Origin of the sequence: Pseudomonas sp. GD04091 (assembly GCF_029836165.1) — a bacterium.
Classification (GTDB): domain Bacteria; phylum Pseudomonadota; class Gammaproteobacteria; order Pseudomonadales; family Pseudomonadaceae; genus Aquipseudomonas.
The window spans coordinates 171,635-228,920 of the sequence record NZ_JAOEBG010000006.1; the positions used below are offsets into that span (position 1 = coordinate 171,635).

Annotated in this window: 52 protein-coding genes and 1 tRNA gene (2 of these 53 cut by a window edge); 26 read left to right on the forward strand and 27 right to left on the reverse strand. The window is 64.2% G+C overall.

Features of this window, described 5'->3' with window-relative positions; translation table 11 throughout:
* The 5 genes from N7422_RS10365 to N7422_RS10385 all read left to right on the forward strand — a co-directional run.
* Positions 1–50 carry the final stretch of a hypothetical protein gene (locus N7422_RS10365; protein ID WP_279806433.1) on the forward strand. The gene continues 196 nt to the left of window position 1, outside the view, so only the last 50 of its 246 coding nucleotides appear in the window; its start codon lies beyond the left edge, outside the window; it ends in the stop codon at positions 48–50.
* Positions 51–137: 87 nt separating this feature from the next.
* Entirely contained in the window at positions 138–407 is a 270-nt protein-coding gene (locus tag N7422_RS10370; RefSeq protein WP_279806434.1) for a DUF3077 domain-containing protein, read from the forward strand.
* A gap of 300 nt (positions 408–707) precedes the next feature.
* Positions 708–1,718, forward strand: a complete 1,011-nt coding sequence (gene dusA, locus N7422_RS10375) for a tRNA dihydrouridine(20/20a) synthase DusA (protein WP_279806435.1) — start codon at positions 708–710, stop codon at positions 1,716–1,718.
* Between the two features lie 216 nt (positions 1,719–1,934).
* Positions 1,935–2,861: a transaldolase gene (tal, locus tag N7422_RS10380; protein WP_279806436.1), complete on the forward strand. Its 927-nt coding sequence runs from the start codon at positions 1,935–1,937 to the stop codon at positions 2,859–2,861.
* A 229-nt stretch (positions 2,862–3,090) separates the two neighbouring features.
* Positions 3,091–4,950: an alkaline phosphatase D family protein gene (locus tag N7422_RS10385; RefSeq protein WP_279806437.1), complete on the forward strand. Its 1,860-nt coding sequence runs from the start codon at positions 3,091–3,093 to the stop codon at positions 4,948–4,950.
* 70 nt (positions 4,951–5,020) lie between these two features.
* Here N7422_RS10385 and rssC read toward each other — a convergent pair whose 3' ends face one another.
* Together rssC and rssB are read right to left on the reverse strand one after the other, a co-directional pair.
* Positions 5,021–5,503 (reverse strand): anti-sigma factor antagonist RssC, encoded by a 483-nt coding sequence (gene rssC / locus N7422_RS10390; RefSeq protein ID WP_279806438.1) that lies wholly within the window; start codon positions 5,501–5,503, stop codon positions 5,021–5,023.
* Positions 5,500–6,684 (reverse strand): two-component system response regulator RssB, encoded by a 1,185-nt coding sequence (gene rssB / locus N7422_RS10395; RefSeq protein ID WP_279806439.1) that lies wholly within the window; start codon positions 6,682–6,684, stop codon positions 5,500–5,502. The genes rssC and rssB overlap by 4 nt, the downstream gene beginning before the upstream one ends.
* Positions 6,685–6,957: 273 nt before the next feature.
* Here rssB and N7422_RS10400 point away from each other — a divergent pair, with 273 nt between their 5' ends.
* Positions 6,958–7,257, forward strand: coding sequence for a PilZ domain-containing protein (locus N7422_RS10400; protein ID WP_279806440.1), 300 nt, complete (start codon positions 6,958–6,960; stop codon positions 7,255–7,257).
* A 52-nt stretch (positions 7,258–7,309) separates the two neighbouring features.
* Here N7422_RS10400 and N7422_RS10405 read toward each other — a convergent pair whose 3' ends face one another.
* A complete protein-coding gene (locus N7422_RS10405) occupies positions 7,310–8,017 on the reverse strand; it encodes a VacJ family lipoprotein (protein ID WP_279806441.1) in 708 nt (235 codons plus the stop codon).
* 189 nt (positions 8,018–8,206) lie between these two features.
* Between N7422_RS10405 and N7422_RS10410 the strand changes: the two genes are divergently transcribed.
* Together N7422_RS10410 and N7422_RS10415 are read left to right on the forward strand one after the other, a co-directional pair.
* Positions 8,207–8,770, forward strand: a complete 564-nt coding sequence (locus N7422_RS10410; protein ID WP_279806442.1) for a phosphonoacetaldehyde phosphonohydrolase-related protein — start codon at positions 8,207–8,209, stop codon at positions 8,768–8,770.
* 123 nt (positions 8,771–8,893) lie between these two features.
* Complete coding sequence (locus N7422_RS10415; RefSeq protein WP_279806443.1) at positions 8,894–9,157, forward strand: DUF4404 family protein; 264 nt, start codon at positions 8,894–8,896, stop codon at positions 9,155–9,157.
* 45 nt (positions 9,158–9,202) lie between these two features.
* Here the strand turns inward: N7422_RS10415 and queF are convergent, their stop codons facing one another.
* Both queF and N7422_RS10425 read right to left on the reverse strand, forming a co-directional pair.
* Positions 9,203–10,033, reverse strand: a complete 831-nt coding sequence (queF, locus tag N7422_RS10420; protein WP_279806444.1) for an NADPH-dependent 7-cyano-7-deazaguanine reductase QueF — start codon at positions 10,031–10,033, stop codon at positions 9,203–9,205.
* 68 nt (positions 10,034–10,101) lie between these two features.
* The gene (locus tag N7422_RS10425) at positions 10,102–10,617 is read right to left on the reverse strand and encodes a cupredoxin family protein (protein WP_279806445.1); all 516 of its coding nucleotides are present in this window, start codon (positions 10,615–10,617) and stop codon (positions 10,102–10,104) included.
* A gap of 199 nt (positions 10,618–10,816) precedes the next feature.
* On the opposite strand from N7422_RS10425, the gene N7422_RS10430 reads away from it, so the two are divergent.
* A complete protein-coding gene (locus N7422_RS10430; protein ID WP_279806446.1) occupies positions 10,817–11,497 on the forward strand; it encodes a heavy metal response regulator transcription factor in 681 nt (226 codons plus the stop codon).
* Positions 11,497–12,840, forward strand: coding sequence for a heavy metal sensor histidine kinase (locus N7422_RS10435; protein WP_279806447.1), 1,344 nt, complete (start codon positions 11,497–11,499; stop codon positions 12,838–12,840). Before N7422_RS10430 ends, N7422_RS10435 begins: the two co-directional genes overlap by 1 nt.
* A gap of 132 nt (positions 12,841–12,972) precedes the next feature.
* Here the strand turns inward: N7422_RS10435 and N7422_RS10440 are convergent, their stop codons facing one another.
* The 3 genes from N7422_RS10440 to N7422_RS10450 all read right to left on the reverse strand — a co-directional run bounded on the left by N7422_RS10440 (position 12,973) and on the right by N7422_RS10450 (position 16,221).
* Positions 12,973–14,217, reverse strand: a complete 1,245-nt coding sequence (locus N7422_RS10440; RefSeq protein ID WP_279806448.1) for a lipoprotein-releasing ABC transporter permease subunit — start codon at positions 14,215–14,217, stop codon at positions 12,973–12,975.
* Between the two features lie 62 nt (positions 14,218–14,279).
* Entirely contained in the window at positions 14,280–14,963 is a 684-nt protein-coding gene (lolD, locus tag N7422_RS10445; protein WP_279806449.1) for a lipoprotein-releasing ABC transporter ATP-binding protein LolD, read from the reverse strand.
* Positions 14,964–14,970: 7 nt separating this feature from the next.
* Complete coding sequence (locus tag N7422_RS10450; protein WP_279806450.1) at positions 14,971–16,221, reverse strand: lipoprotein-releasing ABC transporter permease subunit; 1,251 nt, start codon at positions 16,219–16,221, stop codon at positions 14,971–14,973.
* A 93-nt stretch (positions 16,222–16,314) separates the two neighbouring features.
* Between N7422_RS10450 and N7422_RS10455 the strand changes: the two genes are divergently transcribed.
* Positions 16,315–16,899 (forward strand): PilZ domain-containing protein, encoded by a 585-nt coding sequence (locus N7422_RS10455; protein ID WP_279806451.1) that lies wholly within the window; start codon positions 16,315–16,317, stop codon positions 16,897–16,899.
* Positions 16,900–16,930: 31 nt separating this feature from the next.
* Positions 16,931–17,647, forward strand: coding sequence for a glycerophosphodiester phosphodiesterase family protein (locus N7422_RS10460; protein ID WP_279806452.1), 717 nt, complete (start codon positions 16,931–16,933; stop codon positions 17,645–17,647).
* Positions 17,648–17,695: 48 nt separating this feature from the next.
* On the opposite strand, the gene sthA is transcribed toward N7422_RS10460, so the two are convergent.
* The 3 genes from sthA to N7422_RS10475 all read right to left on the reverse strand — a co-directional run bounded on the left by sthA (position 17,696) and on the right by N7422_RS10475 (position 21,983).
* Complete coding sequence (sthA, locus tag N7422_RS10465; RefSeq protein ID WP_279806453.1) at positions 17,696–19,090, reverse strand: Si-specific NAD(P)(+) transhydrogenase; 1,395 nt, start codon at positions 19,088–19,090, stop codon at positions 17,696–17,698.
* Positions 19,091–19,293: 203 nt separating this feature from the next.
* Positions 19,294–20,292 (reverse strand): FAD:protein FMN transferase, encoded by a 999-nt coding sequence (locus tag N7422_RS10470; RefSeq protein WP_279806541.1) that lies wholly within the window; start codon positions 20,290–20,292, stop codon positions 19,294–19,296.
* 227 nt (positions 20,293–20,519) lie between these two features.
* Entirely contained in the window at positions 20,520–21,983 is a 1,464-nt protein-coding gene (locus N7422_RS10475) for a glyceraldehyde-3-phosphate dehydrogenase (protein ID WP_279806454.1), read from the reverse strand.
* 167 nt (positions 21,984–22,150) lie between these two features.
* On the opposite strand from N7422_RS10475, the gene mfd reads away from it, so the two are divergent.
* From mfd to N7422_RS10490, 3 genes are read left to right on the forward strand one after another with little or no spacing between them, the layout of a single operon-like run.
* On the forward strand, positions 22,151–25,600 hold the full coding sequence (gene mfd / locus N7422_RS10480) for a transcription-repair coupling factor (RefSeq protein WP_279806455.1): 3,450 nt from the start codon (positions 22,151–22,153) through the stop codon (positions 25,598–25,600).
* Between the two features lie 9 nt (positions 25,601–25,609).
* Entirely contained in the window at positions 25,610–26,170 is a 561-nt protein-coding gene (locus N7422_RS10485; RefSeq protein WP_279806456.1) for a CsiV family protein, read from the forward strand.
* Positions 26,171–26,174: 4 nt separating this feature from the next.
* A complete protein-coding gene (locus N7422_RS10490; RefSeq protein ID WP_279806457.1) occupies positions 26,175–29,486 on the forward strand; it encodes a DEAD/DEAH box helicase in 3,312 nt (1,103 codons plus the stop codon).
* An 84-nt stretch (positions 29,487–29,570) separates the two neighbouring features.
* Here N7422_RS10490 and nagZ read toward each other — a convergent pair whose 3' ends face one another.
* Positions 29,571–30,569, reverse strand: a complete 999-nt coding sequence (nagZ, locus tag N7422_RS10495; RefSeq protein WP_279806542.1) for a beta-N-acetylhexosaminidase — start codon at positions 30,567–30,569, stop codon at positions 29,571–29,573.
* Between the two features lie 188 nt (positions 30,570–30,757).
* Positions 30,758–31,462 carry a TetR/AcrR family transcriptional regulator gene (locus N7422_RS10500; RefSeq protein WP_279806458.1) on the reverse strand — a complete coding sequence of 235 codons (705 nt, stop codon included), beginning with the start codon at positions 31,460–31,462 and terminating at the stop codon, positions 30,758–30,760.
* Between the two features lie 209 nt (positions 31,463–31,671).
* Here N7422_RS10500 and lexA point away from each other — a divergent pair, with 209 nt between their 5' ends.
* A complete protein-coding gene (gene lexA / locus N7422_RS10505) occupies positions 31,672–32,280 on the forward strand; it encodes a transcriptional repressor LexA (protein ID WP_279806459.1) in 609 nt (202 codons plus the stop codon).
* Positions 32,281–32,294: 14 nt separating this feature from the next.
* Positions 32,295–32,771: an SOS-induced cell division inhibitor SulA gene (sulA, locus tag N7422_RS10510; protein ID WP_279806460.1), complete on the forward strand. Its 477-nt coding sequence runs from the start codon at positions 32,295–32,297 to the stop codon at positions 32,769–32,771.
* Positions 32,772–32,822: 51 nt separating this feature from the next.
* Here sulA and N7422_RS10515 read toward each other — a convergent pair whose 3' ends face one another.
* From N7422_RS10515 to N7422_RS10545, 7 genes are all read right to left on the reverse strand, one after another.
* Positions 32,823–33,056 (reverse strand): hypothetical protein, encoded by a 234-nt coding sequence (locus tag N7422_RS10515; protein ID WP_023630868.1) that lies wholly within the window; start codon positions 33,054–33,056, stop codon positions 32,823–32,825.
* 51 nt (positions 33,057–33,107) lie between these two features.
* A complete protein-coding gene (locus N7422_RS10520) occupies positions 33,108–33,629 on the reverse strand; it encodes a DUF6586 family protein (RefSeq protein ID WP_279806461.1) in 522 nt (173 codons plus the stop codon).
* Between the two features lie 195 nt (positions 33,630–33,824).
* Positions 33,825–36,434 (reverse strand): type I DNA topoisomerase, encoded by a 2,610-nt coding sequence (topA, locus tag N7422_RS10525; protein ID WP_279806462.1) that lies wholly within the window; start codon positions 36,432–36,434, stop codon positions 33,825–33,827.
* A 100-nt stretch (positions 36,435–36,534) separates the two neighbouring features.
* Entirely contained in the window at positions 36,535–36,786 is a 252-nt protein-coding gene (locus N7422_RS10530; protein ID WP_279806463.1) for a DUF1653 domain-containing protein, read from the reverse strand.
* A 78-nt stretch (positions 36,787–36,864) separates the two neighbouring features.
* The gene (gene fadA / locus N7422_RS10535) at positions 36,865–38,040 is read right to left on the reverse strand and encodes an acetyl-CoA C-acyltransferase FadA (protein ID WP_279806464.1); all 1,176 of its coding nucleotides are present in this window, start codon (positions 38,038–38,040) and stop codon (positions 36,865–36,867) included.
* Positions 38,041–38,071: 31 nt separating this feature from the next.
* Positions 38,072–40,219 (reverse strand): fatty acid oxidation complex subunit alpha FadB, encoded by a 2,148-nt coding sequence (fadB, locus tag N7422_RS10540; RefSeq protein ID WP_279806465.1) that lies wholly within the window; start codon positions 40,217–40,219, stop codon positions 38,072–38,074.
* A 473-nt stretch (positions 40,220–40,692) separates the two neighbouring features.
* Positions 40,693–41,130, reverse strand: coding sequence for a hypothetical protein (locus N7422_RS10545; RefSeq protein ID WP_279806466.1), 438 nt, complete (start codon positions 41,128–41,130; stop codon positions 40,693–40,695).
* Between the two features lie 111 nt (positions 41,131–41,241).
* Between N7422_RS10545 and N7422_RS10550 the strand changes: the two genes are divergently transcribed.
* Positions 41,242–41,682 (forward strand): universal stress protein, encoded by a 441-nt coding sequence (locus N7422_RS10550; RefSeq protein ID WP_279806467.1) that lies wholly within the window; start codon positions 41,242–41,244, stop codon positions 41,680–41,682.
* Positions 41,683–41,738: 56 nt separating this feature from the next.
* On the opposite strand, the gene N7422_RS10555 is transcribed toward N7422_RS10550, so the two are convergent.
* A complete protein-coding gene (locus N7422_RS10555; protein WP_279806468.1) occupies positions 41,739–43,670 on the reverse strand; it encodes an ATP-binding cassette domain-containing protein in 1,932 nt (643 codons plus the stop codon).
* A 207-nt stretch (positions 43,671–43,877) separates the two neighbouring features.
* Between N7422_RS10555 and N7422_RS10560 the strand changes: the two genes are divergently transcribed.
* Entirely contained in the window at positions 43,878–45,806 is a 1,929-nt protein-coding gene (locus tag N7422_RS10560) for a transglycosylase SLT domain-containing protein (protein ID WP_279806469.1), read from the forward strand.
* 110 nt (positions 45,807–45,916) lie between these two features.
* Here the strand turns inward: N7422_RS10560 and N7422_RS10565 are convergent, their stop codons facing one another.
* Complete coding sequence (locus tag N7422_RS10565; protein WP_279806470.1) at positions 45,917–46,720, reverse strand: MOSC domain-containing protein; 804 nt, start codon at positions 46,718–46,720, stop codon at positions 45,917–45,919.
* A gap of 56 nt (positions 46,721–46,776) precedes the next feature.
* Positions 46,777–47,712 (reverse strand): chemotaxis protein CheV, encoded by a 936-nt coding sequence (locus N7422_RS10570; protein WP_279806471.1) that lies wholly within the window; start codon positions 47,710–47,712, stop codon positions 46,777–46,779.
* A 334-nt stretch (positions 47,713–48,046) separates the two neighbouring features.
* On the opposite strand from N7422_RS10570, the gene N7422_RS10575 reads away from it, so the two are divergent.
* The 3 genes from N7422_RS10575 (at position 48,047) to N7422_RS10585 (ending at position 50,472) form a co-directional block, all read left to right on the forward strand.
* Positions 48,047–48,562 (forward strand): histidine kinase, encoded by a 516-nt coding sequence (locus N7422_RS10575; protein ID WP_279806543.1) that lies wholly within the window; start codon positions 48,047–48,049, stop codon positions 48,560–48,562.
* A gap of 364 nt (positions 48,563–48,926) precedes the next feature.
* The gene (locus N7422_RS10580) at positions 48,927–49,823 is read left to right on the forward strand and encodes a histidine kinase (protein ID WP_279806472.1); all 897 of its coding nucleotides are present in this window, start codon (positions 48,927–48,929) and stop codon (positions 49,821–49,823) included.
* The gene (locus N7422_RS10585; protein ID WP_279806473.1) at positions 49,813–50,472 is read left to right on the forward strand and encodes a response regulator transcription factor; all 660 of its coding nucleotides are present in this window, start codon (positions 49,813–49,815) and stop codon (positions 50,470–50,472) included. Before N7422_RS10580 ends, N7422_RS10585 begins: the two co-directional genes overlap by 11 nt.
* Here the strand turns inward: N7422_RS10585 and yegS are convergent.
* On the reverse strand, positions 50,456–51,343 hold the full coding sequence (gene yegS, locus N7422_RS10590) for a lipid kinase YegS (protein WP_279806474.1): 888 nt from the start codon (positions 51,341–51,343) through the stop codon (positions 50,456–50,458). The genes N7422_RS10585 and yegS overlap by 17 nt on opposite strands.
* Before the next feature lie 274 nt (positions 51,344–51,617).
* Here yegS and N7422_RS10595 point away from each other — a divergent pair, with 274 nt between their 5' ends.
* Entirely contained in the window at positions 51,618–53,072 is a 1,455-nt protein-coding gene (locus N7422_RS10595; RefSeq protein WP_279806475.1) for a mannose-1-phosphate guanylyltransferase/mannose-6-phosphate isomerase, read from the forward strand.
* 62 nt (positions 53,073–53,134) lie between these two features.
* Entirely contained in the window at positions 53,135–54,370 is a 1,236-nt protein-coding gene (locus tag N7422_RS10600; protein WP_279806476.1) for a glycosyltransferase family 4 protein, read from the forward strand.
* Here N7422_RS10600 and glp read toward each other — a convergent pair.
* Both glp and moaB read right to left on the reverse strand, forming a co-directional pair.
* Positions 54,359–55,546 carry a gephyrin-like molybdotransferase Glp gene (gene glp / locus N7422_RS10605; RefSeq protein ID WP_279806544.1) on the reverse strand — a complete coding sequence of 396 codons (1,188 nt, stop codon included), beginning with the start codon at positions 55,544–55,546 and terminating at the stop codon, positions 54,359–54,361. The genes N7422_RS10600 and glp overlap by 12 nt on opposite strands.
* A 16-nt stretch (positions 55,547–55,562) precedes the next feature.
* Positions 55,563–56,102: a molybdenum cofactor biosynthesis protein B gene (gene moaB, locus N7422_RS10610; RefSeq protein WP_279806477.1), complete on the reverse strand. Its 540-nt coding sequence runs from the start codon at positions 56,100–56,102 to the stop codon at positions 55,563–55,565.
* A 181-nt stretch (positions 56,103–56,283) separates the two neighbouring features.
* On the opposite strand from moaB, the gene N7422_RS10615 reads away from it, so the two are divergent.
* Together N7422_RS10615 and N7422_RS10620 are read left to right on the forward strand one after the other, a co-directional pair.
* The gene (locus tag N7422_RS10615; RefSeq protein WP_166888784.1) at positions 56,284–56,505 is read left to right on the forward strand and encodes a YgdI/YgdR family lipoprotein; all 222 of its coding nucleotides are present in this window, start codon (positions 56,284–56,286) and stop codon (positions 56,503–56,505) included.
* 82 nt (positions 56,506–56,587) lie between these two features.
* Positions 56,588–56,664 (forward strand) — tRNA-Pro (locus N7422_RS10620).
* Positions 56,665–56,793: 129 nt separating this feature from the next.
* On the opposite strand, the gene mqo is transcribed toward N7422_RS10620, so the two are convergent.
* Positions 56,794–57,286, reverse strand: partial view of a malate dehydrogenase (quinone) gene (mqo, locus tag N7422_RS10625; RefSeq protein WP_279806478.1) — the 3' end only. 1,073 nt of this gene lie beyond the right edge of the window; only the last 493 of its 1,566 coding nucleotides appear in the window; its start codon lies beyond the right edge, outside the window; it ends in the stop codon at positions 56,794–56,796.

A 57,286-nucleotide genomic window follows, 5' to 3' on the forward strand; every position in this document is an offset into this window, starting at 1 on the left:
CGTTGATTCAGGTGCAGATGCCATCGGCGGCGCCACAGACCCAACACTAGGCCGCAGACAGGTATTGCCTGGCCCATTCGCAGGAAAGCCCGCGAACGGGCCAGACCGGGCACCGACGACTTCAGGGAGATCGAGCAATGAGCACAGACGACACCACGCCCCACACCACCGTGGGCAAGACCAAGTTCTACCAGGGCGAAGGGCATACCGACGGGCTGTTCTGCATCGAGCCCGGGATCCCGTGCCAGCATGCGCGGGATCAGGCTTCGGAGCTTATGGGGTGCGTACGCGACCTGACCATCACCGGGATCATGGAAGAGAAGCCACAGATGCTCTGGGCCGCGTATTACCTGAGTGCGCTGGCCAAGGCACTGATGGATGATGCGGAATTGGGGATGCGCCATTGAGCCGGGCGTAGGCCAGGTGGGCCGTTCGCCGGCACAACTCCCAATCTGGGATTTGGCGAAGCGCCGTCCGAGGAGCCAGCTGATCGACTACGGCGATATCGGGCGTCGGCTGGCCAGCAAACATCAGGCAGTACGCGTGGCTTTCCTGATAGACTGCTGCGCTTTTTTCAAAGGGGCGGGATATGCCGCCCCAGCTTTCAAACGATTTGCTACATGCCCAATCCTGTTGCAGATTTTCAGCAACGACGGCCCGTGCATGCGCAAGATCGGTAGCAAGCGGCACCCAGCGAGAGACTCGAAATGCGACAGATTCAGGCAGGCACCTCGGCGAAACCAGGCGATACGGTAGTCAGGAGGTTTTCTGTCGCGCCGATGATGGATTGGACAGACCGCCACTGTCGCTTCTTCCTGCGCCTGCTCTCCAAGCACGCCCTGCTCTACACCGAAATGGTCACCACCGGCGCCCTGCTGCACAACGACGCCCAGCGTTTCCTGCGCCACGACGAATCCGAACACCCGCTGGCCCTGCAACTGGGCGGCAGCGTGCCGGCGGACCTCGCCGCCTGTGCGCGCCTGGCCGAGGACGCCGGCTACGACGAGGTCAACCTCAACGTCGGCTGCCCCAGCGACCGGGTGCAGAACAACATGATCGGCGCCTGCCTGATGGGCCACCCGGCGCTGGTGGCCGATTGCGTCAAGGCCATGCAGGACGCCGTCGGCATTGCGGTGACGGTCAAGCACCGCATCGGCATCAACGGCCGCGACAGCTATGCCGAACTGTGCGACTTCGTCGGCCAGGTGCGCGACGCCGGTTGCCGCAGCTTCACCGTGCATGCGCGCATCGCCATCCTCGAAGGCCTGTCGCCCAAGGAAAACCGCGAGATTCCGCCACTGCGCTATGACGTGGCGGCGCAGCTCAAGGCCGATTTCCCCGAGCTGGAACTGGTGCTCAACGGTGGCATCAAGACCCTCGATGAATGCCGCACGCACCTGCAGACCTTCGATGGCGTGATGCTGGGGCGCGAGGCGTACCACAACCCGTACCTGCTGGCCGAGGTGGACCAGCAGCTGTTCGGCAGCACGGCGCCGGTGGTCAGCCGGGCCGAGGCGATGGAGAGGCTGCGCCCCTATATCGTCGCGCATATGCAAAGTGGCGGCGCGATGCACCACATCACCCGGCATATCCTCGGGCTGGGCCAGGGGTTCCCGGGGGCGCGGCGGTTCCGGCAGTTGCTGTCGGCGGATATTCACAAGACCAGCGAGCCGCTCAAGGTGCTGGACCAGGCCGCCGAGCTGTTGCAGGGGCGCTGAGGGAACCTGGGGCGGGGTTGGCACTCGAAGGGAGAGCCTTTTACCGCAGGCCCCCGGCGCTGGTCGGGGGCTGCTTTGCAGCCCATCGCGGGGCAAGCCCCTCTCTACACGGGATCTTGCCGCCAGCGAGGGGTTTCCCGAGACGCCTGCGACGGGCCTTGAGTGGCCGTCGGGGCTCGGGTAATGTCGAGTCATTGCACAGGACAGAGCACGCCCATGACCTCCAAGCTGGAACAACTCAAGCAATTCACCACCGTGGTCGCCGACACCGGTGACCTGGACGCCATCACCCGCCTCAAGCCGGTCGACGCCACCACCAACCCGTCGCTGCTGCTCAAGGCCGCCGCCATCCCGGGTTACGCCGACCTGCTCAAGCAGGTCAAGGCCGACGCCAAGGGCAATGTCGACCTGGCCTGCGACAAGTTCGCCGTGGCGGTGGGCTCGGGCATTCTCAAGGTCATTCCAGGACGGATCTCCACCGAGGTGGACGCGCGACTGTCGTTCGACGAGCCGGCGCTGCTGAACAAGGCCCGCCAGCTGATCGGGCTGTATGAAGCCGCCGGCGTGCCGAAGGACCGCGTGCTGATCAAGCTCGCCTCCACCTGGGAAGGCATCCGCGCCGCCGAGCAACTGGAAAAGGAAGGTATCCAGACCAACCTCACCCTGCTGTTCTCCTTCGCCCAGGCCCAGGCCTGCGCCGATGCGGGGGTGTTCCTGATCTCGCCGTTCGTGGGGCGCATCTACGACTGGTACAAGAAGAGCACCGGCAAGGACTACGTCGGCGCCGAGGATCCGGGCGTGCAGTCGGTCACCCGCATCTACGACTACTACAAGACCAATGGCTACGACACCGTGGTCATGGGCGCGAGTTTCCGCAATATCGGCCAGATCGAGCAGCTGGCCGGCTGCGACCGCTTGACCATCAGCCCTGAACTGCTGCAGCAGCTGTCCGACGACCAGGGCGAGCTGCCACGCCTGCTCAAGCCGGGCAACGCTGGCGAGGCCAAGCGACAGCTGAACGAGAGCCAGTTCCGCTGGGCAATGAACGAGGACGCCATGGCCACCGAGAAGCTGGCCGAAGGCATCCGTCAGTTCGCCCGGGACCAGGAGAAGCTGGAAGCCTTGATGGCTGACAAAGCCTGATACATCTCTGGCTTGATCGACGGGCGGTTAATGCAGAGCATTTGCCGCCCGTTTTCGTACCGGGCCCGCTGTCAGACAGCGCTGCAAGCATCACGCGCACCCTGTGGGAGCGGGTTTACCCGCGAACACCGGCGCAGCCGGTGCCCGCCCCCGCGATACCTTCTTCGCGGGTAAACCCGCTCCCACAGGGCCTGAGCCAGACCACCCTCTCATGTTTTGCTCAAGATAGATGACACCTACCTCGTCGCTCCCTCTCGTCCTCGCCGGCCCCATCCTGCGCCGCCTGGAACCCCAACGCCTGGCCATCTGGCTGGTCGGCTCGCGACCGCTGCAACCCGAATTTCTCCTCGACCAGGCCGGCATCACTGCCACTGCGCGCTGCGAGGTGATCCCGATCGGCGAGCACGCCTTCATCCACCTGCTGGACATCCACTTCGACCACCCGCTGCCGTGCAATACCGTGCTCGAGTACGACCTGCGCCTGAGCAACGGCCAGGGTATCGCCGGGTGGGCGCCGCACCTGCTCTACCCCGGCGCCAGCCGCCCGAACTTCGTGCTGCGTGAGCGCCTTGACCAACTGCTCCACGGCTCCTGCCGCAAGCCCCATTACCCCTCGGTCGACGGCCTGCTCTGCGCCGACCGCCTGCTCGCCGCCGACCCGCCCCCCGAACAACGCCCGGCGCTGCTGATGATGACCGGCGACCAGGTGTATGCCGACGATGTCGCCGGCCCGATGCTGCGCGCCATCCACGAGCTGATCGAGCGCCTTGGGCTGTTCGACGAGGCGCTCGATGGCGCCCTGGTCGACAGTGGCGCCGAGCTCTACCGCCACCCGGCCTGCTACTACCACCGCGCCGATTTGCTGCCGGCCCAGGAAGGCAACGAAACCCTGCGCGAACGCTTCTTCGGCGGCAAGCGCAAGCCGATCTTCTCGTCCAGCAACGCCGACAACCACCTGGTGACCCTTGCCGAGGTCATGGCCATGTACCTGCTGGTCTGGTCACCGACGCCCTGGACGCTGGTGGCGATGGCCATGCCGACGGGGCTGACCGACGAGCGCCAGGGTCGCTACCGGCAGGAGCTGCCACTGATCGAGGCATTCCGCGACGGCCTTGGCCAGGTGGCACGGGTGATGGCGCACCTGCCCTGCCTGATGATCTTCGACGACCACGACATCACCGATGACTGGAACCTGTCGGCGCAGTGGGAACAGACTGCCTACGGCCATCCGTTCTCACGGCGCATCATCGGCAACGCCCTGCTCGGCTACCTGCTGTGCCAGGGCTGGGGCAACGATCCTGATGGCTGTGCGGCGCTGGTCGAGCGCTGTCGGCAAGTGGGCCACGCGCGGGACGAACTGGTCGGCGACCTGCTGCGCTTCCAGGGCTGGCAGTACGCGCTGCCCAGCGATCCACCGCTGCTGGTACTGGACACCCGCACCCGCCGCTGGCGCAGCGAAAGCAGCCTGGCCAAGCCTTCCGGCCTGCTCGACTGGGAGGCCCTGAGCGAGCTGCAGCAGGCGCTGCTCGATCATCCCTCGGCGATCGTCGTGTCGCCGGCGCCGATCTTCGGGGTCAAGCTGATCGAGACCGTGCAACGGGTGTTCAGCGCCCTGGGCTACCCGTTGCTGGTGGACGCAGAGAACTGGATGGCGCACCGGGGCGCGGCGCAGGTGATTCTCAACATCTTCCGCCATTCACGCACACCGGGGCACTACGTGGTGTTGTCGGGGGACGTGCATTACTCGTTCGTCTACGAAGTGCTGATTCGCCACAGCCAGCGCAGCCCGCATCTGTGGCAGGTGACCAGCAGCGGGATCAAGAACGAATTCCCCCGGCGCCTGCTGGATGTGCTCGACCGGCTCAACCGCTGGCTGTATTCCCCCCGCTCGCCGCTCAACTGGTTCACCAAGCGCCGGCAGATGGAAGTGGTGCCGCGCACGCCGAGCCGCAGCAAGGCTGGGGAACGCCTGTGGAATGGCGCGGGCCTGGGACAGGTGTTCTTCGATGAGCAGGGGCGGCCGGCACGGGTATTTCAGCTGAGTGCCGACGGGAGTGAGGCGACCGAGTTCGTGCCGAGGAATGATTAGGCAGGTGTGATGCGCGGGGATTCACAGGCCTCTTCGCGGTAAATCCGCGCAGGCCGGGACAGGCGCTGGATCAGGTCCGCTCCAGCGCGCTCACCAGGTCATGGAACGCCTCGCGGTTGGAGTCGTTCAGCCCCATGAGGATCTTGTGCGCCTCGAGCACCTTGGAACGCACCACGTTCTCGTCCTGATCCTGGGAGGGCAGGTCGGTCAGGCATTCCGGGCATGGCACCGGGCGGTCGACGATGTTGAACACCTGATCGAAACCCATGGACTGCAACAGACGGGAGATGTCCGGGTTGGTGGTGACCACGGTCGGCAGCAGGCCGACTTTCTGCCGCGACAGGATCGACAGCTTGGCCAGCAGGCCGAGCGTGGTGCTGTCGATGCTTTCGGTTTCGGTCAGGTCGATGACGATGGCCGAGAAGTTCAGCGCGGTGAAAATCTTCTCGATCGTCGCATCCAGCGCCGAACACAGGGTCAGGCGCACTTCACCGACAAATTTCAGAACGAAGGTCCCGCTCTGTTCGGCGAACTGGATTCTACCGGTACTCATTCAAGGTTCCTGCTCAACACCAATAGGGCGATATCATCCGGCATCTCCCCAAGCGTAGCCAATTCGAATCGTTGGCGCAGCCCCTCCAGGCTACCCCCCGCTTCCTTGACGATTTCCGGCAAGGTCGCTTCCTTATCTTTGAGTGTGTCCCCCGGCAAAAGGTCCAGAATGCCATCGGACATCAGGGTGAGGCTGAACTGCGGCGGCAATTCCAGCACCTCGTCCTGGTAGCTGGCCTCGTCGAACAGGCCAACCGGCAGGCCACGGCCTTGCAGGTAACGAGCCTGGCCCGGGGTGTACAGCACGGGCAGCGGCAAGTGGCCGCCGACGCTGTAGGTCAGCAGGCCGGTTTCCTCGTCGATGACACCACCGACCATGGTCACATGCTTGCCGAGCTTGCAGTTGATCAGCCCACGGTTGATGTGGCTGAGCACCTGCGAAGGCTTGAACTCACGCATCTTGCCGCCACGCTTGAATTCGAACAGCAGCCGCGTGGTCATGAACTTGAGCAGCACCGTGACGAACGCCGACGAGGCACCGTGGCCGGAGACATCCGCCAGGTAGAAGGCGATACGCCGCTCGTCCACGCGGAAGTAGTCGGCGAAGTCGCCAGACAGGTACAGCGAAGGGATGATCTGGTGCTCGAAGGCAAACTCGCCGACCACCCAGGGGTTTTCCGGCAGCATGTTCATCTGAACCTGGCGCCCGGCGGTCTGGTCCTCCTGCAACAGGTGCAGGCTGGCCTCCAGTTCGCGGTTGGCGGCTTCGAGCTTGTCACGGTAGCGCTGGTTTTCCAGCACCAGGCGTGAGCGGTCCAGCGCGCGGCGCACCGAATGCTCGAGCACGGCGAGGTCTTCCAGGGGCTTGATCAGGTAGTCCGCCGCGCCCAGGCGCAAGGCTTCGACCGCGTCGCTCATGACGCCGGCACCGGACACCACGATCACCGGCAACTGCGGCGCGCGCTCGCTGACCCGGCGGATCAGTTCGAGGCCGCCCATCTGCGGCATGCGCAGATCGCAGATCACGAGGTCAGGCTGGTGTTCTTCGAAGACCTGGAGGCCCTGCTGGCCATTGCTGGCCTGGAGGACACTGAAGCCGCTGTCTTCCAGATAGGCGGCGAGGCTGGCACGAACCACGTCGTCGTCATCGATGATCAGCAGCGTTGCACTGGTTTTCTGCATGTGGGCGAACGGCGCCAGATTCTGGGGTTGGCGTAGCGACTGTGAATCGACAGACCGCTACTGGAAGAATGCTCTATAGCCACTCTACTCTTTGAGTTGTAGGACAAGAAAACTGGTCCGGCAAATAGCAGAGGTGCCCTGTAAGGCGCAGACGGTACTCCCATCCGCCTGGCGTTTCAAGCACGGGAAGGTAGACTTCCCTGCACTTTACAGGGCAAATCACCCGGCGTTATAAGAAAGGCGACCAGCGCAACCTGATGAAAGGATGCAAGCATGTCCCAACCCCCCGTGGATTACAGCGAAAAACGCGATTTCATTCGCATGCGCATCGACACCGAGGTCACCCTGCTGCACGAGGGCCAGGTGATCAGCGCGGTGTGCCTGGACCTCTCCAGCAGCGGCATGCAGGTCCAGGCGCCGCAGCGGTTCCAGGTTGGCGACCGCGTCGAGGTGCGCATCGACTCCGACCACCCTGCCCTCAAGGGCCTGCATGCCAGCACCGAGGTGGTGTGGATCGCCGACCAGCCGGGCGGCGCGCAGAAGTTCGGTTTGCGCATCCTGGCCATGCATTGATCTGTTACGAAAAAGGCGACCCGAGGGTCGCCTTTTTTCACAGCCATGCCGATCAGAAGTCGTCTTCGACCTGCCCGTCCTTGACCTTGAACTCGCGGTTCTGCAGGTAGGCGTTGCGCAGGAAGATGTACTTGTCGCCCTGCATCAGTTTTTCCACCGACAGCAGGCTGGCGCGGGTGTCGATCACGTCCACGGCGAAGATCGAGTTGCGCGTGGGCACGTGGTCGATATAGCGGTAGGGTTCGGTGTAGGTGTCCGGGTACTTGGCCAGGCCATCACGCACGGTGCTCGGGCCAAGGAACGGGATGACCACGTACGGCCCGCTGGGCACGCCCCAGTAGCCGAGGGTCTGGCCGAAGTCTTCATCGTTGCGCTGCAGGCCCATCTTGGTGCCGACGTCGAAGAAACCGCCCAGGCCGAAGGTGGTGTTGACGATCAGCCGCGCCGTGTCGACACCCGCCGCATGGGGCTTGAGCTGCAGCACGTTGTTGGCCAGGTTGGTGACGTCGCCCAGGTTGCGGAAGACGTTGTGGATGCCATCCTCGAGGAACTGCGGGGTGACGAACTGGTAGCCCTGGGCCAGCGGCTTGAGGGCATAGGTGTCGAGAACATCGTTGAACCTGAAGATCGGTCGGTTGACCGACTCCCACGGATCCTCCTCGGTGGCCGCCTGGGTAGCTGCCACGGGCGCCAGCAGCAAGCTGGCGCAGACACAGGCCTGGGTGACTCGCTCGATCACTCCGGCACCGATCCTACGCATAGATGTTTCTCCATCGGATTTCACGGTGGCAACGACATTTGGCGCGTTGCTCGATAGGGCGCAAGTATACTGGCTTGCTGACTGACGGATAGTCTTACACATCTCTGTCGAGATTATGTGAACAACTGTTACCGTCATCTGTCGGTAACAAACGCGGGATAGCCTGCGGACTATTTCAGGGAAGTCGCCATGCAAGATGCACCCGCCTTCACCGCCGTGCTCTTCGGTTTGCGCGGCTGCCTGGTCCAGGCCGCGAACGGCAGCCCCCTGCCCGCCCCTGGCGCCCTGGATTCTCTCGATCGCCTGCGCACTCAGCAGGTGCCGTGCATCTGGCTCGACGAGATCAGCGCCGCCCAGGGCCAGCACTTGACCCGTGTGCTACCTGAGTGGCTGCCAGGCCACCTTTCCAATGGCTGCAGATGGCCAGCGCCGAATGCCTGCTGGCAGGCGCTCATGGCCCTCGAAAGCGAACGCCTGGACGGTTGCGTGCTGGTGAGCGGTGATCCCTTGCTGCTGCGTTCGGGCCTCAACGCTGGCCTGTGGACCGTGGGCCTGGCCGCCTGCAGCCCCTCCTGCGACCTCACCTCCAGCCGCTGGCAGGCCATGACCCAGCAGGAGCAGGACCTGGCTCGCGGCAAGGCGACGCTGGAGCTGTTCAGCCTGGGCGTGCACTCGGTGATCGACCACCTGGAGTCGCTCGATACGTGCCTGGCAGACATCGCCCAACGCCGGTACAAGGGCGAGAAACCCTGATACATCCCGGTTGATGCGGGTCATGCAAAGCGTCGGCAAGTGGATTACGCTTGAGGGCAGGCAAGAACCTTTACCGCTTCGCTGAGGTCCATGCCTTGCCAAGTCATTGATGGAGAAAGAACAATGCCTGCCCGCGAACTGCAAGAGCGCCTCAATAGCCTGCGCGAGCAACTGGATCGCAACGTGCCGCTTACAGACGAAGAGCTGGCCAGTCTGCATGAGGAGGCGAGGCAGATAGAAGCACAGCTCAAACTTGAAGAAGCCACGCCCGACAACAATCTGGTAGACGGCGTGAATCTCGCCATCGAACGCTTCGAGGCCGATCACCCCGACCTGACAGCCACCCTGCGCAGCATCGTCAACTCGCTGCACAGCATGGGCATCTGAACACAGGCGTAAAACCGATTGGGGCCGCAAAGCGGCCCCAATTTCTTACTGACGCACCAACCGCAGGTTCTGCGGACTGATCGCCCGAGTGCTGCGGTACGGATTGATATCCAACCCACCACGACGCACATACCGTGCATACACCGTCAGGTGCTCCGGCTGCAGCAGCGTCTTCAGGTCCAGATAGATCCGCTCCACGCACTGCTCGTGGAAGTCGGCATGCTGGCGAAAGCTGATCAGGTAGGTCAGCAGGCTGGCATGGTCCAGTGCCCGCCCCTTGTACTCCACCACCACGCTGCCCCAGTCCGGCTGGCCGGTGACCGGGCAATTGGACTTGAGCAGGTGGCTGTGCACGGTCTCTTCCACCTCACGCTCGACCGAGCAACGCAGCAGCGCCGGTTGCGGCTGCTCGTAGTTGCTGATGGTGACGTCCAGCGCATCGATGCATTGGCCCGGCAGCGCCGTCACGCCCTGAGCTTCGACGTCGGCCAGGGTGCTGACCTTGACCGCCACCGGCTTGCCGGCCGCAGCGGACAGGTCCTTGACCAGGCAGGCCTGCAGCGCCTCCACCGACTCGAACACGGTCTGGTTCAGCGAGTTGAGGTACAGCTTGAAGGATTTGGATTCGATGATGTTCGGCGAGTCGCAAGGAATGGCGAACTCACCGATGGCCACCACCGGCTTGCCCGAAGGCAGCAGCCAGGAGAGCTCGAAGCAGTTCCAGAAATCCACGCCCTGCCATGGCAAGGCCTCGCCGCTCACCCCCAACTCGGCCCATTTGGCCAGGCGGGGAATGGGGAACAGCAGCGAAGGCGTGTAGGTAGCGATGTATTCGCTGGACTTGCCCAGCGGGGAGTGTTCGGCGGCGGGATGCATGGAAACTGACCTGAAGGTTCGAAATTGCGCCTAGTCTACCGGTTTTGCACCCCGCCTTGGAGCGGATGTCACTCGATGGTCAGCGGCCCGACCATGCCGGCCTGGTAGTGCCCCGGCACGTTGCAGGCGAACTCGATGGGCGCGGACTTGCGGAAGGTCCAGGTCAGCTCGGCACGCTGACCGGGCTGCAACAGCACGGTATTGCCGCCTGAATGACCGTGGCCACCGTCCATCTGGCCGTGATCCATCTGCCCATGGTCCATGCCTTGGTGATGCATGCCGGCCGTGAACATCTTGCCCTGCATGGCGATCATTTCCTTCTGGTGCTCGGTGTGCATGGCCTTGTCGCCCAGGTTGAATTCGTGGGGCAGCTTGCCTTCGTTGATCAGCACGAAGCGCACGGTCTCACCCGCCTTGACCTGCAGGCTCTTCGGCTCGAAGGCGATGTCCTTGAGCACCACCTCGACGGTACGGGTGGCCTTGGCCGCCGGGGCCGGCTCGCCGAAGGCGAAGGCCTTCGGGCTGTCGGCGAAGCTGGGCAGGCTGACCAGCGCGAGGGCGGCGGCGACGAACAGGTGTTTCATGTGTGGCTCCGGATAGTACAGCGAGAATGGCGTCATTCTCGAAAAGGCTGGCTGGCAGCTGGCTGACGGGAAGATTACAACTTTGTCAGCTTGGGCAGGCCGCCAGATCGTCACGTATCATTTCCCCAGCCACGCCTGCCGTGGGAGCAGGCAAGTCCGCCCCATAGAGGTCGCGTGCATTTTCGGAACAAGGGATGCCATGAAACTGCTGATCGTCGAAGACCAGGCCAAGACCGGCCAGTACCTGAGCCAGGGCCTGAGCGAAGCCGGTTTCGCCACCGAGCTGGCCAATGACGGCGACACCGGCCAGCACCTGGCCCTGACCGGCGATCACGACCTGTTGATCCTCGACGTGATGCTGCCGGGGCGCAATGGCTGGCAGATTCTCCAGGCCGTGCGCCAGGCCGGGCTGGACACACCGGTGCTGTTCCTCACCGCGCGCGACGCCATCGAAGACCGCGTGCATGGCCTGGAACTGGGCGCCGACGACTACCTGGTGAAGCCTTTCGCCTTTTCCGAGCTGCTGGCCCGGGTACGCAGCCTGCTGCGCCGGGGCGCCAATGCCAGCCAGGACACCTGCTTGACCCTGGCCGACCTGCGTCTGGACCTGATCCGCCGTCGCGCCGAACGCGCGGGCCAGCGCGTCGACCTGACGGCCAAGGAATTCGCCCTGCTCGAACTGCTGCTGCGTCGTCAGGGCGAGGTGCTGCCCAAGTCGCTGATCGCCTCGCAGGTCTGGGACATGAATTTCGACAGCGACACCAACGTCATCGAGGTGGCCATCCGCCGCCTGCGCCTGAAGATCGACGACAACCATCCCAGCAAGCTGATCCACACCGTGCGCGGCATGGGTTACGTGCTCGAGGAGCGCCAGGACTGATGCGTCGCCTGTCCCTCGGCGGGCGTCTGGCCCTGTTGTTCGCCGCCTGCACCGCCAGCGTTTCGCTGGGCGCCGGCCTGCTGTTCAGCCGCGCCAGCGAACAGCATTTCGTCGAACTCGACCAGCAGCTGCTCGACGGCCGCCTGTCACTGATGCGCAGCCTGCTCGACGGGGTCGGCAGCGCGGAGCAACTCGGCCCGCGCCTGCCTGCGCTGCGCAACGAGCTGAGCCATCAATCCGACCTGGCATTGCGGATACGCAGCGTCGATGGCGCGCCCTGGTTCGACAGCCGCATCGACCTGCCGGAAGATCCGCGCAAACCCGGCCTGGCCACCCTGCATGCCGGTGGCATCGACTACCGCAGCTTGAGCCGCCCCTTGAACCCGGACCAGCCCGCCTCGCCACAACTGACGCTGTTTCTCGACATCACCCACCACCAGCACTTCCTGCAAGGCATGCAACGGCTGATCTGGCTCACGGTCGGCCTCAGCGCGCTGACCACTGCGCTGCTCGGCGCCTGGGCGGCACGTCGCGGCTTGAAGCCCCTGCGGCAGATGGGCAAGGTCGCCGCCAGTGTCAACGCTCGCTCGCTGACCACGCGCCTGCCGGTCGGCGAGATGCCCGAGGAGCTGGCCGAGCTGGCCGATACCGTCAACGCCATGCTGCAACGCCTGGACGACGCATTCCAGCGCCTGTCGGCGTTCTGCGCCGATATCGCCCACGAGCTGCGCACGCCGCTGTCGAACCTGCTCACCCACACCCAGGTCACTCTCACCCGCCCACGCAGCCTCGAGGATTATCGCGAAGCCCTGCACGGCAACCTGGAAGAACTGCAGTGGATGGCCCAGCTGGTCAACGACATGCTGTACCTGGCCAAGGCCGATCACGGCCTGCTGATGCCTAACCGCCAAGCCTTGGACCTGGCAGCGGAGACCGATGCGCTGCTGGAGTACTACGCACCGCTGGCCGAGGAGGCCGAGGTCAGGCTGTCACGCGTGGGCCAGGCGCATGCCGAAGGCGACCGGCACATGTTGCGCCGGGCCTTGTCGAACCTGCTGGACAACGCCTTGCGCTTCACCCCGGCGGGCGGCGAGATCCGCGTGACTCTCACGCCCGGATTGCGCATCGAGGTGGCCAACAGCGGGCCGGCGATCGCGCCGCAAGTGCTGGAGCGGCTGTTCGACCGCTTCTACCGGGCCGACCCGGCGCGCCAGGAAGGCAGCAGCGAACATGCGGGGCTGGGGCTGGCGATCACCCGCTCGATCGTGCAGGCGCATGGCGGGAAGATTGGGGCGCGGTGCGAAGGTGGGTGGACGCGGTTCGTGATCGACTTGCCTGCGTAGGGGCTGCGGCGCAGCCCATCGCCGGCAAGCCGGCTCCCACCCCGATCACGCAGACTCCAAGCCCTGCGCCATTCCTGTGGGAGCCGGCTTGCCGGCGAAAGGGGCGCAAAGCCCCCCCGGAATCGCCATGCCTTACTCGTAACGCAACGCCATCGCCGGTTCGATCTGCGAGGCGCGGTACGCCGGGTAGATCGTGGCCAGGAAACTCATCACCAGCCCGGCGACGCAGATGATCGCCACATCACCCCACTGCAGCTCCGACGGCAGGCTGCTGATGAAGTAGATGTCGGAGGTGAAGATGTGCTGCCCGCTGACCCGCTCGACCCAGCCGACCACCGCGCTGACGTTCAGCGCCAGGATCACCCCGAGCACACCCCCGATCAGCGTGCCGACGATACCGATCAGGCTGCCCTGGACCATGAAGGTGCCCATGATCTGCGCCGGCGTGGCGCCGATGGTGCGCAGGATGGCGATGTCAGCGCCCTTGTCGTTCACCACCATCACCAGGGTGGCGATGATATTGAACGCGGCCACGGCGATGATCATCATCAGCAGCAGGCCGATCATGGTCTTTTCCATCTTCATGGCGCTGAACAGGCTGCCCTGGGTGTGCGACCAGTCATCGGCGTGGTAGGCGTCACCCAGCCCGGCGGCGATGGCCTTGGATACCTGCGGCGCGGCGTACAGGTCGTGCAGCTTCAGGCGTACGCCCTGCACCTGGCCTGGCGCCCAGCGCTGCATCTCGCCGGCATCGGCGACATGGATGTAGGCTTGCGACCCATCCAATTCGGCGCCGACCTTGAAGATGCCGACCACGGTCAGGCGCTGCATGCGCGGGGTGATGCCGCCCGGCTCCTTGCTGATCTCAGGGACGATCAGGGTCAGCTTGTCGCCGGTGTTGAGGCGAAAGCGCCGCGCCGTCAGCTCACCGATCACCACACCGTACTCACCCGGCACCAGCGCCTGCAGGCTGCCCTGGACGATGTGCTGGGTGACGATGGAAACCTTGCCCTCCTCGGCCGGGTCGATACCGGCGACCTGGATCGGCTGCATCGCCCCCTTGTACGAGAGCATGCCTTCCATCTCGGTGATCGGCGCCGCGGCCATCACCGCGGGGTTGCCTTCGGCGGCGGCGGCCACCTTGCGCCAGTCGTCCAGCGGTTGCACACCGAGGATGGCGGCATGGGGCACCAGGCCGAGCACGCGCGAGCTCATCTCGCGCTGGAAGCCGTTCATCACCGACAACACCGTGATCATCGCCAGCACGCCCAGTGACAGGCCGATCATCGAGGTCATGGAGATGAACGAGATGAAGTGATTGCGGCGCTTGGCACGGGTGTAGCGGGCACCGATGAACAAGGACAAGGGTCTGAACATGAACGAGAACACCCAAGTAGAAAATGAAGCGGGACGGCCTCACGGCGCCCCGCGCAAGCGACTCAGATCGCCACCAGGTGCCCGTCTTCCAGGCGCAGGACGCGGTCCATCTGACGCGCCAGGTTGAGGTCGTGGGTCACCACCAGGAACGCGGTCTGCGAGTGGCTCGACAGCTCCTGCATCAGTTCCTGGATACCTTGGGCGGTGTGGTGGTCGAGGTTACCGGTGGGCTCGTCGAGCATCACCAGGCCCGGACGGTTGACCAATGCCCGGGCGATCGCCACGCGCTGGCGCTCGCCGCCGGACAGCTCGGCCGGCTTGTGATTCAACCGATGGCCCAGGCCGACACGCTTGAGCAGCGCCTCGGCACGCTCGCGAGCCTCGGGGATCGGCGTCTTGCCGATGAGCAACGGCATGCAGGCGTTCTCCAACGCGGTGAACTCCGCCAGCAGGTGGTGGAACTGGTAGACGAAGCCCAGCGCGCGGTTGCGCAGCAGGCCACGGGCGCGCTCGCCGAGCGCCGACAGCTCCTCGCCGGCCAGCCAGACACTGCCGCTGCTCGGCGTGTCGAGGCCGCCGAGCAGGTTGAGCAAGGTACTCTTGCCCGAGCCCGAGCTGCCGACGATGGCCACCCGCTCACCCGGGTGCAGCTCCAGGTTCAACCCGGACAGCACCTGCACCGACTCCGGGCCTTCTTCATAGCTCTTGCCCAGGTTGCGGCAACTCAACACGGCTTTATCACTCATGCGCGACTCACTCATAACGAAGCGCCTCCGCCGGCTGGGTGCGCGAGGCGCGCCAGGCCGGATACAGGGTGGCGAAGAAACTCAGGACCAGCGCCGCACCGCAGACCATGTACACGTCCTGGGCCTGGATCTGCGACGGCAGGTAATCGATGAAGTACACGTCGGCATTGAGGAACTTGTGCCCGATCAGGGTCTCGATGCCGGCGATGGCCGCGCTCACGTTGAGCGCGCCGAGGATGCCCAGCACCGCGCCGATGAACGTGCCGACCACGCCGATCACCGTGCCCTGGACCATGAAGATGGCCATGATCTGCCCGGGCGTGGCGCCGAGGGTACGCAGGATGGCAATGTCGCCGCGCTTGTCGTTGACCACCATCACCAGGGTGGAAATGATGTTGAACGCCGCCACCGCCACGATCAGCAGCAGCAACAGGCCGATCATGGACTTCTCCATGCGGATGGCCTGGTACAGGTTGCCGTGGGTGCGGGTCCAGTCACGCGGGTAGTATTCCTGCTCGCCCAGCTGCTGGGCGATGGTCCACGCCACACGCGGGGCCTGGAACAGGTCGTCGAACTTCAGGCGGATGCCCTGGACCTGGTCGGCCTTCCAGCGGTGCAGGCGCGACAGGTCGGAGATATTGGTCAGGCCCAGGTAGCCGTCGATCTCGCCGGCACCGACGTGGAAGGTGCCGACCACGGTGAAGCGTTTCATGCGCGGGAACATGCCCGCCGGGGTGACACTCACCTCGGGAGCGACGAAGGTCAGCTTGTCGCCGATGCCCACGCCCAGCTTCTGCGCGGCCTTGTCGCCGATCATGATGCCCCACTCGCCCGGCGCGAGCTTGTCGAGACCGCCCTCGAGCACGAACTTGTCGATGATCGACACCTCGCGCTCACGGTCAGGATCGACGCCGTTGAGCAGCACTTTCTGCACCTTGCCGTCGTGGGTCAGCAGGCCCTGCATCTGGGTGAACGGCGCAACCGCCTGCACCTGAGGATTCTGCTTTACTTTGGAGGCGAGGGCCTGCCAGTCGTCGATCGGCTGGCCAGTCTCCAGCGTGGCATGGGGGATCATCCCCAGCACGCGGGTACGCATCTCGTGATCGAAACCGTTCATCACCGACAGCACCACGATCATCACCACCACGCCCAGGGCGAGGCCGATCATCGAAGTGAGCGAAATGAACGAGACAAAGTGATTGCGACGCTTGGCACGGGTGTAACGCGTGCCAATGAATACGAAAAGAGGTCTGAACATGTCGGGGCTTGTTCGGATGAAAGGGAACGTCCTTGTGGCGAGGCGCCTACGGCGGCTTTACACTCGGACCACCGCCGTAACCTTGGGTTCGCCATGACGACATTAGACGAAGAAGATCGCCGCGAATACTACCGCATCGAAGATCGGATCGCACTTCAAATAAGCCCACTCAGCGCGGCCGAAGCCCTTGAAACAGAACTGTTGCAGGATGATTCCGAGCTGTTCAACCTGCTCAGCGAGCTGCACCTGTCCGACTTCGAGTCGCAACATCTGCTGCGCCAGCTGAGCGAGAAAGACCGCACCCTGGCCGCCTTCCTGCGCGCCCAGAACAAACGCCTCGACCTGCTCAGCGCGGTGGTCGCGCAGACCCTGATCGGCGAGATCGGCCAACCCGTGCCGGTGATCATTTCCGAAGGCGGCATCGAGTTCGCCCAGGCGCGGCAGATCGCCCCCGGCACCCAGGTGAAAGTGAAAATGGTACTGATGCCCCGCGCGCATGGCCTGCTGTTGCGTGGCCGGATCACCCATTGCGATCCACGCCCCGATGGCGACTTCGAGGTAGGCAGCGAATTCATCGACATGACCGACGCCCAGCGCCAACTGCTGGCCCGCTATATCCTGCAGCGCCAGCAACAGCAGCGGCGCCAGGCGCTGGAGCAGAACGACTCCGCCTCCTGAGGCCTTTTCTCTCTGATTTGAAGGAACGAACGTGACCCTGATCTACGGCCACCGTGGCGCCAAGGGCGAAGCGCCCGAAAACACCCTCAACAGCTTTCGCCAGTGCCTGTCCCATGGCGTCAACCGCTGCGAACTCGACCTGCACCTGTCGGCCGACAACGAGCTGATGGTGATCCATGACCCGACCCTGAAACGCACCACCGGCCGACGCGGCAAGGTGGTCGAGCACTCGGCGGCCGATCTGGTCACCTACGATGCTCGCCGAGGCGGCCCCGGGCATGTGCAGCCCTGCCCCATCCCACGGCTCGAGGAGCTGTTCGAGAAATGCCCGTTCGAGCACTGGCAACTGGAAGTCAAGAGCGCCTCGCGCACTCGCGCCGCCACCACCGTGCTGGCGATCCGCGAACTGGCCCAGCAGCATGGCCTGCTCGACAAGGTGACCATCACTTCGAGCTCGCGGGAAGTACTGGGCGCCGCCCAGGAGCTGGTGCCGGACGTGAAACGCGGACTGGTCGCCGAATACGCCTGGCTCGACCCGCTGAAGGTCGCGCAGAACTACGAGTGCAAGATGCTGGCGCTGAACTGGACGCTGTGCACCCCCGAGCGCCTGATCAAGGCACAGCGCCAGGGCTTGCACGTGTCGGTGTGGACGGTCAACGAACCGGCGCTGATGCGCCGGCTCGCCGACTTTGGCGTGGACAGCCTGATTACAGACTTTCCCGGTTTGGCCAAGACCACCCTCGGGTAGGGCTGAAATCGGTCTCCCCGACCGGCTCAGGCCACCGGTCGGAGCCGCTCAAAAAAGCCGGTTCAGACCGTCGTAGGCAGCTACCCGATAGGCTTCGGCCATGGTCGGGTAGTTGAAGGTGGTGTTGACGAAGTACTTGAGGTTGTTCAGCTCGCCCGGCTGGTTCATCACCGCCTGGCCGATATGGACGATCTCCGAGGCCTGGTAGCCGAAGCAATGCACGCCGAGGACCTCAAGGGTCTCGCGGTGGAAGAGGATCTTCAGCATGCCCTGCGGCTCGCCGGCGATCTGCGCGCGGGCCATGCTCTTGAAGAAGGCCTTGCCCACTTCGTACGGCACCTTGGCCTGGGTCAGCTCCTGCTCGTTCTTGCCGATCGAGCTGATCTCCGGAATGGTGTAGATGCCGGTCGGCACGTCGTTGACGAAGCGCCAGCTGCCGTTGTCGACGATGCTGCCGGCGGCCGAACGGCCCTGGTCGTGGGCGGCGCTGGCCAGGCTCGGCCAGCCGATCACGTCACCGGCGCCGTAGATGTTCGAGACACTGGTGCGGTAGGTCTCGTCGACCTCGATCTGGCCACGGCTGTTGACCTTGATGCCGATGTTCTCCAGGCCCAGCTTGTCGGTGTTGCCGGTACGGCCGTTGCACCACAGCAAGGCGTCGGCCTTGATCTTCTTGCCCGACTTCAGGTGCAGGATCACCCCGTTGTCCAGGCCCTCGACCCGCTCGTACTCCTCGTTGTGGCGCACGGTGATGTTGTTGTTGCTGAAGTGGTAGCTCAGCGCTTGGGATATTTCCGAATCCAGGAAGCTCAGCAACTGGCCGCGGTTGTCGACCAGCTCCACCAGCACGCCCAGGCCGCTGAAGATCGAGGCGTATTCGCAACCGATCACCCCGGCACCGTAGACGATCAGCTTGCGCGGGGTGTGGCTCAGGCTGAGGATGGTGTCGCTGTCGTAGACGCGTGGGTGATTGAAGTCGATATCGGCCGGGCGATAGGGACGCGAGCCGGTGGCGATGATGATGTGCTTGGCGTTGAGCTTCTCGACCACGCCGTTGGAGCAGACCACTTCGATGGTCTGCTCGTCGGCGAAGCTGCCGGTGCCGACGAACACATCGACGCGGTTGCGCGCGTAGTAGCCGGTGCGCGAGGCGACCTGCTTGCTGATGACCTTCTCGGCGCTCTTGAGCACGTCGGGGAAGGAGAACCAGCGCGGCTCGCCGATGGCGCGGAACATCGGGTTGGTGTTGAACTGCATGATCTGCCGCACGGAGTGACGCAGCGCCTTGGACGGGATGGTGCCCAGGTGGGTGCAGTTGCCGCCGACCTGGCGGCGGCTGTCGACCATCGCCACCTTGCGCCCTGCTTTGGCGGCGTTCATTGCCGCGCCTTCTCCGGCCGGGCCGGAACCCAGCACCACTACGTCGTAGTTGTAGACAGCCATGCGTACTCCTTCAGAACTGGCCCGCCGGCCGGGTGGCCGCGGGGCGCGATCATGCCGCCGGGGCGCCATGAGAAAATTCGGGTGCAGTCTAATCAAGCGTGAACGCCGCGCACATTAACCCTTGGTCGCGTCGTAGGCCACTGTTGCCTGCACTACATGTGGTTTCACCGATTCCATGGCGGCGATCATCCGTGGCTTGCCTTTCACTCGCCTTTCACCGCCCGCTCGAAGGCAGGGGTAGACCGGGAGACGAAGCCACCTTCGGCCCGGGTCACCAGCACCGCGGCGATCCCGTGGGCGACGGCGAAGTCCCAGCCCTGTCGCGGCCCGAGGACCAGCAGCAAGGTCGAGTAGCCATCGGCCCGCAGCGCTGAAGCGTCAAGCACGGTCACCGACGCCAGATCATGCTCGACCGGGCGCCCGAGACGGGCATCGAAGGTATGCGAATAGCGCCGGCCATTGTCCTCGAAATAATGGCGGTAGTCACCCGAGGTGGACACCGCAAGGCCTTGCACATCGATGACCTGCCGGGCGATCTGACGATCTTCCTGCGGCAGCTCCAGCGCCACTCGCCAGGTACTGCCGTCGGGCTTGCGCCCCACCGCCTTGAGCTCGCCGGTGGCTTCGGCGAGAAAACTGTCGATGCCCATGCCTTGCAGGCGCTCGGCGATCAGGTCGACTGCGTGGCCGGCGGCGATGCTGTTGAAATCCAGCTCGACCGCAGCGTCCTTGCACAGGGCGTCGCCCTCGATGCGCAGGTGGCGGTAGCCCACGCGCTGCCGGGCGCTGGCCACTGCCTGGGAATCGGGCACGTGCATCTCGCGAGCCTGAGGGCCGAAGCCCCAGAGGTCGAGCAGCGGCTCAACGGTCAGGTCGAAGGCCCCCTGGCTCTGCTCGGCCAGGTGCTGGCCGAAGCTGACCAGCTCGAGCAGATCGGCGTCGATGGGCAGGCACTGGTTGGCCGGCAGCTGGTTGAAACGGCTGACGGCGGAGTCGCCGCGGTAGGTGGAATAGCGTGTGTCGATAGCCTGGAGGATACCTTCGACTTCGGCCTGGACCTGCGCTGGTGCGGGGCCGCCGGGTTGGCGCACGTACTGGATGCTGTAGCTGCTGCCCATGGTCGGGCCGCCGAAGCGCTCGAGGGTGGGGCCTTGATTGCAGGCTGATAGCAACAACAGGCTAAGCAGAAGAACTGTGCGCAACATGGATTTCTCGGTTGACCGACCCGCGCGGTCGGTGTGGGAGCGGCCTTGTGTCGCGAAAGGGCTGCACAGCAGCCCCGGCAATTGTGGCGGTGACGCTGAAAACCTGGGGCCGCTTTGCGGCCCTTTCGCGACACAAGGCCGCTCCTACAACGATCGCGCTGACGCGGGGAGCAAAAAAAACGGGAACCCGAAGGTTCCCGTTTTTTCAACGCATTACAAGCGGATCAGCGTGGAAACGCTGGCGGGTTCACACCGGCCATGTCTTCCATCACGCGCACCACCTGGCAGCTGTAACCGAACTCGTTGTCGTACCAGACGTACAGGACAACGCGGTTGTCGTTGCAGATGGTCGCTTCGGCGTCGACCACACCGGCGTGGCGCGAGCCGACGAAGTCGGTGGACACCACTTCCTGGGAGCTGACGTAGTCGATCTGCTTGTGCAGGTCCGAGTGCATGGCGGTCTGGCGCAGGTACTCGTTCAGCTCTTCGCGGTTGGTGGCCTTCTCGAGGTTCAGGTTGAGAATGGCCATCGACACGTTCGGCGTCGGCACACGGATCGCGTTGCCGGTCAGCTTGCCCTTGAGCACTGGCAGTGCCTTGGCGGCTGCGGTGGCGGCACCGGTCTCGGTGATGACCATGTTCAGCGGCGCGGCGCGGCCACGGCGGCTGCCCTTGTGGAAGTTGTCGATCAGGTTCTGGTCGTTGGTGAACGAGTGAACGGTTTCGACGTGGCCGTTGACGATGCCGTACTGGTCGTTGATGGCCTTGAGCACCGGCACGATGGCGTTGGTGGTGCAGGACGCCGCCGAGATGATCTTGTCGTCGGCGGTGATGTCGCCGTGGTTGATGCCGTGCACGATGTTCTTCAGCGCGCCCTTGCCAGGTGCGGTGAGGATCACGCGAGCGGCGCCCGGGCAGGCCAAGTGCTGGCCGAGGCCGTCGGCATCGCGCCATACACCGGTGTTGTCGACGATCAGCGCATCGTTGATGCCGTACTGGGTGTAGTCGACTTCGCTCGGGCTCTTGGCGTAGATCACCTGGATCAGGTTGCCGTTGGCGGTGATGGTGTTGTTCGCTTCATCGATGACGATGGTGCCGTCGAACGGACCGTGTACCGAGTCGCGGCGCAGCAGGCTGGCGCGCTTGATCAGGTCGTTCTCGGCGCCCTTGCGCACGACGATGGCGCGCAGGCGCAGGCCGTCGCCACCACCGGTCTTCTCGATGAGGATGCGCGCCAGCAGGCGGCCGATGCGGCCGAAGCCGTACAGGACGACGTCGGTGCCCTTGCGTGCGGAAGCGTTCTGCTGACCCACGACATCGGCCAGTTCGTCACGCACGAACTGCTCGGCGCTGCGGCCATTGCCTTCGGTCTTGAACTTGTTGGCCAGCTTGCCCAGATCGACCGAAGCGGCGCCCAGTTTCAGCTCGCTCATGGCCTTGAGCAGGGGGAATGTCTCGTGGACGGACAGCTCGGTCTCGTCGGTCTGACGGTGACGGGCAAAGCGATGGGCTTTGAGGATCGAGATAACCGAACGGTTGATCAGGCTGCGGCCATAGATCGAGCTCACCACGTTGTTGTTGCGGTAGAGCTGACCGATAAGCGGGATCATCGCTTCAGCCAGGGCTTCACGATCGATCCACTCACCAAGACACTGGTCGGGCTTCTGAGTCACGGTAACCTTCCACATGTAGGGGAACAAAAAAGGGGCTACATTATGACGCCCCTCGGCGTATCGGGCAATGAGCGCCTGTCGCCGACTCCGAGCCCCGTCGCCACGCCCTTTCGTGCCTGACAGCGCGCCCGCTCACCGGTACAATCGACCTCTTTGCCGCAACGCTTGGAGTCCGATCTCCCGTGTCAGTTCTGCGCCTACCGCAAATACCGGCCACGGCCGGCAAACAATCCTGGGGCAACCTGCCCGGCGCCGCCTTGAGCCTGGCCATCGCCGAGGCCGCCAGCAGCGCCGGCCGCTTCACCCTGCTGCTGACCGCCGACAGCCAGGCCGCCGACCGCCTGGAGCAGGAGCTGCGCTTCTTCGCCCCGGACCTTCCGGTGCTGCCGTTCCCCGACTGGGAAACCCTGCCCTACGACCTGTTCTCGCCGCACCAGGACATCATCTCCCAGCGCATCGCCAGCCTTTACCGGCTGCCGGAGCTGGACCACGGCATCCTCGTCGTACCCATCACCACTGCCCTGCACCGCCTGGCGCCAACGCGCTTCCTGCTGGGCAGCAGCCTGGTGCTGGACGTCGGCCAGAAGATCGATGTCGAGCAGATGCGCACGCGCCTGGAGGCCAGCGGCTACCGCTGCGTCGACACGGTCTACGAGCATGGCGAGTTCGCCGTGCGCGGGGCGCTGATCGATCTGTTCCCCATGGGCAGCAAGCAGCCGTACCGCATCGACCTGTTCGACGACGAGATCGAGACGCTGCGCACCTTCGACCCGGAAACCCAGCGCTCGATCGACAAGGTCGACTCGATCCGCCTGCTGCCGGCGCGCGAATTCCCCATGCAGAAGGACGAGGTGACGCGCTTCAAGGCGCGCTTTCGCGAACGCTTCGACGTCGATTTCCGCCGCAGCGCGATCTTCCAGGACCTCACCAGCGGCATCATCCCCGCCGGCATCGAGTACTACCTGCCGCTGTTCTTCGAAGACACCGCCACCCTGTTCGACTACCTGCCAGGCGACACCCAGGTGTTCTCCCTGCCGGGCGTGGAGCAGGCCGCCGAGCACTTCTGGAACGACGTGCGCGGGCGTTATGAAGAACGCCGCGGCGACCTCACCCGACCACTCTTGCCGCCAGGTGAATTGTTCCTCCCGGTCGAGGACTGCTTCGCCCGCCTCAAGCAGTGGCCGCGCGTGGTCATCAGCGCCGACGACGTTGAGCCCGGTGCCGGCCGCGAGCGCTTCCCGGCCCGCGCCCTGCCCAACCTGGCGATCGAAGCCAAGGCCAACCAGCCACTGGCGGAGCTGTCGAACTTCCTCGACCAGTTCCCCGGCCGCGTGCTCTTTACCGCCGAGTCTGCAGGCCGGCGCGAGGTGCTGCTGGAGCTGCTCGAACGCCTGAAGCTGCGCCCGCACACCGTCGACGGCTGGGCCGACTTCGTCACCGGCGGCGAGCGCCTGGCGATCACCATCGCGCCGCTCGACGACGGCCTGCTGCTGGACGACCCGGCCCTGGCCCTGGTAGCCGAAAGCCCGCTGTTCGGCCAGCGCGTGATGCAGCGCCGGCGCCGCGAGAAACGCGGCGAGGCGGCCAACGACGCCGTGATCAAGAACCTCACCGAGCTGCGCGAAGGCGCGCCGGTGGTGCACATCGACCACGGCGTGGGCCGCTACCTCGGTCTGGCGACCCTGGAGATCGACGGCCAGGCCGCAGAATTCCTCACCCTGGAGTACGCCGAAGGCGCCAAGCTCTACGTACCGGTGGCCAACCTGCACCTGATCGCCCGCTACACCGGTAGCGACGACGCCCTGGCCCCCTTGCATCGCCTGGGCTCCGAGGCCTGGCAGAAAGCCAAGCGCAAGGCCGCCGAGCAGGTGCGCGACGTCGCCGCCGAACTGCTCGACATCTATGCCCGTCGCGCCGCGCGCAAGGGCCATGCGTTCGCCGACCCGGCCGCCGACTACGCCACCTTCAGCGCCGGCTTCCCGTTCGAGGAAACGCCTGACCAGCAGGCCGCCATCGAGGCCGTGCGCGCCGACATGCTCGCCGGCCAGCCCATGGATCGCCTGGTGTGCGGCGACGTCGGCTTCGGCAAGACCGAAGTGGCCATGCGCGCCGCCTTCATCGCCGTGCACAGCGGCCGTCAGGTGGCGGTGCTGGTGCCGACCACCCTGCTCGCCCAGCAGCACTACAACAGCTTCCGCGACCGCTTCGCCGACTGGCCGGTGAAAGTCGAGGTGATGAGCCGCTTCAAGTCGGCCAAGGAAGTCGCCAGCGCCGCGGCGGAGCTGGCCGAAGGCAAGATCGACATCCTCATCGGCACCCACAAGCTGTTGCAGGACGACGTGCGCTTCAAGGACCTGGGCCTGGCCATCATCGACGAGGAGCACCGCTTCGGCGTGCGCCAAAAGGAACAGCTCAAGGCCCTGCGCAGCGAGGTGGACATCCTCACCCTGACCGCGACGCCGATTCCGCGCACGCTGAACATGGCGGTGTCGGGCATGCGCGACCTGTCGATCATCGCCACTCCACCGGCGCGCCGCCTGTCGGTGCGCACCTTCGTCATGGAGCAGAACAAGAGCACCGTGAAGGAAGCGCTGCTGCGCGAGCTGCTGCGTGGCGGCCAGGTGTACTACCTGCACAACGACGTCAAGACCATCGAGAAGTGCGCCGCGGAACTTGCCGAACTGGTGCCCGAGGCGCGCATCGGCATCGGCCACGGGCAGATGCGCGAGCGCGACCTCGAGCAGGTGATGAGCGACTTCTACCACAAGCGCTTCAACGTACTGATCGCCTCGACCATCATCGAGACCGGCATCGACGTGCCCAGCGCCAACACCATCGTCATCGAGCGCGCCGACAAGTTCGGCCTGGCCCAGCTGCACCAGCTGCGCGGCCGGGTCGGCCGCAGTCACCACCAGGCCTACGCCTACCTGCTGACACCGCCGCGCCAGCAGATCAGCAGCGACGCCGAGAAACGCCTGGAGGCCATCGCCAACACCCAGGACCTTGGCGCCGGCTTCGTCCTGGCGACCAACGACCTGGAGATCCGCGGCGCAGGCGAATTGCTGGGCGAAGGTCAGAGCGGGCAGATCCAGGCCGTGGGTTTCACCCTCTACATGGAAATGCTCGAGCGCGCGGTCAAGGCCATCCGCAAGGGCACCCAGCCAAACCTCGAGCAGCCGCTCGGCGGTGGCCCGGAGATCAACCTGCGCCTGCCGGCGCTGATCCCCGAGGACTACCTGCCCGACGTGCATGCGCGCCTGATCCTCTACAAGCGCATCGCCTCGGCGGCCGACGAAGAAGGCCTCAAGGACCTGCAGGTGGAGATGATCGACCGCTTCGGCCTGCTGCCCGAGCCGACCAAGAACCTGATGCGCCTGACCTCGCTCAAGCTGCAGGCGGAACAGCTTGGCATCAAGAAAGTCGACGCTGGCCCCAATGGCGGCAAGCTCGAGTTCGAAGCCGAGACCCCGGTCGACCCACTGACCCTGATCAAGTTGATCCAGGGCCAGCCCAAACGTTACAAGTTCGAAGGCGCGACCCAGTTCCGTTTTCTGGTGCCGATGGAACGCCCCGAAGAACGTTTCAACACCCTGGAAGCGCTGTTCGAGCGCCTCACTCCACAAACACACTAAGGAAGCTTCATGCGTGCCATCCGTTGCCTGACCCTGCTGCTGGCGCTGTTCGCGCCGGCCGCCTTTGCCGAGGGCCCGTATCAGGTGGAAATGATCCTCGTGCGGCAGAACGCCGTGCCGGCGTTCACCAGCCCGTTCGCCCCAGAGAACTGGAGCGCCGGCGCGCCGCGCCTGGAAAAAGGCGCCGAACGCCCGACCGCGCTGGGTGACGAGGTTACCCGCCTGCAAGCCACCGCCGACTACACCGTGCTGCTGCACAAAGCCTGGCAGCAGCAAGCCAGTACGGTGGCCCTGGGCGCCGGTGAAGAGCAGTTCGGCCACTTCCCCATCGAGGGCAACCTGAGCATCGCCGAAGGCCGCTTCATCGCCGTCGAAGCGAACTTCTGGGTCAACCAGCTCGACGCCAACGGCAGCGTGCTGCGCAGCGAACAGTTCAAGCAGAGCAACAGCAACATGAAGGCCGGGCAGTTGACCTTCCTCGATGGCGGCCACCTGGCGCTGCTGCTCAAGGTTTCACCGGCCGGCATGCGCAAGATTCCGCTGCCGGACCCGGAAATGATGGAGCAGTGACCCCGTGAACGCCGATGTGCAGAAGCTGGCCGCCGAGAATCCGAGCTGGAAACGCGATTTTTCCGCCGCCACCCTGCAACGCGGCGAACGCTACGCCGAACAGGGCCTGGTCACGATCCAGTCTCACGGCGACTCACGCCTCGAGTCGATCTGCCGCGGCAGCGGCGGCAACGTCTACCGCCAGCGGATCCTCATCACCGCAGGGCCATCCGGACAGTGCCATGTACGTGGCGACTGCTCCTGCCCGGTCGGCGCGAACTGCAAGCACTGCGCCGCCGCGCTCTTCACCCTGGCCAACAACGGCGGGCGCGCCACCGCCGGTGGCGACCAGCTACCCCACCACCTGCAACACTGGCTGCAGGGCCTGGAGCCGCCTTCAGCGGCGAAGAGCGCCGCTGAAGACAAGCGCGGACGCATGGTCTGCTACCAGCTCGTCCTGCAACGCGACCATAGCTGCGCACTGCGCGTGCGCAAAGGCACCCGCGAGGAGCACGGCATTCGCTACAGCCGCGTGCAGTCGTTGTATGACCTGCTCTACGAACCACCGAAGTTCGTCAAGGAAGATGACCTGCGCATCCTGCGTCAGCTGTCGGCGCAGAACGCGCCCTATGGCCAGGACCGCGGCTATGCCCTCAAGGGCCATGAAGGTGGCGAGTTGCTGCAGCGGGTGCTGGATACCGGACGCCTGATGTTCATCGAAGAGCTGCCGCTGCTGCGCCAGGGCGCGCCACGCCCGGCGCAATTCCGCTGGGTGCGCCTGGACAACGGCGACTACCGGGGCATCTGGTACAACGATGACACGCCGCTCAATTGCGTGCTGCCACTGGTGCCGCTGTTCTACCTCGATGTCGAGCGCGAGGAGGTCGGCACCGTCACTCACGACCTCGACCCGCACACCGCCCTGCAACTGTCCCTCGCTCCCGATGTACCGGAACACCTCATCGTGCCCCTCAGCCACAAGCTCAACGCCCTGAATCACCACCTGCCGACACCCACCACCGTGCAACAGGAGCAGCTCGACGACATCGAGCCGACCCCGCACCTGACCCTCGGCAGCCTCGAGTTCAGCGCCTACACGCCCAAGACCGGGCGCATGCAGCGGCAGATGCAGCACCGCGCCGCGCTGTCGTTCGACTATGACGGCCTGCGCGCCAGCGGCGGCGACGACAAGCCGCTGAGTCGCCTGGTGGGCAGCACCAGCCAACGCATCCGCCGCCAGCCCCAGGCCGAGCTGGCCCTGCGCAAGGCGTTGCGCGACCTGGGCTTCAAGCCCGCCACCCGCCAGAGCAAGGCCCTGCCCGACAGCGCCGGCGAGATGTACCAGCTGCCGGACGACGAAGCCTGGCTGCGTTTCGCCCGCGAGGGCCTGCCGCGTCTGCGCGAGGCGGGCTGGGCCATCGACGTGCACCGCGACTTCGCCTTCAGCCTGCATGAGGTGGACGACTGGTACGCCACCGTCGAAGAAGCGCCTAGCCACGAGTGGTTCGACCTGGAACTGGGCATCGTCGTCGAGGGCCAGCGCCACAGCCTGCTGCCCATTGTCCTGCAACTGCTGCGCAGCAACCCGGAGCTGTTGCGCCCCAGCGAACTGGCCCGACGCAGTGACGACGAGCACCTGCTGATCGACCTCAACCGAGGTCGCCTCGACAGCCCGGCGTTGCGCGTCGCCCTGCCCTACGGCCGGATCAAGGCGGTGATGGGCACGCTCGGCGAACTGTATCTGCACGAAGACGCCGTCGGCCCGAGCTTGCGCCTGGAGCGCGCCGACGCCGCGCGCCTGAACGCGATCGACCATCTGCCGTTGCGATGGGAAGGCGGCGGCGAAGTCCGCGACCTGGGCCGACGCCTGCGCGATGCCCGTGACCTGCACGTGGCGCCCCCCAAGGGCCTGAACGCCACGCTGCGACCGTACCAGCAGCAAGGCCTGAACTGGCTGCAGGCCCTGCGCGAGATGGGCACCGGCGGCATCCTCGGCGACGACATGGGCCTGGGCAAGACCCTGCAGACCCTGGCCCACCTGCTGCTGGAGAAAGAAGCCGGACGCCTGACCCACCCTGCGCTGGCGGTGATGCCCACCAGCCTGGTGCCCAACTGGCTCGACGAAGCCCGGCGCTTCGCCCCCGACCTGCGGGTCCTGGCCCTGCACGGCCCAGGCCGCAACAAGCACTTCGCCAACCTGGCCGACTACGACCTGATACTGACCACCTACGCCCTGGCACCCCGCGACCTGGAGCATCTCAAGGCCCAGCCCTGGCACCTGCTGGTGCTGGACGAAGCGCAGAACATCAAGAGCAGCACCAGCAAGGCCGCCCAGGCCGTGCGCGAGCTACAGGCCGACCAGCGCCTGTGCCTGACCGGCACGCCGATGGAGAACAACCTCGGCGAGCTGTGGTCGATCTTCCACTTCCTGATGCCCGGCTGGCTGGGCGACAGCAAGCGTTTCACCCAGGACTACCGCACCCCGATCGAACGCCACGGCGACGGCGAGCGCATGGCCCACCTGGCCAGCCGCATCCGCCCGTTCCTGCTGCGCCGCACCAAGGAGCAGGTGGCCACCGAACTGCCCGCCAAGACCGAGATGATCCACTGGGTCGAGCTCAGCGACGCCCAGCGCGACACTTATGAGGCGCTGCGGGTGGCGATGGACAAGAAGGTCCGCGAGGAAATCGCCCGTAACGGCGCGGCCCGCAGCCAGATCATCATCCTCGACGCGCTGCTCAAGCTACGCCAGGTGTGCTGCGATCTACGCCTGGTCAAGGGTACCGAGGCGAAAGGCACGTTCGCCGACAAGGGCAAGCTGGGCAGCCTGCTGGAAATGCTCGAAGAGTTGCTCAGCGAGGGGCGCAAGGTCCTGCTGTTCTCGCAGTTCACCTCCATGCTCGCGCTGATCGAGTTCGAACTGGAGAAACGCGGCATCCGCTACAGCCTGTTGACCGGCGACACCCGCGACCGCCGCGCGCCGGTGCAGCAGTTCCAGAACGGCGACAGCGAGGTGTTCCTGATCAGCCTCAAGGCCGGCGGCACCGGGCTGAACCTGACCGCCGCCGATACCGTGATCCACTACGACCCGTGGTGGAACCCGGCCAGCGAGAACCAGGCCACCGACCGGGCCTACCGCATTGGCCAGGACAAGCCGGTATTCGTGTTCAAGCTGATCACCCGGGGAACGGTGGAAGAGAAGATCCAGCAGTTGCAGCAGGAGAAGGCGGCACTGGCGGCCGGGCTGCTCGATGGCGGGCAGGCCGGGCAATGGCGGCTGGGAGATGACGAGATCGAGGCGTTGTTCGCGCCGTTGCCGGGCAAGCGCAATCGGTAAGCGCTCAATCGCGGGGCAAGCCCGCTCCCACGAGGCCTCAGCGCGTCGTGGGAGCGGGCTTGACCCGCGATAAAGCCGGCCAGGTCAATCGACCAGCTGGGCTTCCTTCAAGGCCCCCAACGCCTCCAGCCAACGCGGCTGCTGGCGGTAATCGGTACGCGCAAAGCCCTGCCCGCGCATCCGCGCGATTCGCGGCGACGGCTGGACCTTCATCCGCTGAGCCGCGCTCAGCGCCAACTCCGCGGCCGCGCGGTCGTTGCACACCAGGCCCATGTCGCAACCGGCGCTCAGCGCCGCCTCGATGCGACTGGCGGCATCACCCACCACATGGGCACCGGCCATGGACAGGTCGTCGCTGAAGATCACCCCATCGAAACCCAGCTCGCCGCGCAGGATGTCCTGCAGCCAGCGCCGGGAGAAGCCCGCCGGCTGGTTGTCCACCTGCGGATAGATGACATGCGCCGGCATCACCGCCGCCAGCTGCCCGCTCAGACGGGTGAATGGCACCAGGTCCACGGCGCGCAGCTGCTCCAGGCTGCGCTCATCGACCGGAATGGCCACGTGCGAGTCGGCCTCGGCCCAACCATGTCCCGGGAAATGCTTGCCACAAGCCGCCATGCCGGCAGCGTTCATACCGCGGATGAAAGCCCCCGCCAACTGGGTGGCGCGCTCGGGTTCACCCTCGAAGGCGCGACTGCCGACCACGGCGCTGCGCTGGTGGTCGAGGTCCAGGACCGGCGCGAAGCTCAGGTCCAATCCCACTGCCAGCACTTCGGTCGCCATCAACCAGCCACATTGCTCGGCCAGGTACTCGGCGTTGGCGTTATCGGCGATGGCGCGCATGGCCGGCAAGCGCACGAAGCCCTGACGCAGGCGCTGCACCCGACCACCTTCCTGGTCGACGGCGAGAATGAGATCAGGGCGAATGGCGCGAATCGACGCGCACAGCTCGCGCACCTGGCGCGGGCTGTCGATGTTGCGGGCAAAGATGATCAGGCCGGCCACTTCGGGCTGGCGCAACAGATGGCGATCTTCGGCGGTCAGCCAGTGGCCGGCGATATCCACCATCAGGGAGCCTTGCAGGCTGGCGGTCATAGCGAGTCCTTCATTACAGATCCAGGGGAGCCCGACAGGCGCAGGCGCACACCGTCATGGGACAGCGAACAGCCCATAGGTTCAGTGCGGCAGGGAGAGTGCCGGAAAGGCGGCGGCTCAAGGCGAGGTCGGACATGGGCGCTAGCTTAGCCGAAGCGCCCTACCCCGCCCAGTGTTCAGACCTTGGCAGCCGCGCTGGACTTGCTGCGCGGACGCAACTGGGCCGTGGCCATGGCGGGGTCGGTGACGCCGGTGTCGGCGCGCATGCCGGCGGCCAGGAACGGCACCATCAAGCGCATCACCTGCTCGATCGAGGTATTGATGCCGAAATCGGTTTCGGCAATGGCGCGCAGCGCCTTGATCCCCGACATGCTGAACGCCGCGGCCCCCAGCATGAAGTGCACCCGCCAGAACAGCTCGAGCGGCGGAATGCGCGGGGCAGCCTCGTTGACCAGGAGCATGTAGCGGCGGAACACCTTGCCATACATGTCTTCCAGATAACGGCGCAGGTGGCCCTGGCTCTGGCTGAACGCCAACCCCAGCAGGCGCATGAAGATGGACAGGTCGTTATTGCTGCGCGGCTGCACCGCGAGCGCCTGCTCGACCAGCATCTCCAGCAGCTCTTCGAGGCTGGCCTTCTGTTCGGGGCGCGCCTGGCGCCGCTCCAGCTCGCGCTCGAGGCTGGCACAGAAAGGACCGAGGAAACGTGAGAAAACCGCCTGGATCAGGGCTTTCTTGGAGCCGAAGTGATAGTTCACCGCCGCCAGGTTGACCCCGGCCTTGCTGGTGATCAGCCGCAATGAGGTTTCCGCGAACCCGCGCTCCGCGAACAGCTGTTCCGCCGCATCGAGGATGCGTTCAACGGTTTCCGATTGGGCCATGTCTACTCCGCCTGACAAACAGTTGTTTGAAACATACGTTTCAGGCCTGCTTCTGTCAAGGCTCGGTGACTGGCCGGTCGCCCATTTAATCACAGCCACAACACATTGAATGGACTCGCTTTGCGCCACTCATGCGCGCAGGGTGCTTGCAGCTTGCCAGCCACTGTATATAATCCCAGTCACTGTATAAAAAGACAGAGCCCTCGCCCATGCTGAAACTGACGCCACGCCAAGCCGAGATTCTGGCTTTCATCAAACGTTGCCTCGAAGACAACGGTTTCCCGCCGACCCGCGCCGAGATCGCCCAGGAGCTGGGCTTCAAATCGCCCAACGCCGCCGAGGAGCACCTCAAGGCCCTGGCTCGCAAGGGTGCCATCGAGATGACCCCGGGCGCGTCCCGCGGCATCCGCATCCCCGGTCTCGAGCCAAAGAACGACGACAACGGCCTGCCGATCATCGGTCGCGTAGCCGCCGGTGCGCCGATCCTGGCCGAGCAGCACATCGAAGAATCCTGCAACATCAACCCGGCCTTCTTCCATCCCCGCGCCGACTATCTGTTGCGCGTGCACGGCATGAGCATGAAGGACATCGGCATCTTCGACGGCGACCTGCTCGCCGTGCACACCACCCGCGAAGCCCGCAACGGCCAGATCGTGGTTGCCCGTATCGGTGACGAAGTCACCGTCAAGCGCTTCAAGCGCGAAGGCAGCAAGGTCTGGCTGATTGCCGAGAACCCCGAGTTCGCCCCCATCGAAGTCGACCTGAAAGAGCAGGAACTGGTGATCGAGGGCTTGAGCGTCGGCGTCCTTCGCCGCTGAAACCAGGAGGCGTCATGCAGCCGTTCACCCATGCACCGCAGCAAGCGCAGTTGCCGCTGTTCGAGGCCTTCCTCGCCCAGCCGGTACTGCCAGGCCTGAAGCCAAGCGAGCCAACGCGCAAGAGCAGCCAACCCGAGCTGTTCAGTGAGCTGGCCCTGCGTGGCGCGCCCGGGCATTGCCAAAGCCTGCTGGCTCCCGTCCTGCGCGAACTCAGCGAAGAGGATGACAGCCGCTGGCTGACACTCATCGCCCCACCAGGCAGCCTGACCCAGACCTGGCTGCGCGATGCCGGGCTTAACCGTGAACGCATCCTGCTGCTGCACCCCGGCGTCAACCAGACAGTCCTGCAACTGGCTTGCGAAGCCCTGCGCCTGGGCCACAGCCATACCGTGGTCAGCTGGCTGGGCACCCTCAACACCAGCGCCCGCCAACAACTGCAACGCGCTGCAGCCATCGGAAACGCACAAAGCCTGAACATCCGCCTCGGCTGATGTTCAGGCTTTGCCTGTAAAACGCTTGAAACCCTGAGCCTGCAGGCTGGCTCAATGAAGGACTCGCGGCCCCTCTTCACGCTCGAAGTCACCCTCGACAAGGCGACCGGCCATCTGCACGCCAACGCTGAGCATGGCCTTGGCCACTTCTACGTGCTGTCCTTGCAGGAATGCCTTGGCGTCCTCGGAGAAATCCAGGGTTACCAGGGAGCCTTCATCCTCGGCACGGCGCAGCTCGATCCGGCCATCAGGCAACTCGACAATTTCTAGAAAGGACGTTGACATAAAGGGCCTGCTTTTCACGAAAGGCCAGTAGTGTACCAGCCATGAACGCCGTCAGCACTCACTCAACGCGTCGCGGAATCGTCTCACCAGGTTTTTGAGGTTCTGTCGCCAGGCCTCCAACTCCTCCCGAGAAAGCTTGATCGGCTCGGGCTCGTCCAGATTGACGGCCTGGATCAATGGCTGGGTGACGTCGCCCTTCACGGTTTTCTTCGCGACCGGCGGTCGGAACAAATCGGCATAAGCGGCCAGCAGACGCGCCAGCCAGGTTTCCGGTTGACGAGCCAGCTCCAACAACTCGGCCATTTCCGGAATCGCCACGCGCGTCAGCACTTCATCGCTGAACAGCAGCTCGGCCCGCGACGCAGAAGCCTGTGGCAGGCGATAGAAACCAGCAATCTCGTGACACAAGCCAAGCAACGCACCGTAGAGGTGAAACAGCGCCGATTCGCGCTCGGCCTGCAGCAGCCCCTGAGCATTCATCGCCTGGCTCTCGGCGGCCTTGGTCATGGACTCAAGCGCGAGGCCGGCGAAGAACAGTTTCTGGTTGGTGCGGGTGTAGAGTTCCTGGGCCATTTCGAGTGACTCCTGAAGGCTGCAAGGCAATTGCCTGCAGTTTCAGGGATTGCGCTTTGCTTGTCATCAAATGACTGGGGCCGCTTCGCGCGCCATCGCCGGCAAGCCGCCCCCCCCCCCACAGAATCGCCTCGTACCCTGTGGGAGCTGGCTTGCCAGCGATGGGGCGCGAAGCGGCCCCAGTACAACTTCAGATCAACGCTTGTCTTCGACCTTCCACGCCTTGCCGTCGTAGAACGCCTTCCAGCCGGTCGGTTTGCCATCGACCTCGGACTGCACGTATTGCTCCTTGGTCTTGCGGCTGTAGCGAATCACCGCCGGGCGGCCTTCCGGGTCCTTCTGCGGCGCATCGCAGAGGAAGTGATACTTCGGATCGATCTCGTGCTTGTGGGGAACGATCTCCAGCACCAGTGGCGCGCGGGTTTCGCGGTTCTTCGGGAACTGGCTGGCCGCCAGGAACAAGCCCGACGCACCATCACGCAACACGTAGGTGTCGTCGACCTTCTCGCACTTGAGCTCTGGCATATCCACCTTGTCCATCTTCGGTGGCGCCGCCTCTCCGCTCTTGAGCAGCTTGCGCGTGTTCTTGCAGGCCGGGTTGGTGCAACCGAAGAACTTGCCGAAACGCCCGGTCTTGAGCTGCATCTCGCTGCCGCACTTGTCGCACTCCAGGCTCGGGCCTTCGTAACCCTTGATCCGGTAGCTACCCTCTTCGATCTCGTAGCCTGCGCAATCCGGGTTGTTACCGCAGATATGCAACTTGTGCTTCTCGTCGAGCAGGTAGGCGTCCATCGCCGTCGAGCAGATCGGGCAGCGATGCTTGCCACGCAGCACCAGGGATTCGGACTCGCCTTCGTCGTCAGCGGCGATCTCGTCACCCGGCACCAGGTTGACCGTTGCCTTGCAACGTTCCTTCGGCGGCAGGCTGTAGCCCGAACAGCCGAGGAAAACACCCGTGGACGCAGTCCGGATCATCATCGGGCGACCACATTCCTTGCACGGAATGTTGGTCAAGGTCGGCTGGTTGGCACGCATGCCGCTTTCTGCGGATTCGGCGGTCAGCAGCTTCTTGCTGAAATCGCCATAGAACTCATCGAGCACGTTCTTCCAGTCACGCTCGCCCTGGGCCACGTCGTCGAGGTGCTCTTCCATGCCGGCGGTGAAGCCGTAGTCCATCAGGTTGGCAAAGCTTTCCGACAGACGCTCGGTGACGATGTCGCCCATCTTCTCGGAGTAGAAGCGGCGGTTGTGCAGGGTGACGTAACCACGGTCCTGAATGGTGGAAATGATCGCTGCGTAGGTCGATGGACGACCAATACCGCGCTTTTCCATCTCCTTGACCAGGCTGGCTTCGGTGAAGCGCGCCGGCGGCTTGGTGAAGTGCTGGCTCGGATCGAGCTGGATCAACTTCAGCGCTTCGCCCTGGGCCATTTCCGGCAACACATCGTCCTCGCCCGGCTTGCTCTGCTGCGGCAGGACACGGGTGTAACCGTCGAACTTGAGGATACGGCCCTTGGCACGCAGCTCGAAGTCGCCGGCCACGACGGTGACGCTGGTGGACAGGTATTGCGCAGGCGGCATCTGGCACGCCAGGAACTGGCGCCAGATCAGCTCGTACAGGCGCTCGGCGTCGCGCTCCATGCCGCTGAGCTTGGTTGGATGGATATTCACGTCGGAGGGGCGAATCGCCTCGTGCGCCTCCTGGGCGCCTTCCTTGCTGCCGTAGACGATCGGCGCGGCGGGCAGGTACTGCTTGCCGAATTCTTTTTCGATGTAGTCGCGCGCCATCTCGACGGCATCGGTCGACAGGTTGGTCGAATCGGTACGCATGTAGGTGATGTAACCGGCCTCGTACAGACGCTGGGCCATCATCATGGTCTTCTTCACCCCAAAGCCCAGACGGTTGCTCGCCGCCTGCTGCAGGGTGGAGGTGATGAACGGCGCCGAGGGCTTGCTGCTGGTCGGCCGGTCTTCGCGCTTGCTTACGCTGTAGCTGGAGGACTTGAGCTTCTCCAGTGCAGCCATGGCCTGCGCCTGATTGAGCGGTTTGAAGGCCTCGCCGTTCTCGCGGGCGACCTCGAAACGCACCTTGGCGTTCTTGGCGGTGCCCAGATCGGCGTGGACTTCCCAGTACTCTTCCGGATTGAACGCACGGATCTCGCGCTCACGCTCGACCACCAGCTTCACCGCCACCGACTGCACACGGCCTGCAGACAGGCCGCGGGCGATCTTGGCCCACAGCAGCGGCGAGACCATGTAGCCCACCACGCGATCGAGGAAGCGACGCGCCTGCTGTGCATTGACCCGATCAATGTCGAGCTCGCCCGGCTGGGAGAACGCCTCCTGGATGGCCTTCTTGGTGATCTCGTTGAACACCACGCGCTTGTAGCGGCTGTCGTCGCCGCCAATGGCTTCGCGCAGGTGCCAGGCGATGGCTTCCCCTTCGCGGTCCAAGTCGGTTGCGAGATAGATGGTGTCGGCATCCTTGGCCAGGCGGCGCAGCTCTTCGATCACCTTCTCCTTGCCGGGAAGGATCTCGTACTTGGCCTTCCAACCCGCCTCGGGATCGACGCCCATGCGCGCGACCAGGGTGCGACGCGCCTTCTCCTTCGGCGACAGCGCCGGAGCCTCACTCGCAGTCTTGCCGCGCTTGGCCGCCGGTTCCTTGGCCGCACTGGCGGAACCGCTGGTGGGAAGGTCACGGATGTGGCCGATACTCGACTTCACCACGTACTGGCTGCCCAGGTACTTGTTGATGGTCTTGGCCTTGGCCGGGGATTCCACAATGACCAGCGATTTGCCCATGGATCGGAGTATTCCTGAATCTGAAGATGAAAAACGCGTCAGGTGCCGGACGCGGCACCGCTATATATAGTGGCGAAACTGTGAGGTCAAGCGTGGGTGTTCACGGATGTGCTTTCGCCAGCAGCTCGTCCATCCCTTCCTCAGCCTTGACCAAAGCAAAGCGTGGCACCTGCTCGCCGTCAACCTCGACAGACTCCAGGAACATGGAAAGCGGCCGAACCCAAAGCCCGAATTCGCCATACAAGGCCTGATAGAACACCACCCACTCCTCGGTCTCGGAATGGCGCGCGGTGCCGAAAACACGATACTCAGGGCCTTTGTAATGCCGGTACACACCAGGTTGTATCTGCATGTCGCTCGCCCTCTTGAACAAATCCTGTAAAAAACAAAAACCGGGGCACAGGGCCCCGGCTGTTGCCTCGCAACGCGATCAGACGCGTTCGAAGACCGTGGTGATACCTTGACCCAGGCCGACACACATGGTGGCGACGCCAAGCGTACCGCCATTCTGCTTCATCACGTTGAGCAGAGTGCCGGAAATACGAGCACCAGAGCAACCGAACGGGTGACCCAGGGCGATCGCGCCGCCGTGCAGGTTAACCTTCTCATCCATCTTGTCGAGTACTTTCAGATCCTTCAGCACCGGCAGGGCCTGTGCGGCGAAGGCTTCATTGAGCTCGAAGAAATCGATGTCAGCGATGGTCAAACCCGCGCGCTTGAGCGCTTTCTGCGTCGACGGGACCGGGCCGTAACCCATGATCGCCGGATCGACACCTGCCACGGCCATGGAGCGGATCACAGCCAACGGCTGGATGCCCAGGTCCATGGCGCGCTGGCCGGACATGACGATCATGCACGAGGCACCGTCGGTGATCTGCGACGAGGTACCGGCCGTCACGGTACCACCTTTCGGGTTGAATGCCGGCTTGAGCGACGCCAGTCCTTCGAGGGTGGTTTCCGGGCGAATGGTCTCGTCGTAGTCGAAGACCTTCAGGAAACCGTTCTCGTCATAGCCTTGCATCGGAATGATCTCGTCCTTGAACTTGCCCTCCACCGTCGCCTTGTGGGCGAGCTGGTGCGAACGCAGGCCGAACAGATCCTGTTGCTCACGGGTAATGCCGTGCATCTTGCCGAGCATTTCGGCGGTGAGGCCCATCATCCCGGATGCCTTGGCGGCGTACAGCGACATATGAGGGTTGGGATCGACGCCATGCATCATGCTGACGTGGCCCATGTGCTCGACGCCACCGATCACGAAGACATCACCGTTGCCGGTCATGATCGCCTGGGCGGCGGTGTGCAGCGCGCTCATCGACGAACCGCACAGGCGGCTGACGGTCTGCGCGGCAGAGGTGTGCGGGATCTGGGTCATCAGCGACGCCATGCGGGCGATGTTCCAGCCCTGCTCCAGGGTCTGGTTGACGCAGCCCCAGATCACGTCCTCGACTTCTTTCGGGTCGACCTTGTCGTTGCGCTCCAGCAGCTTGCTGATCAGGTGCGCGGACATGTCTTCGGCACGGGTGTTACGGTGCATGCCGCCCTTGGAACGACCCATCGGCGTGCGACCGAAGTCGACAATCACCACGTCTCTTGGATTCAGGCTCATATCAATATTCTCGCTCTAGCTCGTTGGGCGCTCAGTTGAAGAAGCGCTGGCCGTTCTTGGCCATCTCGCGCAGCTTCGCGGTGGGGTGGTACAGCGGCCCCAGGTCGGCGTACTTGTCGGCCAGCGCGACGAACTCGGCGACCCCGATCGAATCGATGTAACGCAGCGCGCCACCACGGAAGGGAGGGAAGCCAATACCGTAGACCAGGCCCATGTCGGCCTCGGCGGCGGTCGCGACGATGCCGTCTTCCAGGCAACGCACGGTCTCCAGGCACAGCGGGACCATCATCCAGTTGATGATGTCTTCATCGCTGACTTCGCGCTGCTCGAAGATGACCGGCTTGAGCACCTCGAGCACGCTGACATCGGCGACCTTCTTCGGCTTGCCGCGCTTGTCGGTCTCGTAGGCATAGAACCCCTTGCCGTTCTTCTGGCCCAGGCGGTTGGCCTCGTACAGGGCGTCGACAGCGGAGCGACGATCGTCCTTCATGCGGTCAGGGAAGCCTTCAGCCATCACATCGCGACCGTGGTGACCGGTGTCGATGCCGACCACGTCCATCAGGTAGGCCGGGCCCATCGGCCAGCCGAACTTCTCCATCACCTTGTCGATGCGCACGAAGTCCACGCCGGCGCTGACCAGCTTGGCGAAGCCGCCGAAATACGGGAACAGCACGCGGTTGACCAGGAAGCCCGGGCAATCGTTGACCACGATCGGGTTCTTGCCCATCTTCTTGGCGTAGGCCACGGTGGTGGCCACGGCCACGTCGCTGGACTTCTCGCCGCGGATGACTTCGACCAGCGGCATCATGTGCACCGGGTTGAAGAAGTGCATGCCGACGAAGTTTTCCGGACGCTTGAGCGCCTTGGCCAACAGGTTGATGGAGATGGTCGAGGTGTTGGAAGCGAGGATCGCGTCCTCTTTCACCTGGCCTTCCACTTCGGCCAGCACCGCCTGCTTGACCTTCGGATTCTCGACCACGGCCTCGACGACGATGTCGACGTTGCCGAAATCACCGTAGGACAGGGTCGGGCGAATGGCGTTGAGCGCCTCGGCCATCTTCACCGGGGTCAGGCGGCCTTTCTCGACGCGCTTGCCGAGCAGTTTGGAGGCCTCGTTCAGGCCCAGCTGGATGGCGTCCTCGCGGATGTCCTTCATCAGGATCGGCGTGCCCTTGACTGCCGACTGGTAGGCGATGCCGCCCCCCATGATGCCGGCGCCGAGCACGGCAGCCTGCTTCACGTCGTGAGCGATTTCATCGTGAGCCTTCGCCTTGCGCTTGAGCTCCTGGTCATTCAGGAACAGCCCGATCAGGCTTTCGGCGACCGACGTCTTGGCCAGCTTGGCGAAGCCGGCGGCCTCGACTTCCAGGGCCTTGTCACGACCGAAGTTGGCGGCTTTCTGGATGGTCTTGATCGCTTCGACCGGTGCCGGGTAGTTCGGGCCAGCCTGGCCGGCGACGAAGCCCTTGGCGGTCTCGAAGGCCATCATCTGTTCGATGGCGTTGAGCTTGAGCTTTTCCAGCTTGGGCTGACGCTTGGCCTTGTAGTCCAGCTCGCCGCTGATGGCGCGCTTGATCAGGTCCAGGGCACCGGCCTGCAACAGTTCCGGCGTGACCACCGCATCGACGGCGCCCACTTTCAGGGCGTCTTCGGCGCGATTTTCCTTGCCGGAGGCGATCCACTCGATGGCGTTGTCCGAGCCGATCAGGCGCGGCAGGCGCACGGTGCCGCCAAAGCCTGGGTAGATCCCCAGTTTCACTTCGGGCAGGCCAATCTTGGCACTGCTGGACATGACCCGGTAATCGGCCGCCAGGCACATCTCCAGGCCACCGCCCAGGGCAATGCCGTTGATGGCGACGACGGTCGGCACCTGCAGGTCTTCGAAGTCATTGAAAATGCGGTTGGCTTCCAGGTTGCCGGCGACCAGTTCGGCCTCGGGCAGCTTGAAGTTGTCGACGAATTCGGTGATGTCGGCGCCGACGATGAACACGTCCTTGCCGCTGCTGACGATCACGCCCTTGACCGAAGCGTCGGCCTTGATGGCATCCACTGCCTGACGCAGTTCGTTCAGGGTGAGGCGGTTGAACTTGTTGACGGACTCACCCTTGAGGTCGAACTTCAGTTCGACGATGCCGCTTTCAAGAGCCTTAACCGTGATGGCTTTACCTTCGTAAATCATCAACTGATCTCCACGATATGGAAGCTGAACTGTACACGCCGATCGCTGGCGGGAGGGCCGGTTTGCCGGTCCCTCGCCCCAGGCACACCCGTCGGCGCGCTAATCGGGATTCTGTAAGAGCCGTCTGACATACAAACGCTCAATTCATACGCCCGTTTGACTTGGGTGTGCACACATTCTCCGAAAAGAACCGCGTTGTCAAATGCTCGCGAACTGCGTGAAAACGCGACTTTCCAGTCATCTTGTACGCGCCGGGTACGAAACATGATGACAGTGATCGCCGACCATTCATGTCAGCGATAGACCATCATCGGCCTCGAATGCTGCATTTTTCTAAACGCATCCACGACCCGTGACTACACTGCAATCGAATGAAGGTGTTTCCGGCCTGCCTGGCCTTTTCTGTGCGGCACGACGCAAAACGGCGCGCAGGAGCATGAGAGCTCCTGCGCGCCGTTTTGCGTCGTGCACGGTCAGGCGAGGTTATCGAGGGTCTGAGCAATATCCTGCAAAACAGATTTATCACCGCGCTCGCTCCAGTAGAGGGCGATCATGCGGCTGTCGGCTTCAACCTTGTATACCGTCTCCGGCAGGCGCGCGAAGGCTTGCGCCAGACGCGGATCTTCGCAAGGCTCACGCCACTGGTTCCACCAGACACCAGGCGTGATCTGCCAGTAGCACCAGCTGTCCTGCCGGCCCTTGCGGCGCGCCCGGTGGTATTGCGGACATGGGCTGGGTGGCTGGTTTTCCAGCCAGTGCGGCCATTGTTGCGGAGCCAGGTGCATGGCCAGCCCCATGCGTCGCCCCTCCAGGCGCAGGCTCATCTGCTCGCTCTGCTTGCGAGACTGGCGCAACCAGGCCAGCGGGCTGAGCATCAGCGCAAGGATTGACACCACCAGCCATACCGTCATATCTGTAGACCCTATAAAGCGTTGCAAAATGAGCGGGTTATCCAGGTTTCACGAACGCCGGGCCCGAAAGCGACCATACTTCTACTATCGCGATTGTCAGGAGTACTGCACATGTCCTATGAACATCTTCTGGTCGCTGTCGACCTGACCGAAGAATGCGACCCCGTGATCAAGCGGGCCAAGACAATTGCCCTGGCGAGTGGCGCCAAGGTTTCCCTGGTGCATATCGTCGAGCCCATGGCCATGGCCTTCGGTGGCGACGTGCCGATGGACCTCTCGCAACTGCAGCAGCAGCAGTTCGACCAGGCCAAGGAACGCATGGAACGCCTGTTCACCAAGTACCCGGACATCAACCGTGGCGACTCACACCTGGTCTACGGCCAACCGCGCCAGGAAATCCACCAGCTGGCCAAGGATCAGCATTGCGACCTGATCGTGGTCGGCAGCCATGGTCGCCACGGCCTTGCGCTGCTGCTGGGCTCCACCGCCAATGACGTACTGCATGGCGCGCCATGCGACGTGCTGGCGGTACGACTACTGAAGAAAGAATGAAGTAGCCGCTGCCGGTCTCTTCGCGGCCTTGTCCGCGAAGAGACCGGCACAGCCAATCAGCCTTCCAGCTCGGCCCAGCGCTCAACCAGCACGTCCAGCTCGCCCTGCAGCTTCTCCAGCTTGGCCAGCACCGCGGAGGTCTCGACTATCGGACGCTGGTAGAAGTTCGAAGCATTGACCTCTTCCTGCACTTCGGCCATCTGCTTTTCCAGCGCATCGATCTGCCCCGGCAGGGCCTCGAGTTCGCGCTGCAGCTTGTAGCTGAGCTTCTTCTTGGCGGCATCCGCAGCCGGCGCGGCGACCGGTGCAGGCGCCACCTCCTCCACCGACTTGGCCACCACGGCGCTGTTCAACTCGGACTTGCCGCCCTTGCTTTCGGTCACACCCAGCAACTTCGGCGAACCACCCTGGCGAATCCAGTCCTCGTAACCCCCAACATACTCGCGAACGCGCCCCTCGCCCTCGAACACCAGGGTGCTGGTGACGACGTTGTCGAGGAAGGCCCGGTCGTGGCTGACCATCAGCACCGTGCCCTTGTAGTTGGACAGCACTTCCTCGAGCAGCTCGAGGGTTTCCACGTCCAGGTCGTTGGTCGGTTCGTCCAGCACCAGCAGGTTGGCCGGCTTGCTGAACAGCTTGGCCAGCAGCAGGCGTGCACGCTCGCCACCGGACAGCGCCTTGACCGGCGTGCGTGCGCGCTGCGGGCTGAACAGGAAATCACCGAGATAGCTGAGCACATGGCGGTTCTGGCCATCGATCTCGATGAAATCGCGCCCTTCGGCCAGGTTATCGATGACGGTCTTTTCCAGGTCAAGCTGATGGCGCATCTGGTCGAAGTACGCCACTTCCAGCTTGGTGCCGCGCTCGACCTTGCCGCTGCTCGGCTCCAGGTCGCCCAACATCAGCTTGAGCAGCGTGGTCTTGCCGGTACCATTGGCGCCGAGCAGGCCGATACGGTCCTCGCGCTGCAGCACCATGGAGAAGTCCTTGACCAGCTTCGGCCCACCCAGGTGAGCGAAGCTGACATTGTCCAGCACCATCACCTGCTTGCCGGACTTGTCCGCCACCTCGATCTGGATATTGGCCTTGCCCTGGCGCTCACGACGCTCGCCGCGCTCCACGCGCAGCGCCTTGAGCGCCCGCACACGCCCTTCGTTGCGGGTACGCCGGGCCTTGATGCCCTGGCGAATCCACACTTCTTCCTGGGCCAGGCGCTTGTCGAACAGCGCGTTGGCGGTCGCCTCGGCGGCCAGCTCGGCCTCCTTGTGCACGAGGAAACTGGCGTAATCACCGTTCCAGTCGATCAACCCGCCGCGGTCCAACTCGAGGATGCGCGTCGCCAGGTTCTGCAGGAAGGAACGGTCGTGGGTGATGAACAGCACCGCGCCGTTGAAACCGCTCAGGGCCTCTTCCAGCCAGGCGATGGCGCCGATGTCCAGGTGGTTGGTCGGCTCGTCGAGCAGCAGCAGATCAGGCTCGGACACCAGGGCCTGCGCCAGCAGGACGCGGCGGCGCCAGCCACCGGAAAGCTCGGCCAAGGTCTTGTCGGCAGGCAACTGCAGGCGACTGAGGGTGCTTTCCACCACCTGCTGCAAGCGCCAGCCATCGCGGGCCTCCAGCTCGTGCTGGACGTGCATGAGCTTTTCCAGATCCTCGTCGCCATGAATGTTCTGGCTCAGGTGGTGGTACTCGGCCAGCAGCTCGCCCACCCCGTCCAGGCCCGCGGCCACCACATCGAACACGCTGCGTTCGTCGGCGACCGGCAGCTCCTGCGGCAACTCGCCGATCTTGAGGCCGGGGGCGCGCCAGATATCGCCGTCGTCGGGCTTCTGCTCGCCCTTGACCAGGCGCAGCATGCTCGACTTGCCCGTGCCGTTGCGGCCGATGATGCACACCCGCTCGCCACGGGCGATCTGCCAGGAAACCTTGTCCAGCAGCGGCATGGCGCCGAATGCCAGGGACACATCGCTGAATTTGAGCAGGGTCATGTTCATCTCCAAAAACCGGGCGCGCATTCTACCCGACTTGCCCAGCCACGACATCAAAAGCCCGTCGCCACCCGCAGAGCGTCGGATTACAACTCGATACAAGCACAGTGCTTTCACCGGCCCTCGGCAAACGGCTAAGCTAGGCAGTAATACCCAACAGTGCTGGCTTCGCCGTCACTCTCTATGGTTCAACTGCCCGGACGTATCATGCGCAGCCGCCTGTTACAAATCGCCTCCTGCCTGCTGCTCACCGCCACCGCCGCGAGTGCCGCTCAGGCTGTCGACATCACCCAGCAACGCCAGTACTACGACGAAGCCAAGCGCGCCCTGGCCAAGGGCGACAAAGGCCCGTACCTGCGCTATGCCCAGGCACTGCGCGATTATCCGCTCACGCCCTACCTCGCCTACGACGAGCTGACCGCCCGCCTCAAGAGCGCCAGCAACGAAGAGATCGAGGGCTTTCTCGCCGCCCACGGCGACCTGCCCCAGGCCAACTGGATGAAGCTCCGCTGGTTGCGCTGGCTGGCCGAACGCGGCGAGTGGAAAACCTTCGCCCAGTACTATGACCCCAAGCTCAACTTCACCGAGCTCGATTGCCTCAATGGCCAGTACCAGCTCAGTCACGGCCAGCGCGCCGAAGGTTTCGCCACCGCCGAGAAGCTGTGGAACGTCGGCAAGTCGCAGCCTGCGGCCTGCGACACGCTGTTCGGCATGTGGGCCGCCGAAGGCCAGCTCACCGAGGCCAGGCGCTGGCAACGCGCCAAACTGGCCGCCCAGGCGCGCAACTACGGCCTGGCAGGCAGCCTGGTGAAGACGCTGACCACCCTCGCCCCTCAGGGCAAGCTGCTGATCGACGTGGCGCAGAAACCCGAACTGCTCAACCAGCCTTCGCGCTTCACCCCGGTCAATGAAGCCATGTCCGACGTGGTCAGCCTCGGCCTGCGCCGGCTGGCACGCCAGAACCCAGAGCAAGCCATGGCGCTGCTCGACGATTACGCCCAGCGCATGCACTTCTCCCGGGACGAGAAGGTCGCCATCGCCCGAGAGATCGGCCTGACGCTCGCCCGCCGCTACGATCCGCGCGCCCTCGACCTGATGACCCGCTACGACCCCGAGCTGCGCGACAACACCGTCAGCGAGTGGCGCCTGCGCCTGTTGCTGCGCCTGGGCCGCTGGGAGGATGCCTACGAGCTGACCAAGCGCCTGCCCCAGGACCTGGCCAGCAGCAACCGCTGGAAGTACTGGCAGGCTCGCAGCCTCGAACTGGCGCAGCCCAACAACCCCCAGGTTCCGCTGCTGTACAAGACCGTCGCCCGCGAACGCGACTTCTACGGCTTCCTGGCCGCGGACCGGGCACAGACGCCCTATCAGTTGAACAACAAACCACTGGTTCTCAGCAAGGCGGTGATCAACAAGGTCCGCAACACGCCGGGCGTGCGTCGCGCCCTGGAATTCCATGCCCGCGGCCAGATCGTCGAGGGCCGCCGCGAGTGGTACCACGTCAGCCGTCACTTCAATCGTGACGAGATGGTCGCCCAGGCACGCCTGGCCTACGACATGCGCTGGTATTTCCCGGCCATCCGCACCATCAGCCAGGCCCAGTACTGGGACGACCTGGACATCCGTTTCCCCATGGCCCACCGCGACACCCTGGTGCGCGAAGCCAAGGTGCGCGGCCTGCATTCGAGCTGGGTCTTCGCCATCACCCGCCAGGAGAGCGCCTTCATGGAGGATGCCCGCTCCAGCGTCGGCGCCAGTGGGCTGATGCAGCTCATGCCCGGCACCGCCAAGGAAACCGCGCGCAAGTTCAGCATCCCGCTGGCCTCGCCGGCCCAGGTGTTCAACCCGGACAAGAACATCCAGCTCGGCGCCGCCTACCTGAGCCAGGTACACGGCCAGTTCAACGGCAACCGCGTGCTGGCCTCGGCGGCCTACAACGCCGGCCCCGGGCGCGTGCGCCAGTGGCTCAAGGGCGCCAAGCACCTGAGCTTCGATGTCTGGGTCGAGTCGATTCCGTTCGACGAGACGCGCCAATACGTGCAGAACGTGCTGTCGTACTCGGTCATCTACGGACAAAAGCTCAATTCGCCACAGCCGCTGGTGGATTGGCATGAGCGGTATTTTGACGACATGTGAATGAAGGCCCTGTGAGGGCGGATTCAGCCGCTCTCACAGGGCGCTTGCCGCCCTGCGCGCAACACGGCTGATCTTTCCAAACCGGCAGTGTCGGTCGCAGACAGAGACGGCTACTCGATGACCTGCACTTCCATTCCCACCTGCAGCTCACCCTCGCCATCCACCGCCAGATTCTGGCCAAACAGCACGTCGCCCTCCCGCTCCCGGAACGTCTTGAGGGTGGTCAGCGGCTCACGGTCCGCGCTGCGCTCGCCGGTGGCAGGATCGAGGGTGGTCAGAATGCAGCGCACGCTGGGCTTGAGCACACGGAAGGTCATCTCACCGATTCGGATGCGTTTCCAGCGATCTTCGGCAAAGGCCTCGGCGCCTTCCACCACCAGGTTCGGACGAAAGCGCAACATCGCCATCGGGCGACCGACCCGCTGGCTCAACTCATCCAGCGATGCCTGCCCAATCAGCAGCAACGGAAAACCATCGGGGAAGGCGGCCCGGTCGCTATTCAGCCCGTAACCGCTGGGCAGGTAGCGGGCCCGCTGCTCAGGGCAATGCACCAGGCGCACCGCCTTGCCCAGCAACTCGCTGAGCCAGGCGGCGGCCTCGTCCCCCGCATCGGGCACACGCAACGTGTCCCGCCAGATCGTGACACCACGCAAATGGTCGTCGCCTGGCGGCACAGGCACATCCAGCGCTGGCAATCCCGGCGCCTGGAGCAGCAACTGGCCTCGATCCCCATAACCGGCGCTGATCTGCCCGAGCCGCGGCCAGGCACGCTGAGTCAGGAAGCGGCCGTTTTCCTCCTCCACTACCAGCCAGCGCCGATCACCCTCGAGGCCCAGGTTGCCAACGGAAGATACCTGCAGGCTCTGGGCCCCTGCGGACTTCACCGGATAACGATACAACGCACTCAGAAACATCCTTGCCCGCCTTGCGCCAGTCGAAATGGCAAGCTTATACCGGCCGCAGCGAGGTATCACACTGCGGCGTGATCCAGGCTCAAGCGTTGACGGACCACATCCACCAGGCGGTCCGGTTGGAACTTGGAGAGGAAATTGTCGCAACCGACCTTCTTCACCATGGACTCGTTGAAACTGCCCGACAGCGAGGTATGCAGCACCACGTACAAGCCCCGCAGCCGAGGGTCATTGCGGATTTCGGTCGTCAGCCGGTAGCCGTCCATCTCGGGCATTTCCGCATCGGTGAAGATCATCAGCAGTTTCTCGCAGACATCCTCCCCCGCGTCGGCCCAGCCCTTGAGCAGGCGCAAGGCCTTGAGGCCATCACTGGCGACGTGCAGTTTCACCCCCAGTTGCGACAGGGTGTCGCGCAGCTGCGCCAGCGCCACACTGGAGTCGTCCACCAGCAGCACCTCTCGACCTCGGGCGCGAGCCAGCACCGGATCTTCCAGCTTGTCACGGGACACCTTGGCGCTGTATGGCACGATCTCCGCCAGCACCTTCTCCACGTCGATGATCTCCACCAGTTGCTCGTCGACCTTGGTGATCGCGGTGAGGTAGTGCTGGCGACCGGCACTGGTCGGCGGCGGCATGATCGCCTCCCAGTTCATGTTGACGATGCGGTCGACGCCCCCCACCAGGAACGCCTGCACCGAGCGGTTGTACTCGGTGACGATGATGGTACTGTCCGGCCCCGGCTGCAGCGGGCGCATGCCGATGGCCTGGGACAGATCGATCACCGGCAAGGTCTGGCCTCGCAGGTTGACCACCCCGCAAACGTACGTGTGGCGCTGCGGCATGAGGGTCAGCTTGGGCAGTTGCAACACCTCCTGAACCTTGAAGACGTTGATGGCGAACAACTGTCGGCCAGCCAGGCGGAACATGAGGATTTCCAGGCGGTTCTCACCCACCAGTTGCGTGCGTTGGTCTACCGTGTCGAGAATGCCTGCCATTGGACAGCCCCCAGGCTTGAGTCAGGAAAGTGAATGCATCAGCCCTGTATCGGCGGATATTCGCTCGGCTTGACCCCTGATGGAAAAAGCCATTCGAGGCGATTGATATCACTTTACCATCATGCTTTACTGCTGCCACGCCCTCTCGCCCAAACGCTCGCAACGAGCGAACCACCTGAAACTTCATCAGGGAAACCCCTAGGAGCAATCGGGTGCAACCTGATGTTCGCGATATCCATTAGCCATTAATGTGACGCCATTCTCAATGCATGAACGGAGTCAGGCTTTTGCTAGCGAACATCTGGGTATGGCCGATCCCTTGCACCGGGGAGCCATGATGGACAGCACTCCACTGCTCAACAGCGCCGTGCAGGATTTCCTGCAGGATGCGCAGGTCCTGCTGGCCAGGTCCCAGGAGTGCCTGCAGCACCTGGAACTGATCGATAGCGATCCTGACGCCTGCCACTGCCTGAATGAAACCCTCGATACGCTGGCCCACCGTGCGAGACAGCTTGAACTGGTGGAAGTGGCTCATTACACGCTTGCCCTGCAGCAGCTGCTCGCACCTGGCTGCCATCAAGGTCGGCTGCAAGGCGAGGCCCTGCCTGCGCTGGCCGCTTGCCTGACCCTGCTGGCCTGGCAACTGGAACTGGTCGACCCCCGGACCGGGCGCCTGAATCTGGATACCGAAGAGCAGCAGCAGCTGCTGGGCGAGCTGGCCCGGGCACTGGGCCTGCCTGCCACGCAAATGTGCGCCCCCTGCCAGGAGGTCGGCACCTTCTGCACCCATCCCCACACCCAGGGTGAGTTGCCCGATGCGCACGCCCTATCGGTCGATCGCCATCACTGATCGAAGTCGACAGCAACTAAATCGGCTCTAACTTGCAAAGTTGAGCAAGTTTTTCCGAATGTTTGGCAGGGACGATTTCTTAGTTGATCCCGGCGTTTCGGAAACATCATCTAATAATGGCACTCTGCTAGTCACACTTTCATACACCCGATCAGCCAAAGCCCGGAAAATCCGAGGTTTCAAGCAGTTACACTGCCGCGACCAAATCCAATCGAAGTGATAACATGCGCACCTTTGAACAGGCGCACCTTGGATATTGGACAACCGGTCGTGGACGGGTGCGCCATGCAAAGCAGAACGCAAGAATCTCTGGCTAGACATGCGCAAAGCTTCCTACAGCAATAATTCAGTGGCTTCCTTATCTATGCTTCCACGCTTGAAGTTTCTCCAGCGTTGCCGCTCCAGAGTTGCCCTGCTGCGCTGGATGACGGCGCTGCTGTGCGTAGCATCGCTGGCGGCGAACCTGCTGTGCTACCTGCGCGCCCAGCCCCTGTCGGCAAGCGTGCTGCTGCTGCAACTGGTGGCGATGATTGGTGTGGGCTGGCACCTGCGGCACTGGGCCCGTTCCATCAGCCTGCGCCCGTCGGAACTGGCCAACCGCATGCTCCAGGTGCAGGAGAGCGAGCGCCAGCGCCTGAGCCGCGAACTGCACGACGACATCGGCCAGCTGCTGACGGCCGCCAAGCTTCAGCTCGACTGGCTGCAGCGGCGAGTACCTGCCGAACTGCAGGCACACTGCACCACCCTGCGCAGCACCCTGGACCACACGCTGGGCAATGTGCGCGACGTTTCCGCGATCCTCAATCCTCGGCAGCTGGCCAGCCTCGGCCTGGAAGCGAGCTTGCGCGCGCACCTGCTACGCACGCTGGAGAACAGCGACGTGCACTGGAGCCTGGAGTGCCACCAACGCCTGGGGGGGATCAGCGAGGAAGTCAGCATGGCCGCCTTCCGTATCACCCAGGAAGCGGTCACCAACATGCTGCGCCATGCCCATGCCCGCAACCTGGTGGTGCGCCTGCAGCGCACGCCGGCCGGGCTTGCCTTGTCGGTTCAGGATGATGGCGCAGGTTTCGTGCCGGCCCCCGCACCCGCCGAAGCCGGCCAGCGCGGCATGGCCGGCATGCTGGAACGTGCAACTGCCTTGCAGGGCAGCCTGACCATCACCAGCCAGCCTGGCCAGGGCACCCAGATCGACGCCCTCTTCCCATGGCCGCCACGCAGCCAAGAACGCGCCAGGACTTCTGTTGCCGATGACCTGTAGATTATTGCTGGTAGACGACCACTCCTTGATACGTGCTGGTGTTCGGGCATTGGTATCGGACATTCCCGGCTACACCGTGATCGGTGAAGCCGATGATGGCAGCCAGTTGCTGGAGCAGGTTCGCCAACTGGCGCCGGATATCGTCCTGCTGGACATTTCCATGCGCTCGACCAGCGGCCTCGATGCCCTGACACAACTGCGCGCCAGCGGCTGCACCTGCAAAGTGCTGATTCTTTCGATGCACACCGACCCGGACCTGATCATGCGCGCACTGGAAAGCGGCGCCCATGGCTACCTGCTCAAGGACACCACGGCCACCGAACTGGAACAGGCCCTTAGCGCACTGCGCAACGACGAACGCTACCTCAGCCCGGCCATCGCCCACACCGTGATCAACCAGGCACTGCTGCGCGCGCAGAACAGCAAGCAACCCAATGACGAGCGCCACAACCTCACCGCACGCCAGCTCGAGATTCTGCGCCTGATCGTGCGCGGCAAATCCACCCGGGAAATCGCCAACGGCCTGGGATTGTCGATCAAGACCGTGGAAACCCATCGCTCCCAGATCATGAAGCGCCTGCAGATCTTCGATGTGGCAGGCCTGGTGCTGTTCGCCGTGCGCGAGCGAATCATCAGCCTCGACGACTGAGCAGCGGCGAATCCACGGGCAGGTGCACATGCAATGCCCGCGGCAAGGCCTCGAACCGCAGGCTGTCGGCCTGCAGGGGTTCGCCATCGAGATTCATGTCCAGCCCTTGCGCGCTCTTGATCTCCACCCATGGCAGACGGGCGCGCACGAACAGGCCTTCACCAGCCAGCAGGTCACGCAATGCCCCAGTCATTTCCTGAGGCGCCGGCAGGATACCGATGTCCAGCAGGCCGTCATCGACCTTGGCATCCGGGCACAGCACATGGCCCCCACCGGCCTGGCTCCCGTTGCCGATCCCCAGCGCCAGCAGATCGCCCTGCCACTGGAAGCCAGGTCCGTGCAGCTCCACCGATGCGGCCTGCAGCTCACTGAATCGCGACAGCCCCGTGAACAGATAGGCGGCCGCCCCCAACACCTTCTTCAGGTCTTCGGAGGTGCTGGCCGTGACCTGGCTGCCGAAGCCGCCAGTGGCCATGTTCAGGAACAACTGATCCCCCACACGCCCCAGATCGATCGGCTGCGCCGGCACCTCCAGGAGGGCGAGGGCGGCTGCCGGCTCCAGAGGAACCGCCGCGGCCCTGGCGAAGTCATTGGCCGTACCCAGCGGCAGCAGGGCCAGGCTGGCCTGGGTAGCGGCCAAGGCCATGGCCTCGGCCACGTCGCGCAGCGTGCCGTCGCCACCTCCCGCCACCACATGGCCGTACCCGGCCTGCAGCGCCTCGTCGACCAGGCGCTGGGCATCACCGCCCTCCCAGGTCAGCCGCACATCGAGTGTCCATCCGCGCTCGCGCAATTGGGCCACAGCAGCGCGCACCTCGTCGTTGGTGGCCTGTTTGCCATGCAGGATCAGCAATGCCTTGCGCTCGTTCATTGTCGCGCTCCCCAGAAGTCACACAGAAAAGGCCTACTGCAATCTCGACCATCGAAGCGCACAGATTGCTCCATGCCTACGTGAAACTGGTCGGTTTCACACAAATACCATTGAAAGGTGAGTCTTACAGGTGCATCATCCGACAAATATTTGGCCTTCACGGACGATGCCGCTCATAAAAGTCATTTTATTGACTTTCTGCCGCCAGATGCCTGACAGGTCGTGATTCCCTTGCATTGCGCTGCCCGCAGCGCCCTGATTCGAGGCTTTGACCATGAGCGTTCTGATCCCCTGTATCATCGCCGGCGGTGCCGGCACTCGCCTGTGGCCGGTATCGCGCGAAGCGATGCCCAAGCCGTTCATGCGTCTGCCCGATGGCATGAGCCTGCTGCAGAAGACCTTCAGCCGCGCCAGCCAGTTGCCCGGCGTGGAACGGGTACTCACGGTGACCAACCGCGACGTGTTCTTCCGCACCCAGGATGAGTACCGCCAGGTCGGCAGCCATCGACTCGTCCTCGACTTCATCCTTGAACCTTTCGGCCGCAACACGGCCCCCGCCATTGCCGCCGCGGCCCTGCACTGCGCCCGCCTGCATGGCGAAGACAGCCTGCTACTGGTCATGCCGGCCGATCACCTGATCCAGGATCAGGGAGCATTCGAACAGGCCGTGGAGCGGGCCATGCAGTTGGCCGGACAGGGCTGGCTCACTACCTTCGGCCTGTTGCCGACCCGCGCGGAAACAGGCTTCGGCTACATCGAGCGAGGCCCGTCGATCAGCACCGACGGCTATCAGGTCGTACGCTTCGTCGAAAAACCCGACGCCGACACCGCGCAGGCTTACCTGGACAGCGGCCGCCACCTCTGGAACGCCGGCATGTTCTGCCTGCGGGTCGGGACCGTGCTACAGGAACTGCAGGCACATGCGCCAGAACTACTGGACCTCGTGGCCCAGTGCCTGGAACAGAGCCAGGTCAAGGAAGGCACGAACGGCCTGCAGGTGGAACTCGTCCCCGACAGCTTCGAGCAAGTCCCCGATATTTCCATCGACTACGCCCTCATGGAGCCCTCCTCCCAGGTGGCCGTGGTGCCCTGCGACATTGGCTGGAGCGATATCGGCAGCTGGGAAGCGGTGCGCGAGCTGCGCCCGAGCGACAGCCAGGGCAACCACTGCAACGGCGAAACTGTGCTGCACGACGTGAGCAACTGCTACATCGACTCGCCACGACGGCTGGTGGGCGCCGTGGGCCTGGACAACCTGATCGTCATCGATACGCCTGACGCCCTGCTGATCGCCGATGCCGCACGCAGCCAGGAGGTCAAGGTGATCGCCCAGCAGCTCAAGCGCCAAGGCCACGATGCCTATCGACTGCACCGCACCGTGACCCGCCCCTGGGGCCTGTACACCGTGCTCGAGGAAGGGCCACGGTTCAAGATCAAACGCATCATGGTCCGCCCCGGAGAATCGCTGTCGCTGCAGATGCATCACCACCGCAGCGAGCACTGGATCGTGGTCAGCGGCATGGCCTGCGTGACCAATGGCGAAGAGGAGTTCTTGCTCGACACCAACGAGTCCACCTTCATCAAGCCCGGGCGCACCCACCGCCTGACCAACCCCGGCGTCATCGACCTGGTGATGATCGAGGTGCAGAGCGGCGAATACCTGGGCGAAGACGACATCGTGCGCTTTACTGATATCTATGGACGCGCCCCGGCAGCAGCATCTGCTTGACTGCCAGAGGCGCGTCTTGCCATCCAGGGCCGACACCCGGCCAACCGCGAGGATTCGGGCTCATGCGCATACTCTGGACCCTGCCCTACCTGCCCTGGCCCACCACCAGCGGCAGCAAGACCCGGCAATACCACCTGTTGCGCGCCATGGCGCAGCAGGGTCACCGGATCACCTTGCTGGTGCAGTCCAAGGTCCCCTTGAGCGACGCGGCGCGCGAGGCCCTGGAGCCGTTGGTGGAGCGCCTGATCGTATTGCCCCGGCGGCCTTTGCACAGCCCGCTGAACTTGCTGGCCTCGCCCATCATCGACTACCCCATGCGCGCCATCATCAATGGCCTGGCGCCGTGCCTGAGGCACCGTTTCGAGCAACTGCTGGACGAGCCCTGGGACGTGATCCAGATCGAGCACAGCTACAGCTTCCAGCCGTTCGAGAAGGCTTTGCAGGCCCGAGGCCTGCCCTACATGCTCAGCGAGCACTATCTCGAATCGGTGATGGGCGCCGCCTGCCATGATCGCCTGCCCCTGTGGCTGCGTCCGCTCAACGCCTTCGATCGCTGGCGCTATCGGCGCTGGGAACAACGCGTGCTGCGCCAACCCTCCGAGGTAGTGGCGGTCAGTGCCCACGATGCCGAGCTGATCGGCCAGATCAGTGGCCGGCCGGTGAACGTGGTGGTCAACGGCGTGGATTGCGATCACTACCAGGACGTGCGCCCTACCCCGCACAGTCAGCGCCTGCTGTTCGTCGGCAATTTCGAGTACGGCGCCAACCTGGAAGCCATCGAGTGGGCCCTGGAGGAGATCCTGCCCCAGGTCTGGATGAGCAACCCGGCGGTGCGCCTGGCGATTGCCGGACATGCGTTGCCGGCCAGCTGGAAGCTGCACTGGAACGATCCACGGATCGAATGGATAGGCTACCGCCCCGACCTGCGCGAGCTGCAACGCCGCTCGGCGCTGTTCTTCGCGCCGTTGCGCCATGCCGGTGGCTCCAAGGTGAAGATCCTCGAAGCCATGGCTGCGGGATTGCCGGTCATCACCACCAGCATGGGCGCCTCTGGCCTGGCCATGAACAATGGCGAGCATTACCTGGGCAGCGATGACAGCGGGCAATTGGCATTGCTGGTCACCCAACTGCTCAACCAGCCCTGGCGCATGTGCCAGCTCAGCGAAGCCGGGCGCCAGTTCGCCCGTCAGCGTCACGACTGGAGTGTCGCCGCCCAGCAGCTGGAAAACGTGCACATGCGCCTGACCCAGTTGGCACCGGCAGGCGCGACGCCCTCTACCGGGGTGCTAGCCAAGTAGCTCGCTGAATGGGATGAACCAGACCGGTTCACCCTGTCGTGGCGTACTGCCCTCGCGTACTTCCACCACCCCATCGGCCCAGGCCGCGCTGCGCAGCACGCCGGAGCTCTGGTTCTTGTAGATGCGCACCCGACCGTCCTCGATCCGCGCCCGCAGGTACTCCCGGCGCGTCCCGGGCTTTGGCCAGTCGAAGCCGGCCGGCACGCTGAAGCGCAGCGGCGTGACATTGGCGACACCCAGGCGACGCAACAGATAAGGGCGAGCCAGCAGGCCGAAGGTGACCAGGGTCGAGGCCGGGTTGCCGGGCAAGCCAATCACCGGCACGCCTTGGTAGTGACCAAAGGTCAGTGGCTTGCCCGGCTTGATCGCGAGCTTCCACAGCGCCAGCTCGCCCGCTTCGCGCAGGGCCATGCCGAGGAAATCGGCCTCGCCCACCGACACGCCACCGGTGGACAGGATCAGATCGACACTGCCCAGCGCGGCCAGACACTGACGGGTACGCTCGAGGTCGTCCGGAAGGATACCGGCATCCACCACTTCGCAGCCCAGGCGCTGCAGCCAGCTGACCAGCAGTCGCCGGTTGCTGTTGTAGATCTGCCCCGGCCCCAGCGGCAGACCAGGCTCGACCAGCTCGTCTCCGGTAGACAGCACGGCGACGCGAGGTCGGCGGCGCACTTCAAGCTCACCAAACCCCAGGGTCGCGGCCAGGCCGAGCTGAATCGGACCAAGGCGCGTGCCGGCATTCAACACTTGCTCGCCGATACGGGTTTCCTGGCCCTTGGGGCGAACGTTCTGTGCCAGCGCCAGGGGTTCGAGCAAGCGTACGCGGCCATCCTCGAGCACCTCGGTGTTTTCCTGCATCTCCACACAGTCGGCACCTTCCGGCAACGGCGCACCCGTGAAGATCCGGGCACAGGTACCGGGCTCCAGGGGCTGGGGCGCATGGCCGGCGAAGATGCGCTGGGTGACCCGCAGCGGTTCGCCCTGCCAGTCGGCCAGGCGCAGGGCGTAGCCGTCCATGGCGCTGTTGGGCCAGGGCGGCAGGTCGAGCCCGGCCACCAGCGCCTGGGCGAGGACACGACCCTCGGCATCGGCCAGGGCCACCGTCTCGGTATCGCCAATGGGTGCCGCATCCGCCAGCGCCAGCAGACGCTCCAGTGCCTCTTCCACCGGCATCAGGGGCCGGCTCAGCTCAGCCACGGCTGTCACAGGCCGCGGCCTGCTTCAGGTGCGGTACGAAATTGCACGGGCGGTGGCGGGCGTCCAGTTGCTCGGCGAGGATGCCATCCCAACCCGTGCGCACGGCATTGGTCGAGCCCGGCAGACAGCAGACCAAGGTGCCATTGGCCAGGCCGGCCAGGGCACGGGACTGCACGGTGGAGGTGCCGATGTCGGCCACCGAGATCTGCCGGAACAGTTCGCCAAAGCCCTCGACCTGCTTGTCCAGCAAACACGCCACGGCTTCCGGCGTGCTGTCACGGCCGGTGAAACCGGTGCCGCCGGTGATCAGCACCACCTGCACCTGATCGTCGGCGATCCAGGTCGCGACCTGGGCGCGGATCTTGTACAGGTCGTCCTTGAGCAACACGCGCTCGGCCAGGCGGTGCCCGGCGGCATTCAGGCGGTCGACGAACAGCTGTCCAGAGGTATCGGTGTCGAAGGTACGTGTGTCGCTGACCGTGAGCACGGCGATGTTCAGCGGCACGAAAGGAGTATCTGCCTTGGCTTTCATGGGGGTTCCGTCGCGAGGGAATGCAGGTTGTGCGCTGTTATATCACAGGCCATCGACCAGCAAGCCCGGCCTTGTTCTTGGTCAATGCCACCACGATGGCGCTATGCTGCACTGTGCAAGGAACTTGCGTGGACGCCCTGCGTCTTAATGACATCTAGCACCATCGCACTGGAGAAACACGATGATCCAACGGACCCTTCCCGCCTTCCTGCTTGCCCTGGGCCTGGGCGCCCTCGCCGGCTGCGCCTCGCCGACCGTCATTACCCTGAACGACGGTCGCGAGATCCAGGCGGTGGACACCCCGAAATACGATGACGACTCTGGTTTCTACGAGTTTGAACAGCTCGACGGCAAGCGCACGCGCATCAACAAGGACCAGATCCGCACCGTCAAGGAGCTGTGATTCAGCCCTGCGTTTTTAGCGCAACTCCTTTTTGCAACAAGGGGTTGCGTTGAAAAAATCGATGCAGTAGGATTTCGGAAATCGGAGTGTAGCGCAGCCAGGTAGCGCGTCTCGTTCGGGACGAGAAGGCCGCAGGTTCGAATCCTGTCTCTCCGACCAGATCCCACAAAAAACCCGCCTCGAGCGGGTTTTTTGTTGCCTGCGAAATGGCTTGTAGCTCACCGCTGTCACGCTCGTTGCCCGCAGCAAATTGCCAGGCGTGACAGCGGTCTCTCGCAAGGCCGAGGCTTACTCCGGCAACACCGGCACGTACAGCAGCTGCAGGCGTGCACTGCTCCACTCACGGGTCTTGTTGGTCAGCTCGAGGTCGTTGTTCAGCCTCTGGCCGTAGGTCGGCACGATTTCCTTGAGCCTGGACTGCCATTGCGGCGTCTTGATGCGATCCTTGAAGGTCTTCTCCAGCACCGTCAGCATGATCGGCGCCGCGGTCGAAGCGCCGGGCGAAGCACCCAGCAGTGCCGCGATGCTGCCATCCTCGGCGGCCACCACTTCGGTGCCGAACTGCAGCACGCCACCGTGCTCAGGGTCCTTCTTGATCACCTGCACGCGCTGGCCGGCCTGCAGCAGCTTCCAATCTTCGTTCTTGGCGTTGGGGAAATACTCGCGCAGGGCCATCATGCGGTCGTCGAAACTGAGCATCAGCTGACCCATCAGGTAGGTGCTCAAGTCGATGTTGTCGATGCCGGCATGCACCATGGGGCTGATGTTGTGGGTGGTCAGC

Coding starts and splice junctions, on each gene's coding strand:
- N7422_RS10385 (WP_279806437.1), top strand. CDS start 3,091: ATGACACCTACCTCGTCGCTCCCTCTCGTCCTCGCCGGCCCCATCCTG.
- N7422_RS10405 (WP_279806441.1), bottom strand. CDS start 8,017: ATGCGTAGGATCGGTGCCGGAGTGATCGAGCGAGTCACCCAGGCCTGT.
- N7422_RS10435 (WP_279806447.1), top strand. CDS start 11,497: ATGCGTCGCCTGTCCCTCGGCGGGCGTCTGGCCCTGTTGTTCGCCGCC.
- N7422_RS10580 (WP_279806472.1), top strand. CDS start 48,927: ATGCTTCCACGCTTGAAGTTTCTCCAGCGTTGCCGCTCCAGAGTTGCC.
- N7422_RS10500 (WP_279806458.1), bottom strand. CDS start 31,462: ATGGCCCAATCGGAAACCGTTGAACGCATCCTCGATGCGGCGGAACAG.
- moaB (WP_279806477.1), bottom strand. CDS start 56,102: ATGAAAGCCAAGGCAGATACTCCTTTCGTGCCGCTGAACATCGCCGTG.
- N7422_RS10400 (WP_279806440.1), top strand. CDS start 6,958: ATGTCCCAACCCCCCGTGGATTACAGCGAAAAACGCGATTTCATTCGC.
- dusA (WP_279806435.1), top strand. CDS start 708: ATGCGACAGATTCAGGCAGGCACCTCGGCGAAACCAGGCGATACGGTA.
- yegS (WP_279806474.1), bottom strand. CDS start 51,343: ATGAACGAGCGCAAGGCATTGCTGATCCTGCATGGCAAACAGGCCACC.
- N7422_RS10515 (WP_023630868.1), bottom strand. CDS start 33,056: ATGTCAACGTCCTTTCTAGAAATTGTCGAGTTGCCTGATGGCCGGATC.
- N7422_RS10430 (WP_279806446.1), top strand. CDS start 10,817: ATGAAACTGCTGATCGTCGAAGACCAGGCCAAGACCGGCCAGTACCTG.
- fadA (WP_279806464.1), bottom strand. CDS start 38,040: ATGAGCCTGAATCCAAGAGACGTGGTGATTGTCGACTTCGGTCGCACG.
- N7422_RS10595 (WP_279806475.1), top strand. CDS start 51,618: ATGAGCGTTCTGATCCCCTGTATCATCGCCGGCGGTGCCGGCACTCGC.
- sulA (WP_279806460.1), top strand. CDS start 32,295: ATGCAGCCGTTCACCCATGCACCGCAGCAAGCGCAGTTGCCGCTGTTC.
- glp (WP_279806544.1), bottom strand. CDS start 55,546: ATGCCGGTGGAAGAGGCACTGGAGCGTCTGCTGGCGCTGGCGGATGCG.
- N7422_RS10425 (WP_279806445.1), bottom strand. CDS start 10,617: ATGAAACACCTGTTCGTCGCCGCCGCCCTCGCGCTGGTCAGCCTGCCC.
- N7422_RS10485 (WP_279806456.1), top strand. CDS start 25,610: ATGCGTGCCATCCGTTGCCTGACCCTGCTGCTGGCGCTGTTCGCGCCG.
- lexA (WP_279806459.1), top strand. CDS start 31,672: ATGCTGAAACTGACGCCACGCCAAGCCGAGATTCTGGCTTTCATCAAA.
- N7422_RS10440 (WP_279806448.1), bottom strand. CDS start 14,217: ATGTTCAGACCCTTGTCCTTGTTCATCGGTGCCCGCTACACCCGTGCC.
- N7422_RS10575 (WP_279806543.1), top strand. CDS start 48,047: ATGATGGACAGCACTCCACTGCTCAACAGCGCCGTGCAGGATTTCCTG.
- N7422_RS10600 (WP_279806476.1), top strand. CDS start 53,135: ATGCGCATACTCTGGACCCTGCCCTACCTGCCCTGGCCCACCACCAGC.
- N7422_RS10450 (WP_279806450.1), bottom strand. CDS start 16,221: ATGTTCAGACCTCTTTTCGTATTCATTGGCACGCGTTACACCCGTGCC.
- N7422_RS10560 (WP_279806469.1), top strand. CDS start 43,878: ATGCGCAGCCGCCTGTTACAAATCGCCTCCTGCCTGCTGCTCACCGCC.
- N7422_RS10370 (WP_279806434.1), top strand. CDS start 138: ATGAGCACAGACGACACCACGCCCCACACCACCGTGGGCAAGACCAAG.
- rssC (WP_279806438.1), bottom strand. CDS start 5,503: ATGAGTACCGGTAGAATCCAGTTCGCCGAACAGAGCGGGACCTTCGTT.
- N7422_RS10565 (WP_279806470.1), bottom strand. CDS start 46,720: ATGTTTCTGAGTGCGTTGTATCGTTATCCGGTGAAGTCCGCAGGGGCC.
- tal (WP_279806436.1), top strand. CDS start 1,935: ATGACCTCCAAGCTGGAACAACTCAAGCAATTCACCACCGTGGTCGCC.
- N7422_RS10570 (WP_279806471.1), bottom strand. CDS start 47,712: ATGGCAGGCATTCTCGACACGGTAGACCAACGCACGCAACTGGTGGGT.
- N7422_RS10530 (WP_279806463.1), bottom strand. CDS start 36,786: ATGCAGATACAACCTGGTGTGTACCGGCATTACAAAGGCCCTGAGTAT.
- N7422_RS10615 (WP_166888784.1), top strand. CDS start 56,284: ATGATCCAACGGACCCTTCCCGCCTTCCTGCTTGCCCTGGGCCTGGGC.
- N7422_RS10550 (WP_279806467.1), top strand. CDS start 41,242: ATGTCCTATGAACATCTTCTGGTCGCTGTCGACCTGACCGAAGAATGC.
- queF (WP_279806444.1), bottom strand. CDS start 10,033: ATGCATCCCGCCGCCGAACACTCCCCGCTGGGCAAGTCCAGCGAATAC.
- N7422_RS10410 (WP_279806442.1), top strand. CDS start 8,207: ATGCAAGATGCACCCGCCTTCACCGCCGTGCTCTTCGGTTTGCGCGGC.
- N7422_RS10555 (WP_279806468.1), bottom strand. CDS start 43,670: ATGACCCTGCTCAAATTCAGCGATGTGTCCCTGGCATTCGGCGCCATG.
- N7422_RS10415 (WP_279806443.1), top strand. CDS start 8,894: ATGCCTGCCCGCGAACTGCAAGAGCGCCTCAATAGCCTGCGCGAGCAA.
- N7422_RS10585 (WP_279806473.1), top strand. CDS start 49,813: ATGACCTGTAGATTATTGCTGGTAGACGACCACTCCTTGATACGTGCT.
- N7422_RS10475 (WP_279806454.1), bottom strand. CDS start 21,983: ATGTGGAAGGTTACCGTGACTCAGAAGCCCGACCAGTGTCTTGGTGAG.
- topA (WP_279806462.1), bottom strand. CDS start 36,434: ATGGGCAAATCGCTGGTCATTGTGGAATCCCCGGCCAAGGCCAAGACC.
- lolD (WP_279806449.1), bottom strand. CDS start 14,963: ATGAGTGATAAAGCCGTGTTGAGTTGCCGCAACCTGGGCAAGAGCTAT.
- fadB (WP_279806465.1), bottom strand. CDS start 40,219: ATGATTTACGAAGGTAAAGCCATCACGGTTAAGGCTCTTGAAAGCGGC.
- rssB (WP_279806439.1), bottom strand. CDS start 6,684: ATGCAGAAAACCAGTGCAACGCTGCTGATCATCGATGACGACGACGTG.
- sthA (WP_279806453.1), bottom strand. CDS start 19,090: ATGGCTGTCTACAACTACGACGTAGTGGTGCTGGGTTCCGGCCCGGCC.
- N7422_RS10545 (WP_279806466.1), bottom strand. CDS start 41,130: ATGACGGTATGGCTGGTGGTGTCAATCCTTGCGCTGATGCTCAGCCCG.
- N7422_RS10455 (WP_279806451.1), top strand. CDS start 16,315: ATGACGACATTAGACGAAGAAGATCGCCGCGAATACTACCGCATCGAA.
- N7422_RS10520 (WP_279806461.1), bottom strand. CDS start 33,629: ATGGCCCAGGAACTCTACACCCGCACCAACCAGAAACTGTTCTTCGCC.